40 protein-coding genes and 10 tRNA genes are annotated in these 52,524 nt (G+C 63.3%); 22 read left to right on the forward strand and 28 right to left on the reverse strand.

The window, feature by feature from the left end:
* Window positions 1-21: 21 nt before the first annotated feature.
* From moaE to AC0Z42_RS19385, 5 genes are all read right to left on the reverse strand, one after another.
* Complete coding sequence (moaE, locus tag AC0Z42_RS19365; protein ID WP_485469815.1) at window positions 22-483, reverse strand: molybdopterin synthase catalytic subunit MoaE; 462 nt, start codon at window positions 481-483, stop codon at window positions 22-24.
* Entirely contained in the window at window positions 480-3,074 is a 2,595-nt protein-coding gene (locus tag AC0Z42_RS19370; protein ID WP_485469816.1) for a DUF349 domain-containing protein, read from the reverse strand. The genes moaE and AC0Z42_RS19370 overlap by 4 nt, the downstream gene beginning before the upstream one ends.
* Window positions 3,075-3,199: 125 nt before the next feature.
* Window positions 3,200-3,847, reverse strand: a complete 648-nt coding sequence (locus AC0Z42_RS19375; RefSeq protein ID WP_485469817.1) for a hypothetical protein — start codon at window positions 3,845-3,847, stop codon at window positions 3,200-3,202.
* Between the two features lie 105 nt (window positions 3,848-3,952).
* The gene (locus AC0Z42_RS19380; protein WP_485469818.1) at window positions 3,953-6,616 is read right to left on the reverse strand and encodes a bifunctional acetate--CoA ligase family protein/GNAT family N-acetyltransferase; all 2,664 of its coding nucleotides are present in this window, start codon (window positions 6,614-6,616) and stop codon (window positions 3,953-3,955) included.
* A gap of 120 nt (window positions 6,617-6,736) precedes the next feature.
* Entirely contained in the window at window positions 6,737-7,726 is a 990-nt protein-coding gene (locus tag AC0Z42_RS19385) for a DUF2804 domain-containing protein (RefSeq protein WP_485469819.1), read from the reverse strand.
* A 289-nt stretch (window positions 7,727-8,015) separates the two neighbouring features.
* On the opposite strand from AC0Z42_RS19385, the gene AC0Z42_RS19390 reads away from it, so the two are divergent.
* On the forward strand, window positions 8,016-11,213 hold the full coding sequence (locus tag AC0Z42_RS19390; protein ID WP_485469820.1) for a di-heme oxidoredictase family protein: 3,198 nt from the start codon (window positions 8,016-8,018) through the stop codon (window positions 11,211-11,213).
* 40 nt (window positions 11,214-11,253) lie between these two features.
* Here the strand turns inward: AC0Z42_RS19390 and AC0Z42_RS19395 are convergent, their stop codons facing one another.
* On the reverse strand, window positions 11,254-11,625 hold the full coding sequence (locus AC0Z42_RS19395) for a YajD family HNH nuclease (protein ID WP_485469821.1): 372 nt from the start codon (window positions 11,623-11,625) through the stop codon (window positions 11,254-11,256).
* 191 nt (window positions 11,626-11,816) lie between these two features.
* On the opposite strand from AC0Z42_RS19395, the gene AC0Z42_RS19400 reads away from it, so the two are divergent.
* Genes AC0Z42_RS19400 through AC0Z42_RS19410 form a run of 3 tightly spaced genes read left to right on the forward strand, consistent with a single transcriptional unit; the run spans window position 11,817 to window position 19,884 of the window.
* Window positions 11,817-14,828 carry a PAS domain-containing protein gene (locus AC0Z42_RS19400; RefSeq protein WP_485469822.1) on the forward strand — a complete coding sequence of 1,004 codons (3,012 nt, stop codon included), beginning with the start codon at window positions 11,817-11,819 and terminating at the stop codon, window positions 14,826-14,828.
* A 44-nt stretch (window positions 14,829-14,872) separates the two neighbouring features.
* Window positions 14,873-16,099 (forward strand): exonuclease SbcCD subunit D C-terminal domain-containing protein, encoded by a 1,227-nt coding sequence (locus tag AC0Z42_RS19405; RefSeq protein WP_485469823.1) that lies wholly within the window; start codon window positions 14,873-14,875, stop codon window positions 16,097-16,099.
* A gap of 29 nt (window positions 16,100-16,128) precedes the next feature.
* Window positions 16,129-19,884, forward strand: coding sequence for an AAA family ATPase (locus tag AC0Z42_RS19410; protein WP_485469824.1), 3,756 nt, complete (start codon window positions 16,129-16,131; stop codon window positions 19,882-19,884).
* An 8-nt stretch (window positions 19,885-19,892) separates the two neighbouring features.
* On the opposite strand, the gene AC0Z42_RS19415 is transcribed toward AC0Z42_RS19410, so the two are convergent.
* Window positions 19,893-20,045: a hypothetical protein gene (locus AC0Z42_RS19415; protein WP_485469825.1), complete on the reverse strand. Its 153-nt coding sequence runs from the start codon at window positions 20,043-20,045 to the stop codon at window positions 19,893-19,895.
* Window positions 20,046-20,214: 169 nt separating this feature from the next.
* On the opposite strand from AC0Z42_RS19415, the gene AC0Z42_RS19420 reads away from it, so the two are divergent.
* The 6 genes from AC0Z42_RS19420 to AC0Z42_RS19445 all read left to right on the forward strand — a co-directional run bounded on the left by AC0Z42_RS19420 (window position 20,215) and on the right by AC0Z42_RS19445 (window position 23,485).
* A complete protein-coding gene (locus AC0Z42_RS19420; protein ID WP_485469826.1) occupies window positions 20,215-20,427 on the forward strand; it encodes a hypothetical protein in 213 nt (70 codons plus the stop codon).
* 74 nt (window positions 20,428-20,501) lie between these two features.
* Window positions 20,502-21,374 (forward strand): hypothetical protein, encoded by an 873-nt coding sequence (locus tag AC0Z42_RS19425; RefSeq protein ID WP_485469827.1) that lies wholly within the window; start codon window positions 20,502-20,504, stop codon window positions 21,372-21,374.
* A 75-nt stretch (window positions 21,375-21,449) separates the two neighbouring features.
* Window positions 21,450-22,628, forward strand: a complete 1,179-nt coding sequence (locus AC0Z42_RS19430; RefSeq protein WP_485469828.1) for a methyltransferase — start codon at window positions 21,450-21,452, stop codon at window positions 22,626-22,628.
* A gap of 46 nt (window positions 22,629-22,674) precedes the next feature.
* Window positions 22,675-22,751, forward strand: a tRNA-Met gene (locus tag AC0Z42_RS19435).
* Between the two features lie 102 nt (window positions 22,752-22,853).
* A complete protein-coding gene (locus AC0Z42_RS19440) occupies window positions 22,854-23,402 on the forward strand; it encodes a hypothetical protein (RefSeq protein WP_485469829.1) in 549 nt (182 codons plus the stop codon).
* Between the two features lie 6 nt (window positions 23,403-23,408).
* Window positions 23,409-23,485: transfer RNA gene (locus AC0Z42_RS19445), tRNA-Met, on the forward strand.
* A 59-nt stretch (window positions 23,486-23,544) separates the two neighbouring features.
* Here the strand turns inward: AC0Z42_RS19445 and AC0Z42_RS19450 are convergent.
* Window positions 23,545-24,216 (reverse strand): hypothetical protein, encoded by a 672-nt coding sequence (locus AC0Z42_RS19450; RefSeq protein WP_485469830.1) that lies wholly within the window; start codon window positions 24,214-24,216, stop codon window positions 23,545-23,547.
* 171 nt (window positions 24,217-24,387) lie between these two features.
* On the opposite strand from AC0Z42_RS19450, the gene AC0Z42_RS19455 reads away from it, so the two are divergent.
* The 7 genes from AC0Z42_RS19455 (at window position 24,388) to dbpA (ending at window position 33,504) form a co-directional block, all read left to right on the forward strand.
* The gene (locus AC0Z42_RS19455) at window positions 24,388-24,906 is read left to right on the forward strand and encodes a sigma-70 family RNA polymerase sigma factor (protein WP_485469831.1); all 519 of its coding nucleotides are present in this window, start codon (window positions 24,388-24,390) and stop codon (window positions 24,904-24,906) included.
* 1 nt (window position 24,907) lies between these two features.
* Window positions 24,908-25,897, forward strand: a complete 990-nt coding sequence (locus AC0Z42_RS19460; protein ID WP_485469832.1) for a FecR domain-containing protein — start codon at window positions 24,908-24,910, stop codon at window positions 25,895-25,897.
* Between the two features lie 109 nt (window positions 25,898-26,006).
* Entirely contained in the window at window positions 26,007-28,499 is a 2,493-nt protein-coding gene (locus AC0Z42_RS19465; protein ID WP_485469833.1) for a TonB-dependent siderophore receptor, read from the forward strand.
* A 118-nt stretch (window positions 28,500-28,617) separates the two neighbouring features.
* On the forward strand, window positions 28,618-29,766 hold the full coding sequence (tssA, locus tag AC0Z42_RS19470) for a type VI secretion system protein TssA (RefSeq protein WP_485469834.1): 1,149 nt from the start codon (window positions 28,618-28,620) through the stop codon (window positions 29,764-29,766).
* Between the two features lie 77 nt (window positions 29,767-29,843).
* Window positions 29,844-31,496: an acid phosphatase gene (locus AC0Z42_RS19475; RefSeq protein ID WP_485469835.1), complete on the forward strand. Its 1,653-nt coding sequence runs from the start codon at window positions 29,844-29,846 to the stop codon at window positions 31,494-31,496.
* 228 nt (window positions 31,497-31,724) lie between these two features.
* Complete coding sequence (locus AC0Z42_RS19480) at window positions 31,725-31,961, forward strand: hypothetical protein (protein ID WP_485469836.1); 237 nt, start codon at window positions 31,725-31,727, stop codon at window positions 31,959-31,961.
* A gap of 112 nt (window positions 31,962-32,073) precedes the next feature.
* A complete protein-coding gene (gene dbpA / locus AC0Z42_RS19485; protein ID WP_485469837.1) occupies window positions 32,074-33,504 on the forward strand; it encodes an ATP-dependent RNA helicase DbpA in 1,431 nt (476 codons plus the stop codon).
* Between the two features lie 61 nt (window positions 33,505-33,565).
* On the opposite strand, the gene AC0Z42_RS19490 is transcribed toward dbpA, so the two are convergent.
* The 3 genes from AC0Z42_RS19490 to AC0Z42_RS19500 all read right to left on the reverse strand — a co-directional run bounded on the left by AC0Z42_RS19490 (window position 33,566) and on the right by AC0Z42_RS19500 (window position 36,921).
* The gene (locus AC0Z42_RS19490; protein ID WP_485469838.1) at window positions 33,566-33,955 is read right to left on the reverse strand and encodes a hypothetical protein; all 390 of its coding nucleotides are present in this window, start codon (window positions 33,953-33,955) and stop codon (window positions 33,566-33,568) included.
* Between the two features lie 83 nt (window positions 33,956-34,038).
* Window positions 34,039-35,433, reverse strand: coding sequence for a cysteine--tRNA ligase (gene cysS / locus AC0Z42_RS19495; RefSeq protein WP_485469839.1), 1,395 nt, complete (start codon window positions 35,431-35,433; stop codon window positions 34,039-34,041).
* Window positions 35,434-35,673: 240 nt separating this feature from the next.
* Complete coding sequence (locus AC0Z42_RS19500; RefSeq protein WP_485469840.1) at window positions 35,674-36,921, reverse strand: MFS transporter; 1,248 nt, start codon at window positions 36,919-36,921, stop codon at window positions 35,674-35,676.
* Window positions 36,922-37,029: 108 nt separating this feature from the next.
* On the opposite strand from AC0Z42_RS19500, the gene AC0Z42_RS19505 reads away from it, so the two are divergent.
* A complete protein-coding gene (locus AC0Z42_RS19505; RefSeq protein WP_485469841.1) occupies window positions 37,030-37,869 on the forward strand; it encodes an AraC family transcriptional regulator in 840 nt (279 codons plus the stop codon).
* 4 nt (window positions 37,870-37,873) lie between these two features.
* On the opposite strand, the gene AC0Z42_RS19510 is transcribed toward AC0Z42_RS19505, so the two are convergent.
* On the reverse strand, window positions 37,874-38,326 hold the full coding sequence (locus tag AC0Z42_RS19510) for an Ivy family c-type lysozyme inhibitor (protein WP_485469842.1): 453 nt from the start codon (window positions 38,324-38,326) through the stop codon (window positions 37,874-37,876).
* Window positions 38,327-38,389: 63 nt separating this feature from the next.
* Entirely contained in the window at window positions 38,390-38,800 is a 411-nt protein-coding gene (locus AC0Z42_RS19515; RefSeq protein ID WP_485469843.1) for a hypothetical protein, read from the reverse strand.
* A 223-nt stretch (window positions 38,801-39,023) separates the two neighbouring features.
* Between AC0Z42_RS19515 and AC0Z42_RS19520 the strand changes: the two genes are divergently transcribed.
* Entirely contained in the window at window positions 39,024-40,742 is a 1,719-nt protein-coding gene (locus AC0Z42_RS19520) for a S41 family peptidase (protein ID WP_485469844.1), read from the forward strand.
* A 50-nt stretch (window positions 40,743-40,792) separates the two neighbouring features.
* On the opposite strand, the gene AC0Z42_RS19525 is transcribed toward AC0Z42_RS19520, so the two are convergent.
* The 15 genes from AC0Z42_RS19525 to AC0Z42_RS19595 all read right to left on the reverse strand — a co-directional run bounded on the left by AC0Z42_RS19525 (window position 40,793) and on the right by AC0Z42_RS19595 (window position 49,264).
* Window positions 40,793-41,368, reverse strand: coding sequence for an elongation factor P (locus tag AC0Z42_RS19525; protein WP_485469845.1), 576 nt, complete (start codon window positions 41,366-41,368; stop codon window positions 40,793-40,795).
* Window positions 41,369-41,503: 135 nt separating this feature from the next.
* Window positions 41,504-42,670, reverse strand: a complete 1,167-nt coding sequence (gene earP, locus AC0Z42_RS19530; protein WP_485469846.1) for an elongation factor P maturation arginine rhamnosyltransferase EarP — start codon at window positions 42,668-42,670, stop codon at window positions 41,504-41,506.
* A gap of 30 nt (window positions 42,671-42,700) precedes the next feature.
* Window positions 42,701-43,348: a retron system putative HNH endonuclease gene (locus AC0Z42_RS19535; protein ID WP_485469847.1), complete on the reverse strand. Its 648-nt coding sequence runs from the start codon at window positions 43,346-43,348 to the stop codon at window positions 42,701-42,703.
* On the reverse strand, window positions 43,345-44,691 hold the full coding sequence (locus AC0Z42_RS19540; protein WP_485469848.1) for an AAA family ATPase: 1,347 nt from the start codon (window positions 44,689-44,691) through the stop codon (window positions 43,345-43,347). Before AC0Z42_RS19540 ends, AC0Z42_RS19535 begins: the two co-directional genes overlap by 4 nt.
* Before the next feature lie 160 nt (window positions 44,692-44,851).
* A tRNA-Glu gene (locus AC0Z42_RS19545) sits at window positions 44,852-44,927 on the reverse strand.
* Window positions 44,928-44,984: 57 nt separating this feature from the next.
* A tRNA-Glu gene (locus AC0Z42_RS19550) sits at window positions 44,985-45,060 on the reverse strand.
* Between the two features lie 125 nt (window positions 45,061-45,185).
* A tRNA-Glu gene (locus tag AC0Z42_RS19555) sits at window positions 45,186-45,261 on the reverse strand.
* Window positions 45,262-45,391: 130 nt separating this feature from the next.
* Entirely contained in the window at window positions 45,392-45,922 is a 531-nt protein-coding gene (locus AC0Z42_RS19560) for a hypothetical protein (RefSeq protein WP_485469849.1), read from the reverse strand.
* Window positions 45,923-46,111: 189 nt separating this feature from the next.
* Window positions 46,112-46,187: transfer RNA gene (locus AC0Z42_RS19565), tRNA-Ala, on the reverse strand.
* A 49-nt stretch (window positions 46,188-46,236) separates the two neighbouring features.
* Window positions 46,237-46,312: transfer RNA gene (locus AC0Z42_RS19570), tRNA-Glu, on the reverse strand.
* 36 nt (window positions 46,313-46,348) lie between these two features.
* Window positions 46,349-46,424 (reverse strand) — tRNA-Ala (locus tag AC0Z42_RS19575).
* Between the two features lie 136 nt (window positions 46,425-46,560).
* Window positions 46,561-46,636: transfer RNA gene (locus AC0Z42_RS19580), tRNA-Glu, on the reverse strand.
* Window positions 46,637-46,700: 64 nt separating this feature from the next.
* Window positions 46,701-46,776: transfer RNA gene (locus AC0Z42_RS19585), tRNA-Ala, on the reverse strand.
* Window positions 46,777-46,864: 88 nt separating this feature from the next.
* Window positions 46,865-48,271 (reverse strand): glutamate--tRNA ligase, encoded by a 1,407-nt coding sequence (gltX, locus tag AC0Z42_RS19590; RefSeq protein WP_485469850.1) that lies wholly within the window; start codon window positions 48,269-48,271, stop codon window positions 46,865-46,867.
* An 81-nt stretch (window positions 48,272-48,352) separates the two neighbouring features.
* The gene (locus AC0Z42_RS19595) at window positions 48,353-49,264 is read right to left on the reverse strand and encodes a LysR family transcriptional regulator (RefSeq protein ID WP_485469851.1); all 912 of its coding nucleotides are present in this window, start codon (window positions 49,262-49,264) and stop codon (window positions 48,353-48,355) included.
* Between the two features lie 65 nt (window positions 49,265-49,329).
* Here AC0Z42_RS19595 and lysA point away from each other — a divergent pair, with 65 nt between their 5' ends.
* The 3 genes from lysA to AC0Z42_RS19610 form a co-directional block, all read left to right on the forward strand.
* Entirely contained in the window at window positions 49,330-50,604 is a 1,275-nt protein-coding gene (gene lysA, locus AC0Z42_RS19600) for a diaminopimelate decarboxylase (protein ID WP_485469852.1), read from the forward strand.
* Between the two features lie 61 nt (window positions 50,605-50,665).
* The gene (locus AC0Z42_RS19605) at window positions 50,666-52,234 is read left to right on the forward strand and encodes a phospholipase D-like domain-containing protein (protein WP_485469853.1); all 1,569 of its coding nucleotides are present in this window, start codon (window positions 50,666-50,668) and stop codon (window positions 52,232-52,234) included.
* Between the two features lie 28 nt (window positions 52,235-52,262).
* Window positions 52,263-52,524 (forward strand): hypothetical protein (locus tag AC0Z42_RS19610; protein WP_485469854.1); only part of this gene is annotated, 262 nt, incomplete at its 3' end.

The raw sequence follows: 52,524 nt of genomic DNA on the forward strand, positions 1-52,524 counted from the left end.
AGCTTGACCTGCGAGGCCGGTTTACAAGGCGCGCCACTTGTCGAGCGCCGTTTCATCGGTCACACGCGCATCGACCCAGCGCGCGCCCTCGGGCGTGTCTTCTTTTTTCCAGAACGGCGCCTCGGTCTTCAGGTAGTCGATAATGAATTCGCAGGCGGCAAACGCCTCGCCACGGTGGCCGGACGATACCGCCACCAGCACGATCTGCTCCTGCGGCATCAAAGGCCCGACGCGGTGGATCACCAGCGCACCAGCCAGCGGCCAACGCGCCTTCGCCTGTGCCACGATGGCCTCGATCGACTTTTCCGTCATGCCCGCATAGTGTTCCAGCTCCATCGAGGCCACGTTGAGGCCCTCGTTCATGTCGCGCACGGTACCGACAAAGCCCACCACGGCGCCCACCTTGGGATCGTGCGCGCGCAATTGTGCAATTTCGTGACTCAGGTCAAAATCGGCTTCCTGGATGCGCACGCTGGTGTTCATTGCGCGCCACCGATACGGCGCAGCAGCGCCTCGATGCGGCTGGCCGTGCGCGCGTCCGTCAGCGCGGCGATCGCGCACAGCTGCATCAGCTGCGAGGCCTGGGTGAGCGGCTTCTGGCCCGATTTCAACGATGACTGCAGCACGTCGACCTGCATCTTCAGGCGGTCTCGCGCGAACTCGGCACCGCTGTCGACGCCGGCGACAATTTCCAGGCGCAGCACTTCGTCCAGCAGGCGCGGCACATTCGCTTGCAGCTTGGCCACATACGTGACGCTGCCGTCTCCGATGGCGGCCAGCGCGGCGGCAAAGCGCGTCTGCAGGCTGCGTTCGTATTGCGCGTCAAGCGGCGGCAAGGCGCTCCAGCGTTCGGTCCAGGCCTGCGCATCGACTTCGCCGCCGTCGGCCAGCTCAAGTTCCAATGCCTGCACCAGGCGCAGCTTGTCGCGCATGGCGTTCGCCTGCGCCGCGCCGGCGCGCTGGGCGATGGCGTCGGCCTGCGCCTGCAGCGAGGCGATGGCGTCCTGGTAGCGTTGCTCGATCTTCGCTTCGCTGGCGCGCGGCACCGGGCCGGTGGCGTTCCAGGCAGCGCGCGTCTCGCGCAGCAAGGCATTGATGAAGGCGGTGCGCTGCTTGTCATCGCCCTCGGGCACGACAGCCGTTTCCAACGCGGCGCACAGCGCCTCGCGCGCATGCAGGTGTTCGCGCCGTTCATGGTCGGCCGCATGCGCGGTTTCCTTGCGCCTGGCAAAGATATCGTCGCAGGCGGCGCGGAAACGCTGCCACAAGGCCTGCTCGGCGCGGCGTTCCAGCGGCAGGGCCTTGGCCAGCTCCTGCCATTTGTCCTGCAGGGCTTTCAGCATGTCGACCGTGTTGCGTTCGGACGGTTTCAGCAGGCCTACTTCGATGATCAATTGCTCGCGGCGCGCCGTTTCGATCATGCGCTGCGTATCGAGTGGTTTGAGCAGGGCGTCGAGCGCCGCGCCGAATTCGCCGTCCAGGCGTTTCTTTTCCTTGCGGTCGATGGTGCCCAGGCGCGTCCAGGCCTGGCGCAGGCGCTGCGAACTCGACGCCACGTGCTTCCAGTCGGTGCTCTGCTGCGTTGCCAGGGCAGCGGCTTCGTCTATCAGTTCCTGGGCCTTGGCGGCATTGCCGTGGCGCTCTTCGGCCAGTTGCTTGAAATGCAGTGCCGCCGGCGCATAGGCCACCGTGCAGGCCGCGTCGAAACGCTCCCACAGCGACTTGGGCGCCGGGCCGGACAAGGTATCGAGCGACTTCCAGCGCTCGCGCAGGCTGCCGACCTTTTTCGCCAGCTCGCTCATCGGCAACGCTTGCGCCGGCAATTCCTCGCCGGCCTTGACCAGTTCCTCGCGCGAAACGTTGCCGCCCCAGCGCGCCCAGTCGGCCAGTTGCTTGAACTGCGCGCGCACATGGGCCAGGCGGTCGGCCTGGGCCGGCGTCAGGCGGCCGTGCTTGCTGTCGCGCAGGGTTTTATCGTGCTCGGAGGCCATATGCAGCAAGCCTTCGGCCAGCGCCGCTTCCATGGCGTCGAGCGTCTTGAAAAATTGCTCGTTCGCTTCTTTCGACACCGGCGCCAGCTCGACGCGCACCTTGCGCATGTTCGAGCCTGATTCGGCAGCTTTGGCCGTTTCCGCGGCAAGCGGAACCTCGGGCGCCGGCGCGCTGGCCAGAACCAGCTGGAATTGCTGCTGCAGGCTGTCGGACAACGGTGATTCGGGCAGGCGTGGCAGCGCTTGCCAACTACGCCTGAGCGCATCGGCGTCCAGGGTGGCGGCGTCCTGCGCCTGCCATTCGGCCAGCGCCGCATGACGGGCGTCGAATACGGCCTGGTGCTGCTGCAGCGCCAGCAAGGCCGACTGCGCCTGCGCGCGCGCCTGGTCAAAATCAAGCGCCAGGTGTTTCGGCAGCGAAGCGCGCTCGGGCGACTGCACGTGCTGCGCATGTTCGGCGTCGAGACGCGCCAGGGCCTGGCTCAGTTCGTCTGCCGACTGGCCAGCACCAGCCAGCTGGCGGGCGGCAGCCACGGCGTCGATCACCGCGCGCTGCAACGCCACTTGCGCTTCCAGGCGCAACGCCAGGGCGGAGCGCGCGGCGGTGAACTGTTCGGCCAGTTCCGGCGTGGCCTTGATGACCTGCCACTGGCGATCGAGCTCGGCGACCTGGTTCGGACTCAGTTTTTCATCGTTCAGCAAACGCTGCGCGGTGGCGATGCCGGCTTGCGCACGCTGGGCTTCGGCTGCCTGGTGGCGTATCAGGTCGATGCGGCCCTGCACCAGCTTGGCAACGCGGCGGTCGGTATTGCGCATCGCCTGGTGGACTTTTTCCAGCAGCGCCAGCGAATGCACGTGTCCGGCCGCGATCAGGCGCGCTTCGGCAAATTCACTGGCGATAATGAAATCGGCTGCGGCGGCCTCATCGCCGGCCACGGCATGCGCGCGCGCCAGCTGTTCGGCGCGGCGCGATGCGCTCTGCGCCGTAGCGGCGGCCTGCTCTGCCACCACAGGATCCGGTGCGGTGGTTTTGCCAGCCTTGCTGACTTTACTGGCAGAACGCTTGAAGAGAAATTCGAACATGACGGGTTTCGCGTGGATCAAAACCACCATCATAACAAAGCCAGGGGCATTGCATCAGACAGCAATGAAGTAATTATCAAATAACAAACTTAATCATTTTCTCATGAAAAAGCCGTGTCATCGCTTCATGCCACCTGGTGTTGTGCCCCCACGGCGCCGGCAGTGGCGCCGCAGTTGGCGGCCACTGCCGGTGCATGCACCGGAGCGGCGGCCAGGGCAGCGCTTGCCGGCTGCACAAACGGCAACACGCGCGCCAAACTGCGGCGGTTTTCTGCCACCCGCGCGTCGTGCGCCAGGAACTGGTAGGCGATGGCAAACCAGGCTTCGCCAGCGATCACCCGGCGCGCCAGCGCAAACAATTCACGCTCTTCCATTTCCAGGCGCGCCATCAGGGCCGCACAAAAGCTGTCGATGGCCGCGCCCAGTTGTTCCACCTGCTGCCCCGGACTGTCGATCGAGGCCATGGCGCGCCGCTGCACCAGATTGATGCTTTCCAGCGCAGCATGGTTAAGCTTGGCCAATTCTTCCAGCAAGCCATCGGCGTGCGGCGTCGCCTGCCGGATCGCGGGCACCAGATACTGGTCCACCTTGCGCCAGTAGCCGAACTGATACAGGCGGTTCAGCCAGTCACCGGCATAGTCCAGGTGCGCCAGGGTCAGCTGGCGCTGCAGGTGCAATTGCGCCTGCATATATTGCTGAAATGACAGCAGGCTGACGCGGATGCTGGCCTGCTCGACCGACAAGGACACCAAAGTATATGTTGCTGTTAGCATGCACTCACTCCCATAAGCACGGTCAAGACGGAACCGTGAATTGAGAGTGTAAAGACTGCCGACACGGGCGGGTTTGATCCTGCACAAACCCTGGCCAGCGCGAACTCACTCGCGCAAGCGGATATGCAGGTCCACCACGCCCGGCTCTTCCGATGGCGTGACGGTGCCGCCAAAGCTTTTCACCAGCCGCTGCATGCCCTTGTTGCGCGCCATCGCCTCGCCCACCAGTTCCTCGGTGCCGCGGCTGCGGAAGTAGTCGACCAGCTTTTCAAACAGGATATGGCCCAGGCCCTGCGCCTTCAGTTTCGAGCGCACGGCAATCGCGAAATCGGCCGTGATATTGTCCGGGTCGGCCACCGCGCGCACCACGCCCAGGGTTTCCGGTTCGCCATCGGGGCCCGCATGGGTGGCGATGAACGCCATCGCGCGGTCGTAGTCGATCTGCGTCAGGCGCGCCAATTGCGACAGCGGCAGCTCGCGCATCGAGGTAAAAAAGCGCAGCCGCACGTCGTCCGGGTCAAGCGCATTGAACAGATCCACATGCTTCTGTGCGTCCTCCGGGCGGATCGGGCGCAGCACGATCGATTGCCCCATCCACGTCACCTCCTCTTCCAGCTCCTGCGGATACGGGCGGATCGCCAGGCGGTCGGCGCTTTGCCCCGGCTGCAGGCGGATGCGCGCGTCGAGCGCGATCACGCCGTTGGCGTCGGCCACCAGCGGATTGATATCGAGTTCGGCCAGCTCGCCGATATCGGCCACCAGTTCGGCCACCTGGATCAGCGCGTAGCAGATGGCGTCGATATTGGCCGCCGGCTGGTTGCGGTAGCCGGCCAGCAGTTTCGACACGCGCGTGCGCGAGAGCATGTCGCGCGCCAGCACCATGTTCAGCGGCGGCAGGCCGATCGCATGGTCAGCCGTCACTTCCACCGAAATGCCGCCCTGCCCCACCAGGATCACAGGGCCAAACGCGCTGTCGGTGGTAACGCCGACGATCAGTTCATGCGACTGCGGCCGGCGCGCCATCTGCTGCACCGTGAAGCCGTCGATCAGCGCATCGGGCCGCATCTTGCGCACGCGCTTTTCCATCGCGGCGGCGGCCGTGCGCAGGATCTCGGGATTGTCGAGGTCCAGCGCCACGCCGCCGACATCGGATTTATGCGCGATATCGGGTGAATGAATTTTCAGGGCGACCGGATAGCCGATGTCAAGCGCCACCGCCAGCGCTTCTTCCACGTCGGCCGCCATGCGGGTGGTGGCCACCGGAATGCCGTAGGCGGCCAGTATCTCTTTTGACCTGCATTCGCCCAGCACCGTCTGGCCGGCGGCGATCGCCTGCGCGACGATTTCGCGCACGCGCGCGCGGCGTGGCGTGGCTGACAGCGGCAGCTGGGCCGGCACCTCCATCAGGGTGTCCTGGTTGCGCCGGTACTGCACAATCTGCATGAAGCCATGCACGGCTTTTTCGGGCGTGTCGTAGGTGGGAATGCCGGCGCGGTTGAACACCTGGCGCGCCGGCGCCACCGTGGTGCCGCCCAGCAGGCAGGTCAGCACCGTGCGCGAGGTGGCCTTGATCAGCGGCGTGACCGCTTCGGCGATCTCCATCGACGACACCATGGCAGTGGGCGCATGCAGCAGCAGCATCGCGTCCGCTTCCGGTTCCGATAGCAAGGGTTTGATGGCGTCGACATAGCGCTGCACCGGCGCGTCGCCGGCCAGGCCGACCGGGTTGTCGTGCGACCAGCCCGGCGGCAAGGCTTTTTCCAGCGCGATCACGGTCTCGGGCGACAGTTCGGCCAGCTTGCCGCCCTTGCCCACCAGCGCATCGGTGGCCATCACGCCCAGGCCGCCGCCATTGCACAAGATCGCCAGGCGCTCGCCGCGCTGGGCGCGGATATGCGTGAGCGTCTCGACCGCGTCGAACAGTTCCTCGGCCGAATACACGCGCAGCATGCCGGCGCGGCGTATCGCCGCGTCGTACACGGCGTCGGAACCGGCCAGCGCGCCTGTATGCCAGGCCGCCATCGCCGCGCCTTCGGCTTCACGCCCGGCCTTCAGCACGATCACCGGTTTGCTGCGCGCGGCGGCGCGCGCGGCCGACATGAATTTGCGCGCCGCCTGGATGTCTTCCATGTACAGCAAAATGGCGGCGGTATCGATGTCGCCGGCCAGGTAATCGAGCAGGTCGCCAAAATCGATATCGGCGCTGCCGCCCAGCGAAATGAATTTTGAAAAGCCCACGCCGTGCGCATGCGCCCAGTCCAGCACGCCCGACACCAGCGCGCCGGACTGCGACACGAAGGCGATCTTGCCGGCGGTGGCCCCCACATGCGTAAAACTGGCGTTCAGGCCGATTTTCGGCACCAGGAGGCCCATGCTGTTCGGTCCCAGGATGCGCAGCAGATGCGGCTTGGCCGCCTTCAGCATCAAATGGCGCTGCTTGCCGTGTTCGGCATTGTCCAGGCCCGCCGTCATGACGATGGCCGCGCGCGTGCCCATCGCCCCCAGATCGCGTATCAGGCCCGGCAAGGTGGCCGGCGGCGTGCAGATGATGGCCAGGTCGGGCGCCTTCGGCAGCTGGCTGAGCTTGTGGTAGCAGCGCAGGTCGTGCAATTGATCGTACTTGGGATTGACGGGATAAATGGCGCCCTGGAAGCCGCCTTGCAGAAGATTGCCGAGGGCGATGGCGCCCAGGCTGTGTTCGCGCCGGGAAGCGCCGATCAGGGCCACCGAGGCAGGCTTGAACAGCTTGTCGAGATTACGGATACTCATGCTCTGGCCTTATGGACTGTGCTGGCGATCTGCCCGCAGCGGCTGCGCCAGTGTATAGGATGCGCCGGCAAAAAAACTTGACCTTGTGGTGCGTTTTATCAAAAAGTGATGGCAGCGCCACTACCAGCGCGAATGGTGGCTTTCCGTCACGCCCGCCAGCTGGGCCACGATACGCTTGGGCGCCTGCGTGCTGGCACGTACCCAGCCGCTGAAAGTGCCGATCGGCTGGATATAGCGGCTGGCCGCCAGCCACAAATTGCGCTCTTCGCGGCGCGCGCCTTCGGGCTTGAAATGCAGGTCCAGCAGGTCGTCGTCGGTCCATACATGCCAGGGCGCCAGCGGGTTGTCGGGATTGAAGTCAAAATGGGCGCGCGCCAGCGGATACAGCTGGCCGTCGAGCCACAGCACGTTTTCCTGCGCGCCGAAGTAGCCTGCCTGCAGATTGAAGCCCAGGTCCAGCCCATGCGCCGAGGCCCAGCGCCATTCCGTCTCGCGCGCCAAGAGGCCGTTCGAATAATCGAAGCTGGCCACGCCATCGTCAAGGCTGTAGCCAATGGCGCCGCAGCGCACCGTTCCCCACAGCGGCAGGCCGCCCGACTTTTGCGTCGCATGCACGCTGCCGCCCTCCACCGGGCCGACGGCCAGCAGAACCGGCGACACCGACGGGCCGAATTCGGCGTCGATGCCAAAGTGGCCGCTATCGAGCAGCAAGCGGTAGCGGTGCTGGGGCACCGCCTCGATATCGATCGTCTGCGACAGGAAACGAAAGCGGCTGCCGGCGGCCGCATGCGGCGCCACCCTGGCCGACAGGCCCGGCACGCCATCGCGCGAGAAAGACGCCACGATCTTACCCTTGCGGCGGTCGAACGCATAGGCGAAGGCGGTGCTGGTCCAGCCCAGGTCGACGATGGCCACCGCGCAGAACAGTTCAGGCGTGGCCAGCGCCACGTAATGCCAGCGCTTGTGGTGGAACAGCCGCCACAGCGCACCGCGCGCGTGGGGCGGCGCCAGCTGCGCCCAGTCAAACGCGGGCGCCAGGCCGGCATAGCGGCCGAACAGCGGCGCGCCGCTGGCGTCAAGCAAGCTGGGTGGTGCTGGCGGCAAGGTCATGCGGCTGGCCTCCTGCCCGGGGTGAACCGGCGATGTTCGCGATCAGGTCTGTTCATGCGATAAAGATACCGCATTTTGCCCGCGCGGCTCGCATTTTTGCCACACCAGCCGGGCGCCGCACGGCGCGCTTGACAGGCCAGGGAGGCTGCGATAATGTGACAAAATATTTCCATGCGGAAATTAAATCCCCCGGCATCAATGATCGTTCTGTACACGCCCCGCGCGCGCGGGCGGTGCTTTGGTGGCTGGCAAACCTTCTCATCCATAACAAATAATCAAGGAAGCGTTCATGACTCAATTTCGGCATAGCCTGCGCGCAGTGCCACTGCTGCCGCTGGTGTTGGCGCTGGCGGCCTGCGGCGGTGGCGGTGGCAGCGAAACAACGGCTACGGCAACCGCGGCTGCGGTGTCGCCTGCGACGCAGCTGGGCGCGGTCGTCTCGTCGGAAACCGTGCTCACGCCGGTCGGCGCGACGGCCAGTTCGGCTGAACGGGGCGACCTGTCGGCGGCCGCCGCCATCGACCGCAACGACAGCACGCGCTGGGGCAGCGGCTTTACCGACGGCGAATACCTAACGCTCGATTTCGGCGTGTCGAAACCGATCACGCGCGTGCGCATCTCGTGGGAAAACGCGCATGCCAGCGCCTACCTGCTGCAAGTGTCGGACGACCTGAACAACTGGACCACCATCCGCAGCGTGGACAACAGCAGCGGCGGCGTCGAGGACATCACGGGTCTGACGGGCCAGGGCCGCTACCTGCGCATGCAAGGCGTCAAGCGCGCCGGCCAGTACGGCTATTCGATTTTTGAAATCCAGGCGTTTTCGGGCACGCCCGCCACCGTGCCGACCGAGCCGCCGGTGACGCCGCCGGTGGTCCCAAGCGACCCGACCCAGCCGGGTGTCTTGCTCAAACCGGTCGCCGCCACCTCGTCGCCAGTGGAAAACCCCGGCATGTCGGCCGCCATGGCGATCGACGGCAAGAGCGCCACGCGCTGGGCCAGCAGCTTTGAAGACGGCGCCTGGATCCAGTTCGACTTCGGCGCGCCGACCGCCATCGGCTATCTGCAGCTGCAATGGGAAAACGCCTACGGCAAAGAGTATGCCTTGCAAACCTCGAACGACGGCAACACCTGGACCCAGGTTCGCTACGTCACCAACGGCAAGGGCGGCACCGAGGAATTCTTCAACCTGGGCGTCAGCGCGCGCTTTATTCGCCTGCAAGGCGTGGCACGCGCCACCCAGTATGGCTATTCGCTGCTCGAAGCGGTATTCAAGTCGCCCGGCAGCGACAACACCTTGCCGGTACAAGTAACCTCGGCACTGAAATTCCCGCTCGATGGCAGCGCTTTTGCGCCCCTGCCCGCCGCCCGCGAGCCGCTTGAAACGCTGCAGTTCTCGCTGGCCGACGGCACCCTGGTGACGCGCTTCGGCGCGCGCGGCCTGGCCCGCCATGGCCGCGAACGGGGCGAGGAATGGAACGAAGCCGGCTATGGCCCGAACGAGACGGTCGATCCGGTGACCGGCCTGCCAGTCGACAAGGGGCCGGGCAACTATCTCACGTTCGTGCCGCAGTACTTCAAGAACCGCACCTGGGGTGTCGAGATCATCGACAACAGCAAGGTTGCCGGCGTGACCAAACCGACCTTGATCGTCAACCAGTACACCACGGTCGACTTCCTGTCCGGCGGCGTGGCCTTTTTCCGCGGCTTCGACCGCCCTGGCGTGACCGGCTACGGCTGGATGTCGCCGGGCGAACTGGTCGACCGCAACGTGCCGGTATGCAAACCGCTGGCCTACCCGGCCGCCGGCAAGCTCAATACCGCCAACGGCATCAACGGCGCCTGCACCCTCTTGATCAAGGACTACCCTGGCCACGGCGGGCTGGACGCCAACGGTATGCCGAATGGTCTTGATGTCAAGGCACGCGCGCTGGTATCGGGCGACATCATCGAAGTGTCGCCGTCGATGTTTTCCACCAAGGAAGCGATGGCGGCCCAGGGCGACGACGGCGGCATCCGCTACTATTCCTATGAGTGGACGTATGTGGTGGGCGCCGGCCTGCGGCCATGGTATGGCGTGCAGCCGCGCCTCAATTCGGTGCCGCTGCCGGCCGAGACGCTGTCCGGCGGCCTGGGTTCCGTGTCGTACAACTACTCGGACAACGCGCTGTTCATGTTCCAGCAGCCGCACAACCATATCGGCATGCAGAACATGCAGCGCTTCGTCGAAGGCCGGCGCCTGGTGCATACGAACTTCCGTACCGGCGAACACAATGAAGGCGGCAATGACCGCTACGCGCCAGCCGTCGGCCTGCAGGGCCAGCGCTACACCCAGTCGGCCTGCATCGCCTGCCACGTCAACAATGGCCGCAGCCCGGCGCCCGCTTCCATCAACCAGCGGCTCGACATGATGGCCGTGCGCGTCGCGGCGCTCAATGCAAACGGCCAGCAGGTGCCGCATCCGCAATACGGCACGGCGATCCAGATGAACGCGGTATCTGCCAGCGGCGTAGCGCAGAACTGGGGCAACAGCGTCAGTGTCGGCGGCTTCGAGACCAGCAAGGTTACCCTGGCCGATGGCTCGGTGGTCGAACTGCGCAAACCGGTACTGGCCTTCGAAGGCGCCGTGCCGGCCATTGCTTCGCTGCGCGCCGCGCCGCCGATGATCGGCACCGGCCTGCTCGAAGCCGTACCCGAAGCCGACATCCTGGCCCGCGTGCGCGCCACGCCCGACGCCGACGGCGTCAAGGGCCAGGCCAACTTCGTGTTCGATCCGGAATCGGGCGCGGTGCGCCTGGGCCGCTTCGGCTGGAAAGCCGCCAAGGCCACCTTGCGCCAGCAGGCGGCCGAGGCGCTGCTGCTGGACATGGCGGTGACGTCGCCGGTCTATCCGAACCGCGCCTGCATTGCCGGACCTGCCGCCTGCGCGGCCGGCGGCAAGCAGGCCGGCATTTCGGAATCGGACCTGCAGTCGATCTCGCACTACCTGGCCCTGGTGGCGGTACCGGCCCAGCGCAGCATCGCCAGCGGTTTCCCGAAAGGCGTGGCGCCGATCGACGAACTGAAGGTCGATGCGCAGCAGGTGGCAGCCGGCTCGAAACTGTTCCAGGGCATGCGCTGCGCCGCCTGCCATACGGCTGAAATGAAGACCGGCTCCGGCCATCTGTTCGCCGAACTGCGCGACCAGACCATCCGCCCTTACACCGACCTGCTGCTGCACGACATGGGTCCGGGCCTGGCCGACAAGTTCGCCGAAGGCCAGGCGCAAGGCGCCATGTGGCGCACCGCGCCGCTGTGGGGCATCGGCTACACGGAAAAGGTAATGGGCAAGGAAGGCAAGGCCGGCTACCTGCATGACGGCCGCGCACGCAGCCTGACCGAAGCGATCCTGTGGCACGGCGGCGAAGGCACGCGCGCGCGCCAGCGTTTCGAGGCGCTGTCGAAGGCGGAACGCGAGTCGCTGCTGGCGTTCCTGAAGTCGCTGTAACGTTGCAAACAGGCCGGCGCCAGCGCGCCGGCCATCCTCTTCAGTCCTTTTTCTTGATCAGCCCCGCCAGCGCCGCGAACGGATTGTGCGTCGCCGGCACCAGCTCGGCCGACAGCAGGCCGGCGCCACGGTCCGCTTCCAGGTAGCGCGAGTGTTCGTTGTCGTGGCAGTACAGGCACAGCAATTCCCAGTTGCTGCCGTCGGGCGGATTGTTGTCGTGATTATGGTCACGGTGATGCACGGTCAGCTGCTGCACGTTGGCGCGCGTGAATTCGCGCATGCAGCGCCCGCAGATCCACGGGTACATTTTCAGCGAACGTTCGCGATAGCCGCTCTCGCGCTGGTCGGCGGCGCGGCGCGCTTCGGCGACGATTTTGTCCAGCCGGGCGGCATCGGGCTTTTTGGTCTGCATGGCAGGCAACTTTCAAGATGGAAGGGAGAAGCCGCCATTTTAGCGCCAGCGCCAGCCAAACAGGCAGCGGCGGCAGCACCTTGTCACGGCTGGACAACTTTTTTAGCTTGAATTGCGCCATGCGGCCTTGATTTAAAGCAAAATAGACTGAGCGAACCACCCTTCCACGACTCTTGCGCGCAAGCATATCGATGACAAGAACCCTGCAACGCTTGGCCAGCCGTGTTTATAACATCAGCCTGCTTCCCCTGTTCGCGCTGCCGCTGCTGGTCGCGCTGTGGGGCGGCCTGTTTTACCAGGTGGGCCAGGAGCGCGCTGGCGCCCGGCGCGACGCGGTGGCGGCCAGCCAGTCGCTGGCGCGCACCCTGGCCGACCATACCAGTTATATCCTGCGCCAGACCGATCACGCCACCCAGCTGTTCAAGCTGCAATATGAAGCCACCGGCGCCCGCCTGCCGCTGGCCCGGTTCACGCGCACGCAAGGCCTGATGGACAGCGTGCTGCCGTCCAAGCCGGAGCTGCCGATCGCCGTCACCGATGGGCTCGGCAATATTATCGACAGCGACAACAATTACCCGTCCGGCAACCTCGCGGGCCAGCCCTTCTTCCGCACCCTGGCGGCCACGCCCGGCGATATTGCCCTGGTCGACACGCCCGTGGTCGACGCCGCCAGCAAGAAGTGGATGATACGCTCGGCGCGCCGCCTGAACGATGCCGAAGGCGGCTTTGCCGGCGTGATCGTGATCCTGGTCGACCCTACCTATTTTGTCGACGACCATGACCGCCTGAACCTCGACGAACACGGCGCGCTGATGCTGGTCGCGCGCGACAGCGGCTACTCGGTGGGCCGCATCGGCGAACGGCTGGTCATCAGCGACCAGATCGACTTTCGCATGCCGGGCCCGCCCACCCATGCACCTGATGAAGCGGAAATCGCGCCGCCGCCGGACGCCACTGCGCGCATCTACAGCTACCGCGACCTGGGCCGCTATCCGCTGCTGGCGGTGGTCGGCGTCAGCAGCGCCACCGCGCTGGCGCATTTCGAACACCGGCGCCGCGTGTATATCGGCGTGCTGCTGGCCGCCAGCGTGCTGATCATCGCCTTCACGTCCTTGCTGATGCGCCAGAGCCGACGGCTGCGGCGCAGCATCCGCCAGGCCAAGGACGCGCAGGCGCTGTTGCGCGCGGCGCACCAGGGCAGCCTCGATTCGGTGATGCTGCTGAAAGCGTGGCGGCCGGCGCCCGGCAAGCCGCCCGAAGATTTCATTTTCGCCGACGTCAACGAGCGCGCCGCCGAAGTACTGGGCAAGCCGCGCGCAGAATTGCTGGGCCAGCGCGCGCTGCCGCTGGCGCCCGTGCTGCGCGACGAGCGCTTCTTCCAGCGCTTCGTGCTGGTGATGGAGTCGGGCCAGCCGCTGGAAGACGAGTTCGAGCTGACCCTGCCACACGGCGGCACGCGCTGGCTGCGCCACCAGATCGTGCCGATCAGCGACGGCGTGGCAGTCACCTCGCGCGACATCAGCGCGCGCAAGCACGACGAGCTGGCGCTGCAGGACAACCGCAGTTTCCTGCAGTCGCTGGTCGATCACCTGCCGGTGCTGGTGTATGCCAAAAGCGCGCGGCCTGAAAATTTCGGCAAGATGGAAGTGTGGAACAAGGCCGCCGAAGATATCACCGGTTACCTCGCTGGCGACGTGATCGGCAAGACCGACTGCGCCGCCTTCCCGGCGGACTTCGGCCTGCACGACGAAGCGGACGACCGCGCCATCCTGGCCGAACGGGGCGTGATCGACCATCCTGAAAAGCCGCTGCGCCTGCCTGACGGCAGCGTGCGCCACCTGCATGCCGTGTCGGTACCGGTGTTCGACGAGCGTGGCCAGGTCGAGCATATCCTGTGCATCGGCGAAGACATCTCGCAGCGCCGCCAGCAGGAACTGGCACTGCGCCAGAACCAGGCCGAACTGGCGGCCGTCAACGACGCTTCGCCACTGGGCCTGGTGCGCCTGGACCGCGAGCGCCGCTGCACCTATGTCAACCGTACCTTCGAGGCGATCACCGGCCAGCCGCGCGCCTCGGCGCTGGGTGCCGGCTGGACCAGCGCCCTGCATCCCGACGATTTTGCGCTGATGCACGCGGCCCTGGAACAGCTGCGGCGCAGCCACACGCCGCTCCAGTCGACCTTGCGCTGGCTGCACCGCGACGGCAAGCTGGTGTGGGTGTCGATGAAGATTGCGCCCATCCTCGTCGACGGCGGCATCGAGGGCTATGTGGGCAGCCTGGACGACATCACCATCCTGCGCGAATCGGAGGTGGCGCTGCTGGAAAGCGAAGCACGCCTGCGCACCATCGCCAACGCCCTGCCGGCCATGATCGCCTATGTCGACGCCGACGAAATCTACCGCTTCCTGAACCTGGCCTACGAGCGCGAGTTCGGCCTGATCGGCTTGCAGGCGCTGGGGCGCAGCGTGCGCGACACCGTGGGCGCCGTACGCTACGCCACGGTGGCGCCGTATATTGCGCGCGTGCTGGCCGGCGAAACGCTGAGCTTTGAAGAAGACGACGTCAAGGAAGGCATCGAGCGCTGCATGGAAGTGATCTACATCCCGCAGATCGGCGAAGACCATCCGCAAGTGGCGGGCTTTCACGTGATGCGCCAGGATATCACCGTGCAGAAGCGTGAAAAACAGCGGCTGCTGCAACTGGCCCAGGTCGATGCGCTGACGGGCCTGTCGAACCGCGCCGGCTTCGTGCAAAAGCTCACCGACGCCATGCACGCCAGCCGCAAGCAGGGCCGGCTGATGGCTGTCATGTACATGGACATCGACCGCTTCAAGCCCGTCAACGATACCCACGGCCACGGCACCGGCGACGCCCTGCTGCGCGCCTTTGCCCAGCGCCTGACGCAAACCATGCGCGCCACCGACATCATCGCGCGCCTGGGCGGCGACGAATTCACCATCATCATGGAGCGCATCAGCCGGCCCGAAGACGCGGCCGTGCTGGCCGCCAATATCGTCTACGCCATGCGCCAGCCGTTCGAGCTCGACGGCATCACGGTGAATATTTCGGCCAGCATCGGCGTGGCCTACTACCGCAACGAAGACATCTCGCCGGCCGCCCTGTTGCAGCAGGCCGACGTGCTGCTGTACCAGGCCAAGCAGGATGGCCGCAATACCTACCGGGCCGCCACCATGATCGACTAGGGCAGATGGTATATTGGCGCTTTGCCCTTCCCACCGATTCCGCCATGCGCCTGCTGCACACTTCCGACTGGCATCTGGGCCAGACCCTGCACAATTACGAGCGCGGCTACGAGCACCAGCACTTCCTCGACTGGCTGCTCGCCACGCTGGTCGCGCAGCGCATCGACGTGCTGCTGGTGGCCGGCGACGTGTTCGACAACGCCAACCCCTCGGCCGCTTCGCAAAAGCAGCTGTATGTCTTTCTGCAACAGGCACGCGCGCGCCTGCCTGCCCTGCAAATGATCGTTATCGCCGGCAACCACGATTCGGCCGGCCGCCTGGAAGCGCCCGCCCCTTTGCTGGCCGGCTACGGCACCCACATGCTGGGCCACATCTTGCGCGACGAGGCCGGCCAGATCGACCTGGAACGGCTGCTGCTGCCATTGACCGGCGCCAGCGGCGACGTCGAGGCCTGGTGCCTGGCCGTGCCCTTCCTGCGCCCCGGCGACGTGCCGAAACTGCCGGCCGGCAGCACCCAGGATGCTTATCTCGGTGGCATCGCCCTGCTGTACCAGCAGCTGACCGAACTGGCGCTGGCGCGGCGCACGCCCGGCCAGGCGATCATCGCCATGGGCCACTGTCATATGGTGGGCGGCGAAATGTCGAACGACTCGGAGCGGCGCATCGTCATCGGCGGCACCGAAATGCTGCCTTCCGGGATCTTTGACCCGGCGATCGCCTATGCGGCGCTGGGCCACCTGCACCTGGCGCAGGCGGTCGGCGGCCAGCAGCATATCCGCTACTGCGGCAGCCCGATCCCGCTGTCGTTCGCCGAAGTGCATTACCGCCACCAGGTGCTGTGCCTCGATATCGATGGCGAACAGCTGCAGCAGGTGCGCGCCATCGAGATTCCACGCGCCGTGCCGCTGCTGCGCGTGCCAGACAAACCGGCGCCGGTGGCAGAAGTGCTGGCGCAGCTGGCCGCGCTCGACCTTCCCGGCGCGCTACACGAAGCGCAGCCGCTCCTGGAGGTGCGCGTGCGCCTGGACGCGCCCGAGCCCGGCCTGCGCACGCGCATCGAAGCGGCGCTCGACGGCAAGCCGGTGCGCCTGGCGAAGATCGAAACGTCGAGCGCGGCCAGGTCCGCCACGATTGAATCGATGACGCTGGACCAGCTGGCCCAGCTGCAGCCGGACGAAATCTTCCGCCGCCTGTACCAGCAAAAATTCGGCAAGGAAGCGCCGCCCGAACAACTGTCCGCGCTGGCGGAACTGCTGCTGCCCGGCGCCTGAGTCTCACTGCGTTTTACTATCAAAGCACCATGAAAATCCTCACTATCAGCGGCAAGAACCTGGCTTCGCTGGCCGGCGAATTTACGGTCGACTTCGAGCAGGAGCCGTTGGCGTCCGCCGGCCTGTTCGCCATCAGCGGCCCCACCGGCGCTGGCAAAAGCACCCTGCTCGACGCGCTGTGCCTGGCCCTGTACGACGCCACGCCGCGCCTGCTCAAGGTACAGGGCCGCAACGCCCTGCCCGACGTCGGCAAGGAAACCGTCAACGCCCAGGATACGCGCACCCTGCTGCGCCGTGGCACGCCGGAAGGCTGGGCGCAGGTCGATTTTGTCGGCAACGACGGCCACAGCTACCGCGCGCGCTGGAGCGTGCGCCGCTCGCGCACCAAGGCCGAAGGCGCGCTGCAGGCGACCGCCATGCGCTTGCACAAGTTGCCGGAGATGCAGGAGATCGGCGGCACCAAGACGGAAGTCAAGGAAGCGATCGAACAGCGCATCGGCCTGTCGTTCGACCAGTTCACGCGCGCGGTGCTGCTGGCGCAGAACGAGTTCTCCACCTTTTTGAAAACCGAGGACAACGAGCGCGGCGAGCTGCTCGAAACCCTGACCGGCAGCACCATCTATTCCGATATTTCGATCCGCGCCTTTGAACGCGCCAAGCAGGAAAAGCAGGCACTCGAACGCCTCGCCGACAAGCTGGCCGACCAGCGCCCCTTGCCCGCCGAAGAACGCATGCAAGTGGAACAGCAAAGCGGCGAGGCGGAAGCGGCCTTGCAGCAGCTGGAATTGCGCAAATCGGTGCTGGAACTGCAGCAGCGCTGGCATGGCGACGCGCAGCGCCTGCAGGCGCAGGCAAAAGACGCCAGCGACGCGCTGGACCTGGCCCGGCAAGCCTGCACCGCCGCCGAAACGCGCCGCGACGCGCTGGCGCAATGGGACTTGCTGCAGCCTGCCCGCCCGCTGCAGGCCGATGTCGCGCGGCTGGCCGCCGACAGCGATGCGGCCACGCTGGCAGTATCTGCCGTGCGCCAGCAGGCGCAGGAGGCACTGGCCGGCCAGGAACAATTCGCCTTACTGGCCCTGCAGGCCTCGACCCAGTTGCAGGCGCAGGAAGCGGCGCAGCGCGCTGCGGCGCCGCAGCTCGACCACGCCAAGGCGCTCGACGCCGGCATCGCCGCGCAACTGCCGGCCCACCGCCAGGCGCGCGACGCCGCGCAGGCCGCCGACGCCGCCAACGATGCGGCGCGCGCCCAGTTGCTGGCGCTGCAGCAGCACCAGAAAGACTTGACCGCGCAGCAGCAAACGGCATCGCAATGGCTGGCCGGCCACCGGCAATGGCAGGCGCTGGCGAAAGACTGGACCTTGTGGGACCAGCTGTTTGCCCAGGCCGGCCAGGCTGCCGCGCAAGCCGACATGATCGATGCCAGCCTGGCGCATGCGCAGCAGCAGGTAGCCCAGGCCACGCTGGACGCCGGCACCGCGCAGGACGCGCTGACGGCCGCAGCCGAAAAGACGGCCACGCTGGAAGAACAACGGACCGCAGCGATGGCCACGGTGCAGGCCATCGACGGCGGGCAGCTGCCGCTCCAGCGCCAGCAACTGGAAAGCCACGCCCGGATCTTGATTGCTGCCGACAAGACCTGGGCCGAACTGTCGCGCCAGCAGCAACAGCTGGCGCAATGGCAAGCAAGAAAGGCAGCCCTGGCACAAGCCGCCGATGCCGAAAACGCGGCGCTGGCGCAGGAAGCGGCAAAAACACCCCTCATCGAGGCAGCGCTGGCGCAGGCTGAAAAATCCTTGAAAGGCGCGGAGGCGGCCTGCGCGGCCAGCGTCGAGCAGCTGCGTGCCACCTTGATCGATGACGCGCCCTGCCCTGTGTGCGGCTCGGTTGAGCACCCCTACCAGAACGCCGACCATGCGCTGCACGCGATGCTGGCCAGCTTGCAGCAAGGCGTGCAGGACTGCCGCGCGCAGGCGCAAGCCAATACCCGCCAGTTGGCGGCGCGCCAGGCCGCATTGAACGGTTTCCTGCGCGAGCAGGCCGCAGCCGCGCAGGAGCTCGATGTGCTGCCACCAGTGATTGCCAGCCTCGCCGCGCAATGGCAGACACAGTGCGCCAGCCTGGCAGTTCCCGAGGAGAGCTTGCGCAGCGCGTGGTTCGGCGAACAGATCGCCGCCAATCAGGCCGGCCTGCAGGCGCTGGCCGAACAGGAAAGCACGCTGCGGCAAGCCAGCGCCAGGCGCGAACAGGTGCAAGCGGCGCATGAACAGGCGGCGAAAGAGCAGGCACGCCTGACGGCGCAGTTATCGCAAGCGCAGGCGCGGCTAGCGCAGCTGCAAGCGCAGCAGGCGGCGGCCAGCGACAAGGGCCAGGCGGCGCGCGCCAATCTCGACGCCTTGCTGGCGCAACTGGACAGCGCGTTTGGCGACGCCGACGGCGCCGAAGACTGGAAAGATACCTGGCGCCAGGGACCGGCCGAGTTTCGCGCCGCGCGCCACGCCGAAAGCCAGCAATGGCTCAAGCAGCAAGCGTTTCAAGACGAGCGCAGCCAGGCGCTGCTGACGGTGGCGGCGCAACTGGAGGCGTTCGATACGGCGGCAACCAAAGCGCGCCAGGCGGCGCAAGACGCCGATACCGCCTTCAAGGCGCTGGACACGAAACTGATCGCCACCCAGGCCGAACGCGCGGCGCTATGGAATGGCCAGCCGGTGCTGGAGGTGGAGCGCGCACTGGCTGCCGCCGTCGAGCATGACCGGACCACATTGGCCGCGCGGCAGGCGGCGGTGCAGCAGGCCAGCTTGCAGCGCACGCGCCTCGACGAAGCGCGCGCGCAAGGCACGCAGCGCCTGCAGACCTTGCAGGCGCAGTCAAGCGCTGCGGCAAACGCGCTGGAAGACTGGCTGCGGCAGTTCCAGCAACAGCATCCTGAACACGCACCGGCGGACACCGCCATCCTGCGCGAACGCCTGAACCTGGCGCCGGAAGCCATGCGCGCCGAGCGCGACGCATTGCAGTTGCTGGACGCCCAGTTGGCCGAAGCACGCACGGTGCTGGCCGAGCGGCTGCGCCAGCAAACCTTGCATCAGGAGCAGCCACCGGCCAACCTGGAAACCGATGTGGCGATCCTGCAGGCAGCATTGGACGCACTGCAGGCCGAACGCCAGCAGGCCATCCAGGCGGCTACCGCGCTGCGCCTGGCGATTGCCCAGGATGATGCGCGGCGCCACAGCGCGCAGGCGATGCTGGCGCAGATCGACGCACAGGCAATTGTCGAGCGGCGCTGGGCCAGCCTGAATGAATTGATCGGTTCGGCCGACGGCAAGAAATTTCGCAACTACGCCCAGCAGTTCACCTTGGAAGTGCTGCTCGGCTATGCCAACGCGCACCTGAACCACCTGGCGCGCCGTTATCAGCTCGAGCGCATCAGCAACCCCAACAACCCTTCGCTGGGCCTGATGGTGCGCGACCAGGACATGGGTGGCGAGCTGCGCTCGGTGCACTCGCTGTCGGGCGGCGAATCGTTCCTGGTGTCGCTGGCGCTGGCGCTGGGCCTGGCCTCGCTGTCGTCGAACCGGGTGCGGGTCGAGTCGCTGTTCATCGACGAGGGTTTCGGCAGCCTGGACACGGAAACCCTGCGCGTGGCCATGGATGCGCTCGACGGCCTGCAGGCCATGGGCCGCAAGGTGGGCGTCATCTCGCACGTGCAGGAAATGACGGAACGCATCGCCACCCGGATATTGGTGCAGCCGGGCGCCGGCGGCAAAAGCGTGGTCAGCGTGCGCTGACGATGGCGTCAGCGCGGCACGCCGGCTTTTTTCAGCTGCAACAGATGCCAGCCCAGTTCGCGGCGTATCTGTTCGGGCGCCGGTGGCGGACGGCGCCGCGCCAGTTCCGCCTTCAGCCACTGTCTCACGAGTTCCTTGTCTGCCAGTATGCGTTGTTGCATGATGCGACCTTTCGAAGCCCTGATGGCTTATCTTCCCACTCAACGCGCCGGCGTTCGGGGCGTTGACACACACAAGGCCGCACGTGGCGCCTTTGCAACACCGGGTAGATCCAGGCCGCTTGCGTTAAAATCTCGCCCTCAGCAATCAAGCCATCGAACAAGGACACCCATGAAAGCCGCCCGCAGCCTTACCTTCAAATGCGTCAAATGCCAGAAAGCCGTGCAGGTCTACCTGCAAAAAGTGTCGGCCTGCTCGCATATCCAGCCCTACCAGGGCCTGTGCCAATGCGGCGAACTGAAGCGCCACGCCACCGGCCAGGCCGACGCTGTCAAATCGTATCTGGAGTCGGCCGATGGCAGCTGGTCGCACCACCATCATTGATTGTTACAAAGAAGTTTTAAAGCTCGCGCCGCCGCTGCCGTTAATTCCGATACAACGTTCATTTGGATACCACCATGGCCACTACCCTGCCCCAGCTTCCCGCCCTCGGCGCGCGCCAGACCGGCGCCAGCACGCTTGCCGGCCAGCAGCCGGCGAAAACCGGCGGCAATGCTTCCAGCGCCGCCGACGCACTGATGCAGCGCACTTCGCAAGACGTGGTGGCGCTGTCGAAAAAAGGCCTGGACCTGTCGGCGCAGGGGCTGGCAAAGCGCACCGATGCGCTGGGCAACGCCACCGTCGACGTGGCGCAGGACTTCCTCGGCAATATGGCGCGCCAACTATTTGGCGACGGCGCGGCCATCAGTTTCGACTCCATCGACCTGTCCGCCGCCTCGGGCTATGCCGCGCAGGCGTCGAGCAGCTCCGGCGCGGACGGCACGCGCAATGCGGCCGCCTTCAGCCTGGCGGAAAACGCCCACTTCATCGGCAAGGGCACGATTACCACTGCCGATGGCCAGACCTTCGATTTCGAGCTGGAGGTGCAGTACGAATCAAAGATCAGCGCCAGCGCGGCGTATGAAACCAGCAACGAGGAACAGGCAGCCGACACGGACGACGGCGGCGGCCTGCCAACCCTGCAACTGCCATCGATGAATTTTGCCGGCAGCCTGGGCGACCTGTTCAAGATGCTGGGCCAGCAGCTGCAAAGCAGCATCTACAATGCCGGCCAGGACAGTGCGGACGCAAGCGACGCCAAGCCCGGCGACCAGGTCGGCAGCCTGACCTTGCGCCTGCTGAACCTGCTGCAACCACCGAAGACCGTCGACGATGCGGCCACGCCTTTGGCACTGCCCACCGACGCCGCGCCGGAGCTGACGCCGGAAGCGCAGGCCCGCGCCCGCGCGGTGGCCGAAGCCTACGGCGGCAAGCCGGCAGCATCGGAGTAGACGTGAGGGACGTATAATGAAAGACGGCCTGCGCAGGCGACCATGCCGCGCGCCACCTTCTTTCGATTGAATCCCATGCCTGACACCACATCCACCACCGTTCATCCGCAGATACACTGGAGCGAAAACGGCGTCGAACAATCCGCCCGCTGGCGCTCGGAAAGCGGCATGCCGCCACCGAAACGCGTCGTCATCGCCGACGACCGCACGACGGCCGACCAGGCCTACCGCCTGGCCTGCGAAGGCACGGCCATGCTGTGGCGCGGCGACTTCCAGAACGCGCGCCAGCTGCTGCAGGCGCTGGCCCGCCGTGCCGACCACAAGAACGACAAGCCGAGCAAGAAAGCGCTGGCCGCCAAGCTGGCCAAGCCCGAACCGAGCGCCACCGACGCGTTTCACCTGCACCGCCAGGCCCAGTCGCAGCGCGCCCGCACCCTGGCCATGCTGCTGCTGCCGTTCGACGCCGACTATACGATTCCACTGCGCCGCGCGCCGGACGTGAAGCTCGCCTGCAATGAAGCCTATGGCCGTGGCGAAACGCAGTTTGTCGCTTCGCTGCGCGAACTGCTGGGCCTGATCGGCGCCCACGAATGGCGCCGCACCGGCGTGGAACTGCCGGCCCTGGGCCAGCGCATCCACCCGCACTACGGCGTGTTCGCGCCGATCCGCGGCGAATACGTGGGCCTGGTGGCCGACGCGCCGCTGCCGCCACGGGCCAGCCTGGCCTTCGATATCGGCACCGGCACCGGCGTGCTGGCCGCCGTGCTGGCACAGCGCGGCGTCAAGCGCATCGTCGCCACCGACCAGGACCCGCGCGCCCTGTCCTGCGCCCGCGAAAACCTGGCGCGCCTGGACCTGGCTGGCCAGGTGGAAGTGATCCAGGCCGACCTGTTCCCGGCGGGCCGCGCGCCCTTGGTGGTATGTAACCCGCCCTGGCTGCCGGCCCGCCCCAGCTCGCCGATCGAATACGCCGTCTACGACCCCGACAGCCGCATGCTGCGCGGTTTCCTGGCCGGCCTGGCCGACCACCTGGATCCAAACGGCGAAGGCTGGCTGATCCTGTCCGATTTGGCCGAACACCTGGGCCTGCGCCCGCGCGAACAGTTGCTGGAATGGATAACCTCCGCCGGCCTGAAGGTGATCGACCGCCTGGACGTGGCGCCGACCCACCCGCGCGCGCAGGACGCCAGCGACAGCCTGCACGCGGCCCGCTCGAAGGAAATCACCTCGCTGTGGCGCCTGGCGGCGGCGTAATCCCGGCAGCCATTGCGCAATGCAGCAAACCCCGCTATAATTCGCCTGCGGGGTGGAGCAGTCTGGCAGCTCGTCGGGCTCATAACCCGAAGGTCACAGGTTCAAATCCTGTCCCCGCAACCAATACTGAAAGCCGCTGAATCTTGTAGAGATCAGCGGCTTTTTCATTTGGCACATGCTGCGCAGCCATGTTAAATTGCTACTCCAATTGATACGGGCCACACCTTGGACACATTTCGCACCACTATCCTGCTTGCCACCCTGTACTTTTCCTGCGCGGCGCACGCCCAGTCGCAGGCACAGCGCGATGCCGAATATCTGCAGGAGTTCGTGGTGCCGCTGGCCCGGCTGTCTCTGGAAAGAAGTGGCCAATTCCTGCCGATCGGCGCAGCCCTGGAGCAGACCGACAAATTCGTGCTGATGCCGGTGCGCGAGTCCGACGCCACGCTGTCGTCGCACGACATCATCAAGCTGCTGCAGGATATGCTAGCGCAAGGCGCCGACGACGGTGAGTACAAGACCACCGCGCTGGTGTATGACGCCACCATTCCGCTGCCCCCAACCGGCAAGCAGTCCGACGCGATTGCCGTCGCGCTCGACCATCGCGACGGCTATTCGGTGGTCACCTTCCTGCCCTATGAACTGCGCGGCAAGAAACTCCAGATGGGCACACCGATTACGCGCCGCGGAACGGCCTCGGTTTTCCAGCAAAAACCAGCGCCCGAAGCAGGCGTAGCAAAGATCGTTCCCGCGACGCAGCAAACTGGTATATAATTCGCCTGCGGGGTGGAGCAGTCTGGCAGCTCGTCGGGCTCATAACCCGAAGGTCACAGGTTCAAATCCTGTCCCCGCAACCAATACAGAAAAAGGCTGATCTTGCGATCAGCCTTTTTTGCATTCCGGCCCCTGCATTGCCTTACCCCTGCTGCATCATCCGTATCTGCTTCGCCGCCGCCTGCAAGCTGGCGGTGACACGGTCGAGCTTGTCTTCGCCGGTTGCGTCAGACAGGGCGGCAAAGGCGCTGATATAAAAGGTGGCGACCATCATCGGCGGCACGCTGCATTCGAGGGCGGCCGTGCACAGTTCGGTGCCCGCTTCAAGGAATGCCGCGCTGCCCGCCTCGAAGGCTTGCTTGGTGTCGATCAGGTCCTGGCCGCCTTCCGCTTTCGCCAGGCAGTCATCGACTTTTTGCTGGAACGCGGGCAGCAGATCGCCTTCGGGCGCGGCTACCTCAGGCGCTTCTGCCGGCGCTTCCTCGGCAGGCACCGGCACAGGGACCGGTTCTGGCTCAGGCGGCGGCGTGTCGTGCAGCGCCAGCCAGCGCTCGACGGCCAGGTAATCGGTAAACGATTCAGCCACCTTGGGGTTGACCAGCCACACTTCGCCGGTGCGCCAGTCGATCTTGGAGTTGCGCTCGTTCCTGGCCAGCAGGATATCCTTGCCGCCGGCGGGATTCGAGACGCGGCCGATCTCCAGCCAGTTCAGCAATTGCGCCTGGCGCGACATTGCCTGCACGCGGTGAAAAAAGGCCATCCACAAGAATGCGGCGATCAGGGCCAACAGGATACCGCCTACCAACCACATCATCTTTTGCTCCGCAAACATCGTCAGTGTTCATTTTCGCACACGCGGCCTTGCTAACAAGAAACTTCAAGCGGCGCGCCAGTGGTGTTTGCACAACGCGGCGCGGCTGCCGATTGCCTGGCGCAGCGCCCTGCGCTACAATGAGAACAATTCTCATTTAGATCGCGCTGCGCCATGCTGTCCTTCCATCCTCCGCAGTCCGACTTCCAGACGCTGTACAGCGAGCACCACGGCTGGCTGCTGCAGTGGCTCAAGCGACGCCTGCACGATGCGGGGCTGGCGGGCGACCTGGCGCAGGATACCTTTATCAAGGTGCTGGTGGCGCGCGGCTACGACGACATCATTGCGCCACGGCCTTTCCTGGCCACCATCGCCAGGCGCCTGCTGGCCAACCACTGCCGGCGCGAAGAACTCGAGCGCGCCTATGTCGACGCCCTGCTGCATTTGCCGCAGGCCAGCGCGCCGTCGCCGGAAAGCATCAGCATCGTGCTCGAATCGCTGCAGCTGATCGACCGCGCGCTGAGCAAGCTGCCGGCCAAGGCCCGCTCAGCCTTCCTGATGGCGCACCTGGAAGGCATGAGCTACGCCGAGATCGCGGTGGAACTGGCCACCAGCACGCATTCGGTCAAAAAATACCTGACCAAGGCCAATCTGCTGTGCTTTTTTGCCGTACCCGATTTTGCGGCCGGCTGAGATGCGCAATGCGCCGCAGCAGGTCTATGCCGGTGGCCAGCCAATCGACCTGAAGATCGCCATGCAGGCGGCCGAATGGCTGACCACCATGATGAGCGGCCAGGCGACAACGGCCGAACAACAGGCCTGGCGCATCTGGCGCGCCCAGCATCCCGATCATGAACGGGCCTGGACCCATATCGAAAAAGTCAGCGGCGGCTTTCGCGATCTCGATGCGCAGGCCAGCCTCCAGGCCCTGACGAAGCGCCCCGGCGCGCGCCGGCAAGCACTCAAGCTGGCGATGGTGCTGGCGGCGTTCGGCGCGACCGGCGCGCTGGGCTTGCGCACGCCAGCGGCACGCAGCGCGCTGGCCGACCTGTCCACCGGTGTGGGCCAGCGCCGCGAACTGCTGCTGGCCGACGGCACCAGGCTGCACCTGAATGCCGACAGCGCCGTCAATCTGCATTACAGCGCCAGCGAGCGGCGCCTCGAACTGCTCAGGGGCGAAGTCTTCATCACCACCGCCAAAGAACAAGGCCGGCCGTACCGCCCCTTCCTGGTCGAGACCCTGCACGGCCAGGCCAAAGCGCTGGGCACGCGCTACTCGGTGCGCCAGGAAGACACGCACACCGTCGTTGCCGTGGAACAGGGCGCGGTGCGCTTGAGCGCGCGCGATGGCGGCGCCAGCCAGGTACTCCAGGCTGGCCAGGGCGCCAGCATGACGGCGCAGCGTGTCGATGCCGCACAAGCCGTCTCAAGCGATGTATGGGGCTGGCGCCAGGGGCTGCTGCTGGCCGACGGCATGCCGCTCTCCGACTTTTTGCGCCAGCTGGGCCGCTACCGCCATGGCCTGCTTGGCTGCGACGATGCGGTCGCCGGCCTGCGCATTTCCGGCGTATTTCCGCTGCAGGACACGGAAGCGGTGCTGCTGTCGCTGCCCAACTCGCTGCCAGTCGATATCCACTTTCGCACGCGTTTCTGGGTGCGGGTGCAGCCAGGAACACGGCGCTGAAATTTATTTCAACTTTATTTTCACCGCACCGCAAAAAAAGATTACCCGTTTTCGAATCTCGCGTGTCCCGTAAAGGCAAGGCATTCGACGACTCAATCACAAGGTAACCATGTCCTCCTTTATCGCTTCCAAACGCACGCCGATGGCGCACGCCATCCACCTCGCCCTGATCGGCGCCGCCCTGCTGTTGTTCAAACCCGCCGCCGTCCAGGCGCAAGCGCTTGACGCCAGCACGCAGCAGGCCGTGCACGACTTCAAGGTGCCGGCCGGCGACCTGGCCGCCGCACTGCGCCAGGTGGCCAGCCAGTCCGGCGTGATTCTCAGCTTCACGCCCGAACAGACGCATGGCAAGACCACCACCGGCCTGTCTGGCCGCCACGGCGTGCAGTCGGCGCTGGCCGGCCTGCTGGCCGGCACCGGCTTGAGAGCCGAACGCAGCAGCGCCGGCAGCTATGCGCTGCGCGCGGCCGACACCGGCGCAGACAGGCAGGCGCTGTCGACGATGCCGGAAGTGTCGGTCGCGGCGCGCCAGGACGTCACCGAAGACAGCGGCTCGTATGTCTCGAAGGCAGCCACCCCCACTGCCACGCCGCTGGGCTTGAGCATCAGGGAAACGCCGCAATCGGTCAGCGTGATCACCAAGCAGCGCATGGAAGACCAGGGCATCACCACCATCACGCAGGCAATGGAACAGACGCCCGGCATCAAGCTGTTTTCACTGGGCAGCGAGCGCACCGGTTTTACCTCGCGCGGCTATTCGATCACCAACTACCAGCTCGATGGCGTCAGCACCCACTCGGAAAACCTGGGCCTCAATGCCCTGCCCTCGCAAAGCCTGGCCGACATGGCGCTGTACGACCGCATCGAAGTGCTGCGCGGCGCCTCGGGCCTGATGACGGGCGCGGGCGACGCCTCGGGCGCCATCAATATGGTGCGCAAGAAGCCCACTGCGCAAACCCAGGTCAAGGCCGAAGGCAGCATCGGTTCGTGGAACGACAAGCGCGCCATGCTCGACGCCGGCGGCCCGCTCAATGATGCAGGCACCTTGCGCGGCCGGGCGGTGGCCGTGGTGGAAGACGGCGACAGCGCCATCGATCATTACAACCGTAATAAAAAAGTGGTGTATGGCGTGCTCGAAGCCGACCTGGCGCCCGGCACCTTGCTGACGGCGGGCGTGACGCACCAGCGCAACCGCTCGAAAGGTTCGATGTCCTACCTGGGTTTTCCGCTCTTTTACAGCAATGGCCAGATGACCGACCTGCCACGCTCGTTCAATCCGGCCGCGAAGTCGAACCGCTTCAGCACCAACTCGACCGATGTCTTTGCCGCGCTCGAGCACCAGCTGGGCAATGCCTGGACCTTGAAACTCGCCGCCAACCACCTGACGTCGTCGCAGGACGAACGTTCGGTTTATCTCGGCGTGAGCGACACCTTTGCCGACCAGGCGAGCGGCGACGGCCTGCTGCTGAAAGCCAATGCACGCAACTACAACCTGAAGGTCAACAGCGCTGATATCAAGGTCAGCGGCCCGGTGACGCTGTTCGGCCGCCAGCATGAACTGGTGCTGGGCATGGACTACCATGAGTTCCAGAGCGTCACCGACGGCAGCTTCGACTGGAACGTGCAGGACACGCCGGTCAACCTGAATACCTGGAACCGCAATGTGTCGCCCGTGTATGGCGAGCGCTATGTAACGTATGACAGCACGCGCCGCCAGGCCAGCGCCTATGCGGCCGGCCGCTTTGCGCTGTCGGACCAGCTGAAGTTCATCGTCGGTGCCAAGGTCATGCGCTACAACGAAAACTATGTGACGGATGCGCCGACGGTCGACTACTACAGCGAAACGCCGGCCAAGGAAAACCATGTCTTCACGCCCTACGGCGGCCTGGTCTACGAGATCAACAACGCGCATACGGCTTACGCAAGTTACTCCACCATCTACCAGCCGCAGGCGGCGCAGGACCGCAACGGCGCCTTGCTGGCGCCGCGCCAGGGCAAGACGTTCGAAGCGGGTATCAAGAGCGCGTGGCTTGACGGCCAGTTGACCACCGCGGTGGCCTTGTACCAGATCCGCCAGAAAAACCTGTCCGAATCGGACCCTGGCTACACCGTGCCCGGCACCACAGACCCGGCCTACCGCACCGTCAAGGGCGCCAGGACCGAGGGCCTGGACGTGGAAGCGACGGGCGCCATCAGCCGCGACTGGAACGTGTCGGCTTCGTGGTCGTACAGCGCCACCAACAACCATGCCGGCAAGGTGATCCAGACCACCTTCCCGCGCCATCTGGTGAAGCTGTGGACCACCTATCGCCTGCCGGGCGAACTCAATCGGCTGACGGTCGGCGGCGGCGTCAACTGGCAAAGCACCGTGTATTCGAACATCGAAGCGTGGCAGATCGAACGCACCCTGCGCTGGGAGCAGAAAAGCTATGCGGTGGCCAGCCTGATGGCGCGCTACGACGTCAATGACAAGCTGTCGGCAACGCTCAACGTGGGCAATCTGCTGGATAAAAAATATACGGCGTCGGTGTCGGACTGGTGGTATTCGGGCATGGTTGGGCAAGGGCGCAATGCGTCGCTGAACCTGCGCTACCAGTTCTGATCGAGCACAGTTACTGCGCTGGACGGACTGCATTGAAAGGCCAAAAAATTGCTATTTAGAATTAAAATAGACTGGCCTTCCCTTGCAGCGCCCTACCTTCAACCAGCACAGGAACCGTATGGATCACACCGCAGCGCTACGGCACATTGCCGCCACCTATTTTGAAGCATCGCTGGGGCTGTCTTTTGAACAGCTGCTGGCCCCCATCGCCAGCGACAGTCCTGCCGGCAAGTGGCTGCACAATACGCCTGCCTATCAGGCTTTGCGTCGCGCCCGCCACTTCGACGACCACAGCCCGCCCATGGGCGCGTGGGATCATGAACGCCAGCGCGCCGACTGGCCGGCCGTCAGCCGCATGACGGCAGATGTGCTGTGCCGGCAAGGCAAAGACCTCGAATGCGTGGCCTGGCTGTTCGAAGCGCGGCTGCACCTGGACGGCTTTGCCGCCATCGCACCCTGTTTGACCTTGCTGGACGCCTTGCTGAACCAGTACTGGGACAGCCTGCATCCGCTGCCGGACGGCGACGACTTCGATGCGCGCGCCAACCTGCTTCACTGGATAGCCGAAAAACTGCTGCCGGTACTGCGCCAGACGCCGCTCACCGCAGGCGAGGGCAATTCGCCATACGGCTGGGAGGATTGGGAACAGGGCCAGCGCAATTCGCAACACAGGACCCGCATGGACGGCAGCGATGAGTTCGTCGAAAGCCCCGAGCTGCCGCTGTTCCGCCAAGCCATGGCGGCGAGCAGCGGCGAACACTTCCTGCAACTGCACCGTGTGCTGTCGGAGGCGCTGCGGGCGCTCGACAGGCTGCGCGTGACGCTGGACAAATACTTCGCGCCATCGGCACCGAGCCTGGCAGCGATGGCCGGCTTGCTCGAACAGATACGCGGCCTCTGTGACGACGAGCTTTACTCGCGCGGCATGCGCCCTGTGCCGGACAGCGTGCGGCCACCGCCATTGCTGCCGTCTGTTTCGCCACCTCCGTCACCACCACCTCCGCCACTGCCGCCACTGCCACCGCTGCTGGTTGGCGAGCCTATCCGTGATCGCGCAGACGCTTATGCGCGCCTGGCCGAACTGGGCGACTACCTGATGTCGCTCGAACCGCACAGCCCCCTCCCCCATCTGCTGCGCCACGTCGTCAAATTGGGCAAGCTCAATACGGCCCAGCTTTACCAGGAACTCCTCATCGACTCGAACGGCATGCTGAACGTTTTCGAATTGATGGGAGTGAATGGTGCGAACAATGACGAGGGCTCATAAAGCAGCGACACAAACCTGACCGGCCACAAACCAAGCTGCTACAATTTCCCCCTTTGATTTTTACCCCGGAGATCCGTGTGAAACCCAACGACCCGCAAGCCCCGTCCACCGACCTGCCAGCCAATCCCGCGCGCCGCCGCATCTTCCAGGCCGCCACCGCGGTGGGCCTGGCGAGCAGCGGCCTGCCGGCCATGGCGGCGGCAAAACCGTCCGTGGTCAAGGGCTCGCTGGACGCCAAGCTGAAGGCGCACGTCAAGAACGTGGTCGTGATCTACCTGGAAAACCGCAGCTTCAACAACCTGTTCGCCAACTTCCCCGGCACCAGCGCGCCACTGTCCGCCGTGACGGCCGAACAGGCGCGGCAGCTGGACCGCAATGGCCAGCCGCTGGCGACCCTGCCGAAGATCTGGGGCGGCCTGGTGCCGAACCAGCAGAATGTCGGCGGCATCGACTACCAGATCAAGGAAGACCAGATTTCCGGCCTGGCCAACGCGCCCTACAAACTGAGCGACGCGGCCGGCAAGCCGCTGCCCGAAAGCATCATCACGCGCGACCTGGTGCACCGCTTCTATAACAACCAGATGCAGATCAACGGCGGCAAGAACGACGGTTTTGCCGCCTGGGCCGACAGCGGCGCTCTGGTGATGGGCCATTACGGCGAGACCTCGAAAAACCTCAACCTGTGGCAGATCGCCGAGCAGTACACCCTGTGCGACAACTTCTTCATGGCGGCCTTTGGCGGCTCCTACATGAACCACCAGTTCCTGGTCACGGGCCGCGCCAACGAATACTTCAATGCGTCCGAAACCGCAGCGAAGAAAAAGATCGCGGTGCTGTCGGACGGCCCGCAAGGCGTGCGCCTGGCGATCGCCGAAGACTGCCCGGCGTCTGCTTTGGACGGCAAGCCGAAATACGTCAACGACGGCGCGATCACCCCGGACGGCTACGCGGTCAATACCATGGCGCCACCGTATCAGCCCAGCTATATCCGCCCCGCCTACGACGGCGACCCGTTACATGCCGATCCGGCCGACGCCAATACCCTGCCGCCGCAAACCTATGACACCATCGGCGACCTGCTGTCGCGCAAGGGCGTGAGCTGGGCCTGGTACGGCGGCGGCTGGCAGGCCGCGCTCGATCACAAGGGCGGCGGCAGCAAACCGAACTTCCAGTTCCACCACCAGCCGCTGAACTACTTCAAGCAGTTCGCGCCCGGCACCGCCGCGCGCGCCGAGCACCTGCGCGATGGCGGCACCGGCGACAGCCCGATCTCGAACAAATTCCTGGCCGCTGCGGTGGCGGGCAAGCTGCCTGCCGTGACGTTCTACAAGCCACAGGGCAACCTGAACCTGCACGCCGGCTATTCGGACATCGAATCGGGCGACCAGCACGTGGCCAATATCATCCAGCACTTGAAAGAGTCGCCGCAGTGGAAGGACATGATCGTGGTGATCACGTTTGACGAAAACGGCGGCTGGTGGGATCACGTGGCGCCGCCAAAAGGCGACCGCTGGGGCCCGGGCACGCGCATTCCCGCCATCGTCATCTCGCCGTATGCGAAAAAGGGCGCGGTCGATCACAGCTTCTACGACACCACCTCGATCCTGCGCCTGATCACGCGCCTGCACGACCTGCCGCTGCTCGAAGGCCTGAAAGTGCGCAACGACGCGTTTGCGTCGCGTGGCGCCTTGCCGCCAGGCGACCTGACGGGCGCGCTGAGCTTCCGCTAAGCTTCCCACAATGCGGCATGCCTGTGATACACTGCGTGCCGCACTTTAGAATGGCGGTTCTGTTTCCTTCAGGCTGAAGTGCCCGGCAAGCAACCACATTTGAGCCCGACTCCTGTAGCCGGGCTTTTGTTTTGTGGGATTGGTTTGCAAAAGTGATCATATCGGCGGACAGCGGCTTGTTTGCTTGTCCGCTCCCCGGCCGTTTTGCCGGGGACCAGAGGTTCAGAAATGAGAGATAAAAAAGATAACGCCACCATCGACCTGCCCGGTTTCGGCCCGCCGCCAGCGCCTGATGCGCCAGAGCCAGCGCCCGAACCGCAGCGCCGCACGCGCGTGCGCAAGGCGGCCTTGAAGCAGGTGCAGCTTGAACTGCTGGAGCCGACTGATGCCTCCGGCCTGCCCGTCTGGACCCGCGACGAAGGCCTGGACCTGACCGGCCTGCCGATCTGGGCGCCTGATACTTGAATCAAGACGGCGGCTGTTTGCCGCCAGCACCACCCGCAACACCACCCGCACAAGGGCGTAGAACGCCTGTAGACTGTGCCCATCCCACCCAGTTTTTTACCGGCCACGCCCCATGACATCGACCACCGACACCACCAGCACGGCTTTTTCCAGCCTGCCGCTCACTCCTGCTTTTCTGGCCAACCTGGATTCGCTCGGCTACCACGAGATGACCACCATCCAGGCGCAAAGCCTGCCGGCGGTGCTCGACGGCCGCGACCTGATCGCACAAGCGAAAACCGGCAGTGGCAAGACGGCCGCCTTCGGCATCGGCATCCTGCACAAACTCAATCCGGCCTGGTTCGCGGTGCAGGGCCTGGTGATGTGCCCGACGCGCGAGCTGGCCGACCAGGTGGCCAATGAGCTGCGCCGCCTGGCGCGCGCGGCCGGCAATATCAAGATCCTGACCCTGACCGGCGGCGCGCCGATGCGCCCGCAGATCGCCTCGCTGGAACACGGCGCGCATATCGTGGTCGGCACGCCGGGCCGCCTGCGCGACCACCTGGGCCGCGGCACCATCAACCTGAGCCACGTGCAAACGCTGGTGCTCGATGAAGCCGACCGCATGACCGACATGGGCTTTTACGAGGAAATCGCCGGCATCGTCAGCGCCTGCCCGGCGCGCCGCCAGACCCTGCTGTTCTCGGCCACCTATCCGGAAGACATCCGCCGCGCCACCGCTTCCTTCCTCGTCAATCCGCTGGAAGTGACGGTGCAGGCGCAGCACGACAACGACAAGATCGAACAGCGTTTCTATGAAATCGGTTTCGACGAGCGCAATGGCGCCGTCGGCAAGCTGCTCAAGCACTTCAAGCCCGAGTCCACGCTGGCCTTCTGCAACACCAAGGTGCACTGCCGCGAACTGGCCGAAGAACTGCGCCAGCAAGGCTTCTCGGCACTGGCCCTGTACGGCGAACTGGAACAGCGCGAGCGCGACGAAATCCTGGTGCTGTTCGCCAACCGCAGCTGCTCGATTCTGGTGGCCACCGACGTCGCCGCGCGCGGCCTCGATATTTCGGACCTGGGCGCGGTGATCAACGTCGATGTGTCGAAAGACACTGAAGTGCATATCCACCGCATCGGCCGCACTGGCCGCGGCAGCAAAAAGGGCCTGGCCCTGTCGCTGTGCGCGCCGAACGAAAAGAAATGGGTCAAGCTGATCGAGCAGTACCAGAACAGCGCCGTCGAGTGGCACGACCTGAAAGAACTGCCGGAAGACGATGGTGTCGAAGCGCTGCCGGCGCCGATGGTCACGCTGTGCATCATGGGCGGCAAGAAGGACAAGCTGCGTCCGGGCGACCTGGTGGGCGCGCTGACCGGCGACGCCAAGCTCACCAAGGAACAGGTGGGCAAGATCAATGTGTTCGAGTTCATGACCTACGTGGCGCTGGACCGCACGGTCGCCGAAGCAGCCTTCAAGCGCCTGAACAACGGCAACTCGCTGGGCCGCGACTTCGGCAATATCAAGGGCCGCAGCTTCAAGATGCGGTTTATCGAGGCGTAAGCCTCGCTTGGTACCGGATTGTGCCGGGGCTTGCACGGCCCGGCGAATCCGACGCGCATGATCAAAACATCATTGGCAAGCCAAACAGCAGGAATACAAATAGCACGGCACTCGATACATGGGCCAGAAGGCTCAACACAGTGGCGCGCAACCATCCCGCAGGCAGGCCATTGCTGCGGATCGCGTTGCGTTGAAAATACCATGCGCAAGTGACGATGGGCCAGCACAGTATCACGTACGATGCGAGCTTGTCAGGCAATAGCGTGGACGGGGTCAGGCCGGTGATATTGGCGCAGGTCGTCAAAGTGGCCAGTGCCAGCGAATACAGGAAACAGTGACGCCAGCTGACGGTGATGCGGCGCATCAGCCTGGCGGCAAATTTGAGACAGAACGTAAATAAAAGCATTACCGGAAAAAACATCAGGCTTCTGTAGAACACATCCATATCCATGCAGGCACCGTTCCGGCAGATAAGAGAAGGTGATTGTACCTTGCCAAATCGGCCAGCTCTTTACGATTCGCTTGAAACGCATTTCAGCCAGCTATTGCCAGAGGCAAGCTGCGCGCCAGCGGCCCCTGCGCCGTATCTTCGATCTCATACCCCGCTTCACGTACCTTGGCGCGCAAGCCATCGGCATCGCCCCAGCGCCGCTCCCTGCGCGCTTCTTCGCGCTGCGCCATCCATTCGCGCACCTGCTCCGGCACCGCTACCACCGCCGGCTGCCAGTTGGCAAGGTCCAGTCCCAGCGCCGCATCAAACCGCACAATGGTGGCCTTTTTCACGCCATCGGGCAACTCGCTTTTCAGCAGTTCCCACAGCACTGCCAGCGCGCGTGGAGTGTTCAGGTCGTCGTTGATGGGGGCGGCGAACTTCGCCAGCCAGCCGGCATCGGCGTCGCCAGCAGCCTGGCCCAAACCATGCACCAGCGTGCGCAATCTCGATAGACCGCTGGCCGCCGCGCCCAGTGCTTCGTCGCTGAAATTGAGGCTGCTGCGGTAGTGGGCGCCCAGGCACAGGTAGCGGTAGGCCAGCGGGTCGATTCCCTGCTCGACCAGGGTTTGCAGGCGCAGAAAGTCACCTGACGACTTCGACATTTTCGCATCCTGCGTTTTCAAAAAAGCCCCATGCAGCCAGAAGTTGGCCAGGCGCGTGCCGTGGCGCGCCTGGGTTTGCGCGATCTCGTTGCTGTGGTGGACCGCGACATGGTCTTCGCCGCCGCAATGGATATCAAAATACGCGCCCAGGTGCTTTTCCGCCATCGCCGAGCATTCGATATGCCAGCCAGGGAAACCCAGGCCCCAAGGGCTGTCCCATTCCATTTGCCGCTGGCCCGGCGTGCCGCTGAACTTCCACAACGCAAAGTCGCAGATATCGCGCTTGTCGCCCAATTCCACCCGTTTGCCCGCCTGCAGGCCGTCGCGGTTCAATCGCGCCAGCTGGCCATAGTCCGGCTGGCGCGTGGTGTCGAAATAAATGCCGTCCTGCGTGCGGTAGGTAAAGCCCTTCGCTTCCAGGTCGAGGATAAATGCAATCTGTTCGGCGATATGGTCGGTGGCGCGGCACCAGACGGTGGGCGGCAGGATGTTCAGCAAAGCCAGGTCGTTTTCGAACGCCTGCGTGAACTGCGCGGCCAGCTGCCACGCCGACTGACCATTGCGGCGGCTGCGCGCTTCGAGCTTGTCGTCGCCGGTATCGGCGTCCGAAGTCAGGTGGCCGACGTCGGTAATGTTCATCACGTGCCGCACTTCGTAGCCATTGAAGGCCAGCGCACGGCGCAGGCCATCGACAAACAGATAGGTGCGCAGATTGCCCAGGTGGGCATAGTCATATACCGTCGGGCCGCAGGCATACAGGCCGGCCTTGCCGGCGTCTATCGATTCAAACGGGCGCAGGCTGCGGCTGAACGTGTCGTACAGGTGGAGTGTCATGCGGGTCTTTCGGAAGTGATTCGGCAAAAGAAAATGGCCACAGGTTTTTCAACACTGTGGCCATCGGAATGAGAATGAAAAGTTTAACGGCGCCGGGCCGCATCCTCGCGAAGCCACGTGGCCAAACACGTACACAGCGCGGCAGCGGCGCTGGAAACAGTGATCGGGAAGCGGAGGGAGGAGTTCATGAGCCTGACTATCGCATGGACTCTGGCGGGCAGTCAAGCCCGCCAAAGCCCGTTATTTTTTCGGCGCCTGTTCGATATGCGGCAGCAGCACCGTCAGAATACCCAGCAGCGGCAGGTAGGAGCAGATCTTGTAGACATAGGCGATGCCCGAAATATCGGCGATATGGCCCATGGCGGCGGCCGCGATGCCCGACACGCCGAACATCAGGCCAAAGAAAATCCCGGCGATCATGCCGACCTTGCCCGGCACCAGTTCCTGCGCAAACACGACGATGGCCGAAAACGCGGACGAGATCACGAAGCCGATGATCACCGTCAGCACGGCGGTCCAGAACAGGTCCACATACGGCAGCAGCAAGGTAAATGGCGCGGCGCCCAGGATCGAGATCCAGATCACGCGCTTGCGGCCGATGCGGTCGCCGATCGGGCCGCCCATGAAGGTGCCAGCGGCAATGGCGGCCAAAAACAGGAACAGGTAGAGCTGGGCCGCGCCGATGGTCAGGTGGAATTTGTCGATCAGGTAGAAGGTGTAGTAGCTCGACAGGCTGGCCATGTAGATGTACTTGGAAAACACCAGCAGCGCCAGCACGCCCAGGGCACCCATCACCTTGTTGCGCGACAGATTGGTGACATGGCCGCCCGCCTTCGGCTTGAAGCTGGCCAGGTGGCCGCTATACCAGCGGCTGACGCTGTACAGCACGGCTATGGCGAGCACGGCCAGCAGGCTGAACCAGGCGATATTGCCCTGGCCACGGCCCACGATCACGGCAGCGGCCAGCAGCGGCCCCAGCGCCGAGCCCACATTGCCGCCCACCTGGAACAGCGACTGCGCAAAGCCGTAGCGCCCGCCCGAGGCCATGCGCGCCACCCTCGACGCTTCCGGGTGGAAGGTCGAGGAACCGACGCCGATCAGGCCGGAGGCGACCAGCAAGGTAGGAAAGGTCGACACGATGGACAGCATCAGCACGCCAGCCAGGGTAAAGCACATGCCCACCGGCAGCAAAAATGGCAGCGGACGGCGGTCGGTGTACAGGCCGATCCACGGCTGCAGCAAGGACGCCGTGCACTGGAAGGTCAGGGTAATCAGGCCGACCTGGGTAAAGCTGAGGGTAAACTCGGCTTTCAGCATCGGGTAAATCGACGGCAGCAGGGCCTGGATCAGGTCATTGAGCAAGTGCACGAAGGCAACGGCGCCCAGTATGTGCATGGCCAGGCCGGACTGCTGCTGGGAAGAAGACATGTTCTTGGCCGGCGCAGCAGGCGTGGCAGGCGGGGCCAGGGTATCGGTAGTGGTATGCATGGTGCTTTCAGGATCGTGCGGCCCCTGGAACGGGCCGGCAGGAAAGCCAGTATAGTATGGGCGTCGAACTGACCACTTCCAATAATCGTCGCCCAAGTGACAAAAACCATGCAGATCACAAACCCTGCCCTGGCCGATGCCGACGGCATGCCATTTACGCGCAGCAGCAATTCCGGCGATTACCAGCATGTGCCGCGCCCGGTAGCGGTGATGTCCAGGCAATATGATGCCGCCGCCTACACGCCGCCGCACAGCCATGTGCGCGCGCAACTGCTGTTTGCTACCGAAGGCGTGATGCGCGTAACCACCGAGCACGGCGTGTGGATGCTGCCGCCACGCCGGGCCTTGCTGATACCCGTGGGCGTGGTGCATGAACTCGATATCCTCAGCGCCCTCAGCATGCGCACCGTGTATATCGATGCGCAGGCCGCTGCCGTGTTCGGCCCGGCCTGCAAGGTGCTGGAAGTGAGCCGGCTGCTGCGCGAGCTGATCCTGGCGCTGCTGGACGAAGAGGTGCACTACGAGATCAACGGCCGTGGCGACTGGCTGGCCAGCCTGATCCTGTCGGAACTGGCGCGCGCCGACACGGTGCCGATCGCCATTCCCTGGCCGCGCGACCGGCGCCTGGTGGCCGTCTGCACCGCCATCATGGCAGCTCCCGGCAGCCGGCGCAGCATAGAAGACTGGGCGCAGGACGCGGGCGCCAGCGCGCGCACGCTGATCCGATTGTTTCCGCGCGAGACCGGCCTGCACTACCGGCAATGGCTGCAGCAGGTCCACCTGGCCGAGGCATTTTGCCGGCTCGACCGTGGCGAAGGCGTGGGCGCCATCGCCTTTGCGCTTGGCTATGCCAGCCCCAGCGCCTTTAGCGCCATGTTCCGCCGCATCCTGGGCCGCACGCCCCAGCATTACCTGAGCGAATGGCGCGGCGCCGACCAGGCGGGCTGATGTCTCAGTTATTTTTCAGCAGTGTCATTTCAGCAATGCTGGGCGAACCAAAATAAATGGTGTTGACCTCGCCTGCCTGATCGAGTCCTGTGTACATGCCGGCCATGCTTTTTTCAGCCGGATCGTATACCAGCATGAAACGGTGGCCGCAATTGTGCGGCTCGCATACGCTGGTGAGCAGGCGCGGCGAACCATCGATATCGACAGGTGTGACCGGTGTCGTCACGCCGTCGGGCACCCAGCGCGGACGGCGGATATTGGCTTTCTTCAGTTCGATCAGGAAGGCCTGCCGGAAGGCGCGATCGCTTTTATAGACTTCAGGAAAATAGGGGCAGTCGCTAACCTCCTGGCAGGCCAGCGCCTGTTCGAGCGGCGCTATCGGCGCGGCGGCGGCTTGGGCCGGTACGTTGCACAGGGCCAGGCTGGTCAAGAGCGGGGCCAGCAGTCGAGTGGGCATGGCAACTCCGATGAAAAAACATGGAGTCCAGCATAGCAGAATGCGTGATTGGCGGGAGCCGCCTTACAGCGAACAGCGAATACCGACCACGCCGTTGACCTTGCCTTCGGGCCAGTGCACCTCGCGCCAGCGGAACACGCCGGGCGCAACAAAGATCAGTTGCCACTCGACCAGCTTGCCGTCACTCGTGCGGCGGGTTTCATTGTCGTAGCGCAGCGTCAGGCTGCGTTCCGTTTCCGCCAGCACCGTGGCGGCAAAACGGTTGGTTTCGCCCAGCTTGCTGACCCAAGTACGGTCATTGAAAATGGCCAGTTTCTGGCGATCATCGGACAATTGCATGCGCGACAAGCGCCGCGCGCCATCGCAAGCGCTGTTGGCATTGACGCTTTCGGCCCAGCTGCCGGACAGCTGCGTTTCATCGAAAGCAAGGGGTGCAGCGGTCACGGCGGCACTGAGCAGCAAGGTGGCAAGCATGGAGATCGAGAGTCGCTGAAAATAAAACAAGTTTACAGCATAGCAGTGCTTGCATAAAAATATTGTTACAAAGAATTAAATTAATGTAAAAATTTGCAGCTTGACGTGCGCTGCCAAGCGGTAACGGAAGTAGCATGGCGCCTGCGTCTTTCACACCCAAAAACAATTCCGGGCCCAGCGCGAACGATAGCGCATCAATGCTGTCAATTTTAATAATTCAAAAATGACCATCACACAATCAATTGCAGGCATCGCTATGCTGTTTGCGCTCACATGCAGCGCCGCTGGCGCGCAAGACAAGCACGCCGGCATCGACAGTAACCATCTGTTTGACAATGGCTCAGGAGTGAACACAGGCGATCTGAACAGTGCTCAAATGGAGAATCTGGCTGTGCTGGGCAAGGTATGGGGCTTCGTGAAGTATCACCATCCGGCCGTGATATCGGGGAAAGTGCAATGGGACTTTGAACTGCTGAAAATATTGCCAAAAGTCCTGGCTGCGAAAGATCAACCCGCAATCAATTTGATCTTGAAACAGTGGCTCGACAGCATGGGCAGTATTGCCCCTTGCGATCCATGTGCGCATTTTTCGCCAGACAATCTGTATATGCGACCTGCGCTCGGGTGGATAGATGATTCCACTTTTCTCGATGACGGTTTGCGCCAGCGATTGAAGCATATCAATACGAACCGGCCAGCCAGACAAGAACATTTTTATGTCAGCCAGACTCGGCTGGGAAATCCCGATTTTTCCAACGAGGCAGATTACAAATCGATTCATTTTCCCGATGCCGGTTTCCAGTTGCTGGCATTGTTCAGGCTCTGGAACATTATTGAATACTGGGCGCCCTATCGCGATTTACTCGACGACAACTGGGATCAGGTCCTGCAGGACGCCATTCCCGGCATTGCAAAGGCAGGCAGCCGGGCATCATTCGAGCTCGAAATGATTTCTGTCATCGCCAAAATCCGCGACACGCATACCAACCTGTGGAGTTCACTCAATGCCCGTCCGCCATATGGCAACTGCACACTTCCTGTCAGCTTGCGCTTCGTGCAGGGGTACGCGGTAGTTGATCAAGCCGATACTGCCTCTGCGCTACAGGTGGGAGACATCATTGAGGCGATGGACGACCATGACGTGAAGAGTTTGGTCAGCGCCTGGACACCGTATTACCCCGCATCGAACGATGCCGCGAGATTGCGCGATATAGCGCGCAATCTTGGTACCGGCGCCTGCGGAGCGGCGACAGTCAGAGTCAAGCGGGGCGCCGATCCACAGACACTCTCGATGGACAGAGTTCCTAAAAATACAATCAAAAAAAGATCTACCCATGACAGGCCCGGCGCGACGTTCCAATTGCTGAACGATGAGGTAGCGTATATCAAGCTGTCATCCATCAGAACTGCAGATATTCCATCGTATCTGGCATCGGCCCGCACAACGCGAGGCGTCATTATCGATATACGAAACTATCCCGGGCAATTTGTTCCATTCGCCCTGGGGCAGCATTTCGTCAGAGAGCCTTCAACCTTCGCCCAATTCACCGTCGGAGAAATGTCCAATCCCGGCGCATTCCGCTGGGGACCGAGCGCAACAATACAGCCCAAAGCCCCTTACTATCCAGGCAAAGTCATCATTCTGGTCGACGAAATGTCGCAGAGCCAGGCAGAGTACACTGCGATGGCATTGCGGGTATCGCCGAACGCGCGGGTAATCGGAAGCAGGACGGCCGGAGCAGATGGCAATGTTTCCCAGATACCGTTGCCTGGTGGATTAAGCACGATGATCAGCGGCATCGGCGTTTTTTATCCCGACAGGCAGCCCACGCAGCGAGTGGGCATTATTCCGGACGTCGAAATTCTTCCAACGATCGAGGCAATCCGGGCAGGTCGCGACGAGGTGCTGGATGCCGCCATCAATGAAATACGGCGCAGATAAAAAAAGCGCCACCCGGAGGCAGCGCTTCTTTTGAAAACCAGAACGGCGTCTTAGTTACGGACGACGCGCTTGTATTCGTTGGTACGCGTGTCGATTTCGATCACGTCGTCTTGTGCCACGAACAGTGGCACTTGCACGGTGTGACGGTGTGCATCGATAGCGTTTTCGATCTTGGCTTCTTTCAGGACGTTGCCCGAAGTGTTGCCTTTGACTGCAGGCTCCGAGTACACGACCTGGCGAGCGATGGTGGTTGGCAGTTCAACCGAGATTGCCTTGCCATCATAGAAAATGGCTTCGCATTCCATGCCATCTTTCAGGTAGTGCAGCGCTTCGCCCAAGTTTTCTTCTTCGATTTCGTACTGGTTGTATTCGGTGTCCATGAACACGAACAGCGGATCGGCGAAGTACGAGTAGGTCACTGGCTTTTTATCCAGAACCACAACGTCGAACTTGTCGTCGCCGCGGAACACGTTTTCCATTGGGGTGTTGGTCAGAAGATTTTTCATCTTCCATTTGTAGGTGAAGCCCGTGCGGCTCGAACCGTTGACATCAGAACGCAACACGATCATAGGCTTGCTGTCGACCATGATGATATTGCCAACACGAATTTCTTTTGCGGGTTTCATAGAAGTGTACGTAAAAAGTGGGTTGCATGAAGACCATCTGCCGCCGGAGCGCCATCGGCGCCGCAGGCTTGCGTTTGATCGGTTTAAAATCTGTCAGAAATAACCGGGCATTTTACCTCAATTTCGGGCCAGCGCCTATCGTGGCAAGCGCGCAAACGCCAGGATGTTGCCGGCCAGGTCGCCATTGCCCAGCATCAGCGCCTGCCAGGCCCCTGCCCTATCGGTGATGCGCGGCATGTCTGCCCGTAACGCCGGCCACAGGCCAGGCCAGGCCTCTGCTGCCGTACTTGCGCCATTCCAGTACAGGCTGGCCTCGACCAGACTGTCGATAACGCCGTGTGCATCAGCCGCGTAGCGCTGCAAGAAAGCGCGCAGTTTGACGTGATGCAGGTTTTCATCTTGCGGATAGATATGCCACACGAAAGGCTTGCCGGCCCATTGTGCGCGCACAAAGGAATCCTCGCCGCGCACGAAGTTGAAGTCGCAGGCCCACAGCAAGCGGTCATAGTCATCCTGCGGCACAAAAGGCAGCACGCGCAAGGTCAACGCGCCTTGCGTGCGCACCGCTCCCGCGACGGCATCGGCGCCGATAAAGGCGCTGACAGCGTCGAATGCCACCCCTTCAGGCACCAGGCACAGCATGGGCTCGCCACCACCTTGCCAGCTGGCCAGCAACTCGGCCACCGGCGCATGCGGGTAGCAAAATAGCGACACTTTGGTCGCCGCCATCTCCTGCGCAGTGACGCCAAACTGCGCCAGGAAGGCGTGCATCGCTGCCGGATCAGCCTGGAATTGCCGGCGCCGCTCTTCGAGCCCCGCTTCGCGCAGCAGGCCACCGGTTTTATCGGTAAAGCCTGGAAAGAAAAAGTGCTTGATCATGCCGTGGCGCGGCGACGTCAGCTTGTGGCAGCCTTCGACCCACTCTTCCGCCGTCAAGCCTTCCAGGTTCAGCCACACGGGATGCGGCTGGCGCTGCGCCATCGCCGCGATATACCCGGGCGGAATATCGCAGGCAAAGAATTCGATGACGATATCGGCAATATCCTCGGGCATAAAGTCGCCATCCTGGCTGCGCCAGTGCCGCACGGTGACGCCCGCTGCCGACTGGACATCGAGCGTCACATCGATCTGCGGGCAGATGCGCTTGAAACTGGCAAGGTCATCGACCCATAAGGTAACAAGCACGCCATATTCAGCCTGCAACTGGCGCGCCAGGCGCCAGCAGATGCCGATATCGCCGTAGTTGTCGACGACTTTGCAGAAGATGGCGAGGGTATTCACTGGGACTTTATCGGTGGACATATTGATTCGCGGCGCACATAAAGGCCGCGATTATGCCATTGATGCCAGCATTTGCTCAGCGTATCGCGCAATCACATGCGCCAGATCCTTCACCTTGCCGTCTGCATTGGGCTGGCGATGCGCTTCACAAATAGACGCCAGCTCATCAACAGAAAAGAAAAGATCATCGGGAAACAAGCCTTCCAAGGCCTCCTGGCGTCGATTACGCAGGTATTTTCCATCCAGAGCCAGTAATGCAATCATATAGATTGCGCTTTTATCACCTGTACCTGTTGGCAAGATCTGACCATCGACGGCATACAGGAAACGTTGCTCACAGCCAGGATCGGATGGCGCGATGTGCAGCGCCTCATCGAATTTTCCGCCTTTCGCCTGCCCGCAGTGCAGCGGAAAACGCGGCTCGACAAGCGTATTGCAAGAGCAAAACAGGTTGGCGTAATCCAGGTCCAGTGCCGGGTAGCTGTTTTGCGGCCGATAGTGCTCGATATGACTAGCAGCCTTTTCCACCTGTCGGCCGCAGTAGCAGCATACCCAGCCTTGCTCTTTCAGTAGCGCAGCATGCAGCTCGCCCTTTTCGGGCTGCTGCAAATCGCCATAGGCAGGCGCCCATCCTTCATCACCCTGAACCTTCCACAGCTCGAATGCCGGCGGAGCCTGGCCTTTGCCTACGTATTTCATCGCCCAATGATTTCCTTGCGACTGATAATGGCTTCGGCGCGCCCGACTTCAGGCAGGTTGGGCGCAAGCGCGGACAAAGTGGCAATGTGTTGGCGCGCCACGGCCAGTTCATTGCGCGCCAGCGCGGCGAATAACTGCGTCAACTTTTCTTCAATCGGCTCCGCGCGCATGGGAGCGTCCATCACCTCTTCCAGGATCTTGCTTGAATCAAGTCCGTAGCTTGCCTCCGGATGTGCCGTTCCTTCGACATCGAGCAAAATGATTTGTTCCGGCTGCAATTCCCCCAGCACCTGAGGCGAATGGCTGGACACAATAAACTGCAAGGACGGAAATGCCTGCTGCAAGCCGCGCGTGAGATCACGCTGCCAGCGTGGATGCAGGTGCATGTCCAGCTCATCGACCAGGATCACGCCTGGCGTATCGCGTATGACCGCATCACCCAAATGCGGATTGAGCAGGCAAAGACGACGTGCGATATCGACCAGCAAGCCGACCACGGATTTCTGCCCATCGCTGAGGTTGGAAAATGGCGAAGCCGGTTCAAAGGCATCATTTTTTTCCAAAAACAGGGTGCGCTGCTTCATGTCATAACGCAGCCCTTTGTAGCCAGGCAACACGGCTGCCAATGCACCATTGACCAAGGCCAGCTCATCGTCATCAATCGCATCAAAAGCGATGCCCGATTCCGACGATTTTTGATAGCGCTCCAGGCATTTCCCGATCACCCAGTTTTGCAGCGACGATGCGTCGAGCGAAGCATCCCACCAGCTGCTGTAGGCATCGAAGCGTGAATTACGCTCTTGCGCGGCGTGCAGTTCATCGGGCTGGCCTTGATCCCAGCTGCGCCTGGCGCGATAGAACAAGAGCAGAGGCAAAGTCTGTTGAGATTCGCCCTCCATCAGCTCACGACTGAAATCTCGTCTCAGGTACGAGGGGAAGATGCTGGAGAGTGATTCATACCCATTTCTCTGACGTCCCTCTCCTCCGACCTGCTCATCAAGCTGCGCCGGTGCGATAGGCGACTCCTTTTTCATACCCCAGTGAGCCAGTTGCTCGAATACCTCCCCCCACATCTGCACCTTCAGTGGATACTGAGGCTCAAAGCGAACCTGATGGCCATTCGGCACAGGCTGCAAACGCGCAAGGGCGGCATCCTTCAGGATATCGGGGCTTTTAACTTGAAGAAATTGCGTGAAGCCCATAAAGGTCTCGCAGATGGCATTCAGTATCGTGGTCTTGCCGCTACCGTTAATGCCGGCAAGCACATTGAAGCGCGCATGAAAATTGATTTTCAGGTCGCTGTAACGGCGGTAGTTCACCAGTCGAACGGTATCGATCTTCATGAGCGGTTCTCTGTAGGTGCGTCAAGCCGATGTCGGCATCAGTGCCAGCCATCGGCATGATCATTATAGTATCGGGATGGCGGATGCAGGAAAATGCGCACGAAAACAAAAAAGCCGCACTGTTACCAGGCGGCTTTTTTGTTGGCTGAATCAGCCGGTCTGGCGTCCCCAAGGGGATTCGAACCCCTGTACTCACCGTGAAAGGGTGATGTCCTAGGCCTCTAGACGATGGGGACAGAAACTCTGTCCTGGATGCGCTGCTTTGCATCCGGCCTTGCTTTGCTACTCGAATCTGGCGTCCCCAAGGGGATTCGAACCCCTGTACTCACCGTGAAAGGGTGATGTCCTAGGCCTCTAGACGATGGGGACAGAAATCTGTCCTGAATGCCGTGCTGCGCATCCTGACCCGGTACTGCTGCAATCTTGCAGAAACAAAAAAAGCCTGACTTGTCAGGCCCGTTCAGCACTGCAAAATACGTTACAACTAAAAATCCTGGCGTCCCCAAGGGGATTCGAACCCCTGTACTCACCGTGAAAGGGTGATGTCCTAGGCCTCTAGACGATGGGGACCTGTGCTGGTTTTACTCTCAGCGGACTCTTCGTTGAAGGCTTTGCTTGGCCCCTCAAAAAAGCGTGCGCGAAGTATAGCACGGGGTGATTCATGAAATCAACTGCCGGCCATCTTATTTTCCAGCTTGTCTCAAACCGGCTCGGAGGCATGCGATTGCATCAGTTGCTCAATTTCGGACGCATCCATGGCCAAATCAATTTTGAATGGCGTATAGGCCGAACTGCTGACAACAAGATGGCGCCCGTCTCGCGCTGCGAGCCTGATACCAGCCAGCAACTTGGCCACATTATGATTCAATTCAGGCGCAGCCCCGAGCGTGGCCGCATACTGGATCGAATGCGGGCCTGAGCCCATGAACAAGGCACTATCCGACGAGGACTCCTGCCACTCTTCCCGCCACAGCAATTCGATGGATGCCAGCACAAACGGCAGTTCCAGCACCCGCCAGTCAAAAGCATAATGTTCATGCACCTGTTGCAAGCAAATCGGAAATACCTCGAACCACCTCGCCACCGAAACTTCCTCAACGGCGAAATTGATCACCTCGCCGCTATCGAGCAGGAAGGAGGCAAAACTGTATTCCGAGTGCAGCGCCGTAATCGCACATCCCTTGAGCTTTGCGGCGCCGTCATAAGAATTCACTATTTTCGAGTAGGGCATGCTGTTCGCTTCCATTGGCATCAAAACAATGACATGAGACAGGGATTGCTCCACCAAAACCTACGCCATAAAGTCCACACATGCGCGCTGACAGCCTACCCCTAACCTCGAGGATGTAAGGCAATTAATTTACAGACGTAAAAAAAGCCGCTCAAGGCGACTTTGATTACCATGTGTTTTCTGCGCTGTTGGTGGAGGTAAGCGGGATCGAACCGCTGACCTCTTGCATGCCATGCAAGCGCTCTCCCAGCTGAGCTATACCCCCCGGGCGCAGAAACACTGCTACTACTTTTACTACCAACACCAGACCGAACTGGCGTCCCCAAGGGGATTCGAACCCCTGTACTCACCGTGAAAGGGTGATGTCCTAGGCCTCTAGACGATGGGGACCTTGGAACTACCTTTGCTACTTTACTTCTGCGCTGTTGGTGGAGGTAAGCGGGATCGAACCGCTGACCTCTTGCATGCCATGCAAGCGCTCTCCCAGCTGAGCTATACCCCCTTGGGCGCAGAAATAATAAAAGCCGCACTTGGCGACTTTGTTCCACTACTTGCTTTCCATCCAGAACCTGTCTTTTAACCGGCCTGAACTTACAACAATCAGTACAAACAACTGCCACTACTATAACACAACTACCTGGCGTCCCCAAGGGGATTCGAACCCCTGTACTCACCGTGAAAGGGTGATGTCCTAGGCCTCTAGACGATGGGGACCTCGGAACTTCTACCGCTACTGCACCACTTCAACGACAAACAAAACATACCTCTGTTTTGCTGCTGGTGGAGGTAAGCGGGATCGAACCGCTGACCTCTTGCATGCCATGCAAGCGCTCTCCCAGCTGAGCTATACCCCCGTTGGTGCAGAAACAAGAGTATAGCAAAGAAGTTTCACTCTGCAAATACCCTTTTTCGCCCATGACACACTTTTCACGGGCGAGGGTTTCAGATCCAGCCAGCCAGGCGCGCCAGCACGGTCTCGCGGCCGAACACCACCACCACCTGGTCAATCGCTGGCGTCTGCAACTGACCCGTCAGAATCAGGCGCAAAGGCATGGCCAGCAGCGGCATCTTGATGGTGTTGGCGGCCAGCACTTCCTTGATCATGGCGGCCACCGCCTCCTTGCTCCACTCCACCGTGGCGATGCGCTCGGCAAACTGCGCCAGCACCGGCTTGATTGCGTCGGTAATGTGCTGCGCGACCAGCGCCGCGTCTGGCTGCGGTTCACGGAAGAACAGCATCGAAGCAGCGGCCAGCTCATTGATGGTATTGGCACGCTCTTTCATCATGCCCAATACCAGCGCCAGCTCGGGCGCGCCGTCGAATACTGCACCCGCCTCCACCATTTGCGGGCGGGCCAGGTCGGCCAGGCGGGCGTTGTCGGCCTGCTTGATATAGTGGTTGTTCAGCCAGGCCAGCTTTTCATTGTTGAACTGGGCGGCGGACTTCGACAGGTGGTTCAGGTTGAACCACTCGCAGAACTGTTCGGTCGAGAACACTTCGTCGTCGCCGTGGCTCCAGCCCAGGCGCGCCAGGTAGTTCAGCATCGCTTCCGGCAGGAAGCCCTGCGCCGGGTAGTCCATCACGCTGACGGCGCCATGGCGCTTCGACAGCTTCTCGCCGTCCGCGCCTAAAATCATCGGCAGATGGCCGTACAGCGGCAGCGGTGCGCCGATGGCGCGCAGGATATTGATCTGGCGTGGCGTGTTGTTGACATGGTCGTCGCCGCGGATCACGTGGGTGATCTGCATGTCCCAGTCGTCGACCGCCACGCAGAAGTTATAGGTCGGCGTGCCGTCCGGGCGCGCGATCACCAGGTCGTCCAGTTCGCGGTTCGAAATCGTGATGGCGCCCTTGACCACGTCGTCCCAGGTCACGTCGCCATCGAGCGGATTCTTGAAGCGCACCACGGGCTTGCGATCGCCGGGGATGGCCGGCAGGGTCTTGCCCGGCTCCGGACGCCAGGTGCCGTCGTAGCGCGGCTTTTCGCCGGCGGCGCGCATGCGCTCGCGCATCGCTTCGACTTCTTCCGGCGACGAATAGCAGTGGTAGGCCGTGCCTTCGGCCAGCATCTGCGCCACCACTTCGCGGTAGCGGTCCATGCGCTGCATCTGGTAGAACGGGCCTTCGTCGTGGTCCAGGCCCAGCCACTTCATGCCTTCGATGATGGCTTGCACGGCTTCCGGCGTGGAGCGCTCCAGGTCCGTATCCTCGATACGCAGCACGAAGGTGCCGCCGAAGTGACGGGCGTAGGCCCAGCTGTACAAGGCGGTGCGGGCGCCGCCCAGGTGCAGATAGCCGGTCGGGCTGGGAGCGAAACGGGTGCGGACGGGAGTAGCGGTGGTGGTCATCGAAGTAATCAGGCCAAATTAAGTAAAACGCCATTTTACTCTGTTGACCGGCGCCGCTCCACTTGCGCATTTCGTATTACCCTACAGCGCCAGCAGCCGCCGTTTCACCTCGTCCGCCTGCGCATACAGCGCTTGCTCGAACAAGGCGACCAGCTGCGACAGGGGCCGGTGCAGCGGCTTGACGATATTCACCGTGAACGGCAGCGAGACGGCAAAGCGGCGTATCTGCAAGCCTTGGCCCGCAAAGTCCAGCGCCGTCAACGGGTTGACGATGGCCAGGCCCACGCCTTCGCGCACCATGGCGCATACCGACGCCGCGCTGTGCGTGTCGAGCGCCATGCGCCGCTCCACGCCGGCCTGGGCAAAGATGGCGTCGATCTGCTGGCGATACGGGTCGACCGCCGCCAGGCTGATAAACGGCAGGCCGTCGAAATCCTCCGGCGCCAGCACGGTTTTATGCGCCAGCGCATGGCCGTCGGGTAGCACGCACACTTCATCGACCGACATCAGATTGGCCAGCAGCGTGCCGGGTGGCGCGTTGCCCACCTCTGTCAGGCCGAAGTCATGGCGCTGGGCCGACAGCCATTCTTCCAGCAGCGGCGACTCCTGTGGCGTAATGCTGATGCTCACGTTCGGAAAATCCGCGACGAAGGACTTGCAAGCCTGCGGCAGCAGCGATTGTGAAAACACCGGCAGGCAGGCGATCGACAGCTGGCCCTGGTCGAACTGGCGCAGCGCGGCGGCCGTGCTGACGATGCGCTCCAGGCCAAAGTAGGCGCGCTGCACTTCCTCGAACAGCTGCAGGGCCTGGGCGGTGGGGCGCAGCCGGCCGCGCTCGCGCTCGAACAGCGTCAATTGCGTCAAATATTCGAGTCGCGCCAGCTCGCGGCTGACGGTGGGCTGCGAAGTATTGAGCATGGCGGCGGCCGCCGTCACGCTGCCGGTGGTCATGATGGCGCGGAAAACTTCGATATGGCGCAGGGAGATGGACATAGGTCATATCATAAATGAATAATGTCGCCTCAAATGGATATTTTATGTTTGGATCGAAAAGCGTGATGATGATGCCATTCACCCTCACACGAAAGCGCACGATGAAGCCCGTCAACGACCAGACCCTCGCCCAACTCGCCCAACAGCACGGCACGCCCCTGTGGGTGTATGACGCGGCCACCATCCGCGCGCGCGTCAAACAGCTGGCGCAGTTTGACACGGTGCGTTTTGCGCAAAAGGCCAACTCGAACATCCACCTGTTGACACTGATGCGCGAGGCGGGCGTGCACGTGGACGCCGTCTCGCTGGGCGAAATCGAGCGCGCGCTGCAGGCCGGCTACACCCCGGCGCAGACCAACGGCGCGGCCGGCGTGGTATTTACCTGCGACCTGTTCGACCGCGCCACCCTGGCGCGCGTGGTGGAAGCGAAGATCGAAGTCAATTGCGGCTCGGTCGACATGCTGCGCCAGTTGGGCCCAGTCTCGCCCGGCCACCGCGTCTGGCTGCGCATCAACCCGGGCTTTGGCCATGGCCACAGCAACAAGACCAATACCGGCGGCGAAAACAGCAAGCACGGCATCTGGCATGAAGAACTGCCGGAAGCGCTGGCCGTGATCCGCGCGCATGGCCTGCACCTGGTCGGCCTGCACATGCATATCGGCTCCGGGGTCGACTACAGCCACCTGGAAACCGTCTGCGGCACCATGGTCGGTCTCGTGAAAAACATGGGCCACGATATCGAGGCGATTTCCACCGGTGGCGGCCTGTCGGTACCGTATCGCGACGGCGAGAAGCCGGTCGACACCAACCATTATTTCCAGCTGTGGGATGCGGCGCGCAAGCAGATCGAAGCGCACCTGGGCCACCCGGTCCACCTGGAGATTGAACCGGGCCGCTTCCTGGTGGCCGATGCGGGCCTGCTGGTGGCCGAAGTGCGCGCCACCAAGCAGATGGGCGGCAACCATTTCACCCTGCTCGATACCGGTTTCAATGAGCTGATGCGCCCCGCCATGTACGGCAGCTACCACGCGATGACGGTGATCGCGCACGATGGCCGCGCACTCGATGCCCAGCGGGCCACGGTGGTCGGCGGCCCGCTGTGCGAATCGGGCGACGTGTTTACCCAGCGCGATGGCGGCGTGGTCGAAACGCGCCTCTTGCCGGCGGCACAGGTGGGCGACTACGTGGTGTTCGAAGGCGCTGGCGCGTATGGCGCGTCGATGTCGTCGAACTACAATAGCCGCCCGCATGCGGCCGAATACCTGGTCGACGGCGATGCGTCCCGTGTGATTCGCCGTCGCCAGACGGTGGCCGAGCTGATCGCGCTCGAATCGCTGTAAGCGGACGGTGCGCTGTCGAGCGCATCTGCTAACATCGGGTCAACCTTGATGAAAGCTCGCCATGCCCAGCACCACCCTGCTCTCGCGCCGTGTCAGCGCCCTGTTTTCGGCGGCGCTGTTCGCTGCCTTCCTGCTGGGCGGCTGCGCCGAACTGCCCTCGCTCGAGGGCCGCACGCCCAGCCTCACCCTGACCGATACAGCGCAGACGAAACTGGCCCAGGCCGTGCTGCCATTGGCGTCCCAGCATCCGGGCGTCTCGGGCATCCATGCGCTGCTTGATGGACGCGACGCGTTTGCCGCGCGCGCCCTGCTGGCAGCGGCCGCCGAGCGCACGCTGGACGTGCAGTACTACATCTGGCACAAGGACATTACCGGCACGCTGCTGTTCGATTCCCTGCGCCAGGCAGCCGAGCGCGGCGTGCGCGTGCGCCTGCTGCTCGACGATAACAACACGGCCGAACTCGACGACACCCTGACCCTCTTGGCCAAGCAGCCCAACCTGGAAATCCGCCTGTTCAATCCGTTCGCCCTGCGTTCGCCGCGCGCGCTGGGTTTCCTGACCGATTTCTCGCGCCTGAACCGGCGCATGCACAATAAATCGTTCACGGCCGATAACCAGGCCACCATCGTTGGCGGGCGCAATGTGGGCGACGAATACTTTGGCGCCGCCGGCGACGTGCTGTTTGCCGACCTCGATGTGCTGGTGATCGGCCCGGTGGTGGGCGCCGTGTCGCACGACTTCGACCGCTACTGGAACAGCCCTTCGGCCTACCCGGCTACTTCGCTGATCAAGCCGCCAAAGACGGGCGACGCCGGCGAGATCGCCCGCGAAGCGGACCGCATCGACGACACCGAGGCCGCCGAGGAATATGTGCAGGCCATGCGCACCTCGCCCTTCGTCAAGCAACTGATAGACGGCCAGCTGCCATTCGAATGGGCGCCCACGCGCCTGGTCAGCGACGATCCGGCCAAGGTGCTGGACAAGGCGCGCCCCGGTTCCGGCGTGGCGGCCAATCTGCAAAAGCTGCTGGGCGTGCCCGGTACGGAACTCGATCTCGTCTCGCCCTATTTCGTGCCCGGCAAATCGGGCACGCAGGCGTTTTCGGACCTGGCTAGGCAAGGTGTCAAGGTGCGCATCCTGACCAACGCGCTGGAAGCGACCGACGTGGCGGCCGTGCATGCGGGCTACGCCAAATGGCGCAAACCGCTGCTGGAAGCGGGCGTGACCCTGTACGAATCACGCCGCTCGTGGGACGAGGGCGACGCGCGCGAAAGGACCGGCCGCTTCGGCAGTTCGGCCTCGAGCCTGCACGCGAAAACCTTTGCCGTCGATGACCAGCGCATCTTTGTCGGCTCCTTCAATTTCGACCCGCGCTCGATAGCCCTGAACACCGAGATGGGCCTGGTGATCGACAGCCCGGCACTGGCCGGCAAACTGGGCCATGCCATGCGCAGCACCATCCCGCAGCGCGCCTACCAGGTGCTGCTGAGAGACGACGGCGCGCTGTACTGGATCGCGCGCGACGCCAAGGGCGGCATCACGCGCTACGACACCGAGCCGGGCACCAGCGTGTGGAAGCGCATGGGGGTGTCGATATTGTCGGTGCTGCCGATAGACTGGCTGTTGTAATAGCGACGCGGCACGTGAGCCAACGGTGATGTCGGATTACGCGGCTTCGCCGCTAATCAGTTTTACGACGGCACATGAGCCAACGGTGATGTCGGATTACGCGGCTTCGCCGCTAATCAGTTTTACGATGGCACATGAGCCAACGGTGATGTCGGATTACGCGGCTTCGCCGCTAATCAGTCTTACGACGGCACATGAGCCAACGGTGATGTCGGATTACGCGGCTTCGCCGCTAATCAGTTTTACGACGGCACATGAGCCAACGGTGATGTCGGATTACGCGGCTTCGC

It is taken from the genome of Janthinobacterium sp. 1L-D-8-B-C4 (genome assembly GCF_057291295.1).

Excerpts from the sequence above, each read along its gene's own strand:
- AC0Z42_RS19480 (WP_485469836.1), top strand. The coding sequence starts at position 31,725 with ATGAGAGATAAAAAAGATAACGCCACCATCGACCTGCCCGGTTTCGGC.
- AC0Z42_RS19430 (WP_485469828.1), top strand. The coding sequence starts at position 21,450 with ATGCCTGACACCACATCCACCACCGTTCATCCGCAGATACACTGGAGC.
- AC0Z42_RS19535 (WP_485469847.1), bottom strand. The coding sequence starts at position 43,348 with ATGAAATACGTAGGCAAAGGCCAGGCTCCGCCGGCATTCGAGCTGTGG.
- AC0Z42_RS19400 (WP_485469822.1), top strand. The coding sequence starts at position 11,817 with ATGACAAGAACCCTGCAACGCTTGGCCAGCCGTGTTTATAACATCAGC.
- AC0Z42_RS19405 (WP_485469823.1), top strand. The coding sequence starts at position 14,873 with ATGCGCCTGCTGCACACTTCCGACTGGCATCTGGGCCAGACCCTGCAC.
- AC0Z42_RS19370 (WP_485469816.1), bottom strand. The coding sequence starts at position 3,074 with ATGTTCGAATTTCTCTTCAAGCGTTCTGCCAGTAAAGTCAGCAAGGCT.
- AC0Z42_RS19455 (WP_485469831.1), top strand. The coding sequence starts at position 24,388 with ATGCTGTCCTTCCATCCTCCGCAGTCCGACTTCCAGACGCTGTACAGC.
- tssA (WP_485469834.1), top strand. The coding sequence starts at position 28,618 with ATGGATCACACCGCAGCGCTACGGCACATTGCCGCCACCTATTTTGAA.
- AC0Z42_RS19375 (WP_485469817.1), bottom strand. The coding sequence starts at position 3,847 with ATGCTAACAGCAACATATACTTTGGTGTCCTTGTCGGTCGAGCAGGCC.
- AC0Z42_RS19490 (WP_485469838.1), bottom strand. The coding sequence starts at position 33,955 with ATGGATATGGATGTGTTCTACAGAAGCCTGATGTTTTTTCCGGTAATG.
- AC0Z42_RS19420 (WP_485469826.1), top strand. The coding sequence starts at position 20,215 with ATGAAAGCCGCCCGCAGCCTTACCTTCAAATGCGTCAAATGCCAGAAA.
- AC0Z42_RS19390 (WP_485469820.1), top strand. The coding sequence starts at position 8,016 with ATGACTCAATTTCGGCATAGCCTGCGCGCAGTGCCACTGCTGCCGCTG.
- AC0Z42_RS19385 (WP_485469819.1), bottom strand. The coding sequence starts at position 7,726 with ATGACCTTGCCGCCAGCACCACCCAGCTTGCTTGACGCCAGCGGCGCG.
- gltX (WP_485469850.1), bottom strand. The coding sequence starts at position 48,271 with ATGACCACCACCGCTACTCCCGTCCGCACCCGTTTCGCTCCCAGCCCG.
- earP (WP_485469846.1), bottom strand. The coding sequence starts at position 42,670 with ATGTCCACCGATAAAGTCCCAGTGAATACCCTCGCCATCTTCTGCAAA.
- AC0Z42_RS19465 (WP_485469833.1), top strand. The coding sequence starts at position 26,007 with ATGTCCTCCTTTATCGCTTCCAAACGCACGCCGATGGCGCACGCCATC.
- AC0Z42_RS19605 (WP_485469853.1), top strand. The coding sequence starts at position 50,666 with ATGCCCAGCACCACCCTGCTCTCGCGCCGTGTCAGCGCCCTGTTTTCG.
- AC0Z42_RS19505 (WP_485469841.1), top strand. The coding sequence starts at position 37,030 with ATGCAGATCACAAACCCTGCCCTGGCCGATGCCGACGGCATGCCATTT.
- lysA (WP_485469852.1), top strand. The coding sequence starts at position 49,330 with ATGATGATGCCATTCACCCTCACACGAAAGCGCACGATGAAGCCCGTC.
- AC0Z42_RS19410 (WP_485469824.1), top strand. The coding sequence starts at position 16,129 with ATGAAAATCCTCACTATCAGCGGCAAGAACCTGGCTTCGCTGGCCGGC.
- cysS (WP_485469839.1), bottom strand. The coding sequence starts at position 35,433 with ATGACACTCCACCTGTACGACACGTTCAGCCGCAGCCTGCGCCCGTTT.
- AC0Z42_RS19510 (WP_485469842.1), bottom strand. The coding sequence starts at position 38,326 with ATGCCCACTCGACTGCTGGCCCCGCTCTTGACCAGCCTGGCCCTGTGC.
- AC0Z42_RS19415 (WP_485469825.1), bottom strand. The coding sequence starts at position 20,045 with ATGCAACAACGCATACTGGCAGACAAGGAACTCGTGAGACAGTGGCTG.
- AC0Z42_RS19450 (WP_485469830.1), bottom strand. The coding sequence starts at position 24,216 with ATGATGTGGTTGGTAGGCGGTATCCTGTTGGCCCTGATCGCCGCATTC.
- AC0Z42_RS19560 (WP_485469849.1), bottom strand. The coding sequence starts at position 45,922 with ATGCCCTACTCGAAAATAGTGAATTCTTATGACGGCGCCGCAAAGCTC.
- AC0Z42_RS19540 (WP_485469848.1), bottom strand. The coding sequence starts at position 44,691 with ATGAAGATCGATACCGTTCGACTGGTGAACTACCGCCGTTACAGCGAC.
- AC0Z42_RS19515 (WP_485469843.1), bottom strand. The coding sequence starts at position 38,800 with ATGCTTGCCACCTTGCTGCTCAGTGCCGCCGTGACCGCTGCACCCCTT.
- AC0Z42_RS19520 (WP_485469844.1), top strand. The coding sequence starts at position 39,024 with ATGACCATCACACAATCAATTGCAGGCATCGCTATGCTGTTTGCGCTC.
- AC0Z42_RS19425 (WP_485469827.1), top strand. The coding sequence starts at position 20,502 with ATGGCCACTACCCTGCCCCAGCTTCCCGCCCTCGGCGCGCGCCAGACC.
- AC0Z42_RS19395 (WP_485469821.1), bottom strand. The coding sequence starts at position 11,625 with ATGCAGACCAAAAAGCCCGATGCCGCCCGGCTGGACAAAATCGTCGCC.
- AC0Z42_RS19500 (WP_485469840.1), bottom strand. The coding sequence starts at position 36,921 with ATGCATACCACTACCGATACCCTGGCCCCGCCTGCCACGCCTGCTGCG.
- moaE (WP_485469815.1), bottom strand. The coding sequence starts at position 483 with ATGAACACCAGCGTGCGCATCCAGGAAGCCGATTTTGACCTGAGTCAC.
- AC0Z42_RS19595 (WP_485469851.1), bottom strand. The coding sequence starts at position 49,264 with ATGTCCATCTCCCTGCGCCATATCGAAGTTTTCCGCGCCATCATGACC.
- AC0Z42_RS19525 (WP_485469845.1), bottom strand. The coding sequence starts at position 41,368 with ATGAAACCCGCAAAAGAAATTCGTGTTGGCAATATCATCATGGTCGAC.
- AC0Z42_RS19380 (WP_485469818.1), bottom strand. The coding sequence starts at position 6,616 with ATGAGTATCCGTAATCTCGACAAGCTGTTCAAGCCTGCCTCGGTGGCC.
- dbpA (WP_485469837.1), top strand. The coding sequence starts at position 32,074 with ATGACATCGACCACCGACACCACCAGCACGGCTTTTTCCAGCCTGCCG.
- AC0Z42_RS19460 (WP_485469832.1), top strand. The coding sequence starts at position 24,908 with ATGCGCAATGCGCCGCAGCAGGTCTATGCCGGTGGCCAGCCAATCGAC.